This is a genomic window from Streptomyces sp. NPDC002795 (assembly GCF_042888725.1).
Taxonomy (GTDB): Bacteria; Actinomycetota; Actinomycetes; order Streptomycetales; family Streptomycetaceae; genus Streptomyces.
The window spans coordinates 56,180-110,615 of record NZ_JBIAQB010000008.1; the positions used below are offsets into that span (position 1 = coordinate 56,180).

Below are 54,436 nucleotides of genomic sequence, written 5' to 3' on the forward strand. Positions count from 1 at the left end.
TCCGGCCTGACAGGGGCGGCCGCCGACAAGTTCAGCCAGGCCGTCACCGACAGCGCGGGCGCCGCGATCGGCCCCCTGTCCGGGAACCCGCACACGGCCCCGGTCGCCGACGCGGCCCGCTCCGCGATGTCCGACGGCATCACCGTCAGCGGATACATCGCGGCGGGGTTCGTCGTTCTGGGCCTGATCGCCTCGCTCCTCATCCCCGCGATGCCGCCCCAGGCGCAGACCGGGACCGAGGACGCCGACACCGACGCGGAACCGGCCCTGCCCTGACCGACAGGCGCCTGTCAGGCCGGTGCGTGCCGAGCAGCCCCGCCCCGGGGTGCGAGGGCCGAGGAGTTCAGGGCGGTCAGGGTGGTGTTGCCTGTGAAGGCGAGGGCGGTGGCCGTCTCGTCGCGCAGGATGCCGAGCACGGCGGCGGCACCGGCCTGGCCGGAGTGGACGAGTCCGTAGACCGCCGGCCTGCCGACGCCCCGCTCGTGCAGTCGATCGCGCAGCGCGAACCGTTCGACGACGTCGCGTACGTCCCTCGGGGTGCGGTGCTCCTCGCCGTCGGCTTCCCCGCGCAGGGGCCCGCCTTCACCGAGCTGCTGGTCAGGGCGGGCGAGGCCGGGGCCGCCGCGGTGATCGCCAAGCCGGCGACGGTCGACCCGGATGCCCTGCGCGCGCTGGGTGAACTGCACGGGGTCAACACCGTGTTGGCGCGTCAGTCCGTCGACTGGCTGCAACTGGCCGCGCTCCTCAGGGCGAGCGTGTCCGTCTCGGCGGCCGACGACGTGGCGGGCGCGCGGCTGGGCGACCTGTTCTCCTTCGCCAACGCCGTGGCCACGATGGCGGGCGGCGCCACCAGCATCGTCGACCCCGCGGGCCGGGTGCTCGGCTTCTCCAACCTCGCCGATCAGGCCGTCGACGAACAGCGCCGCCAGGCCACCCTGCTGATGAGCGAGGTCGATTCACCCGCGAGCGACCCCGACTACCGCCTCGCCTACGCCAGTACCGGATGCGTCTACGTCCCCGGCGACGCGGAGACCTACGGACGTGTCGCCGCCGCCGTCCGCAGCGACGGCGAAGTGCTCGGCACCATCTGGGTCATCGTGACCGACCCGGACCAACGCCACCACGTCGTGGGTGCCCTGGCGGAGCTGCTGGACTCCGCCTCTCTCCACCTGCACCACGCCCGCTCCTACGTCGACGTCAAACGGCGGCGGGAGGCCGATCTGCTGTCCCGCCTCCTGCGGGACCCGCCACAGGCGTCCGTGTGCGCGTTCGCGTTGGGGATCGCCGACGAGCGGTGGTACCGCCTCGCCGTCCTCACCTCGACGGCGCGGCCCATCCGCGGCGCCGAAGCGGCCTCGCACCGGCTCGTCCAGCGTGTCTCGACATGGCTGCACCTGATCCAGCCGAACGCGATCGTGGCGGAGGTCGACTCCCATCTCGTCATGCTGTTCAGCGGCCGCAGGCTCCAGGAGTGGCCGTCCCTGGAGCACCGCCTCGACGACTTCCTGCGCCGCGTCGACCACACCGCTCCGTCACTGGCGGTCGTGGTGGGCCGCGAACACCACGACGTCCACGAGCTCAGCGACGACTTCACCCATCTGCGCACCCTGGTCCGGCTGACCTCGCTCGGCCTCGTGAACCACGGCCGCGACGGCGCCGTCGTCCTCATGGACGAGCACCTGCCCCAACTCGACCTGGCACTGCTCGCCGACCGGCACCGCTCGACGAACCGACTGCACTGAAGACCTACGTCGAGTGCAACAAGAACATTCCCGCCACGGCAGCCGCCCTCAACGTCCATGTGAACTCGGTCCGTTACCGCGTCGACAAGCTGCAGTCACTCTTCGATCTCGACCTGGGCGACATCGACGTGTTCGCCTGGCTGCTCCTGCAGTTCCGCTTCGCCGAGTTCACCGCGCGGTCGAACCACCCTGAACCGCGCTCCTGACACGTGAAGTGACGCAAGCCTGGGTGCACACTGACTGTATGGCGGACGATGCGCGGGCGGGTGAAGCTGAGCACGCTGACGAACAGCATGCGCGACTGGACGCACGAGAGATCAGCGCCGACGAGCGGGACCGGACGGCGGACAACCGCGATGAAGTGGCGGACCAGCGCGACGAGCTCGCCGATGAGCGCCAGCGGCGTGCCGACCTCCGCGATCTGCAGGCGGATCAACGCGACAACGTGCTCGATATTCAGGGTGACTGGTTGGACCAGCGCCACCCGGCGGGTGGCGTCGCCGACCTCGCCGTCATTCAACGGGCGCTCACGACGATCGCCCGGAGTCGCGACCTGATCCGCGACAGCCAGGCGCGCCTGGACCGGGCCGAGGGAACCGTGTCGCGGGCCAAGGCGCGCGCCCAGCGTGAACAGGAGGCCGTGGAGCGCGAGGTGAGCGCCACGGCCCGTCAGGTGGGCGGTTCGGATCTCCCTGACGGCCTCACCGCCGACGTCGAGCGGCTGCGGAAACTCGCGCTCATACTGGTGGCCGAACTGGGCGCGGCCCAGGACGCGTCGGCCGAACGGCATGAGCGGCTGGCCCACAGCAACCCACGCCACAAGGATCTCCATCGCGCCAACGCGGAACAGGCCCGCACCGCAGCCCGCCGTACACGACAGGCCGCTCGACTGTTGAGCGCGGAGCCCGCCACCCCTGAGGGCGGGGGCGGCGCGCCGCCGGACTGAGAGTCCGCACCCTGAGGGTCGGGGTCGGCGTCATCGTTCGGTCTCGGGGCCCAAGAGCGTAGCCAGGGCACGGTCGACGACGGCCTCCACATCCTCGTCGCCGAACGGTACGAGCGCGTACGTACGCAGCAGGAAACGGCGCAGGGCCGAGGTGTCGAACTGGACCACGGCCATTCCCTGCGGCGCGTGCAGTTCGACGACGGTGCGCGCACGGCCGCACGGCCACACATGGACGTCGCCGGACCCGGTCGGCACGCGCAGGCCGTCGTCGAGGAGGGCGCGGGCGAAGGCCCACGTCACTTCGACACCGGCGAGCGTGGCCTCGGCGGGGAACACCAGCCGGAGGGCGAGCGGGTCCGCGGATTCGTAACGGAGGGTGACGTCGACACTGCGCTCGGGACCCTGGCCCTCGGCGATGACGAGGCGGGCCCGGGCGGACTGTTCGAGCGTGACGGGCAGCGTGGTCGGCATGACGGATCCCTTTCTGCACTGCTTGTTCCAGGTGTCCGTTCGACACGACGGCGGGGCGAGTCATTACGGCGTTTCCGGACAAGGTGCCTGTGACCTGCGTCACCCGCCCCTCCATAATCCGACATTTGTGAATTACGGTGGCAAACTCCTCGCCCGATCCGCAGTCGGGCAGAGCACTGCCAGAGCACCGCCGACGTCGGACGGAAGACTCCTGCCATGACCGACGGCCCCGCCGCCGCGCCGATACCCCCCGCCGCCACGGAAGGCGGCCTCAGCCCCACCGCGTACGCGCGGATCTACGAGGCGGAGCAGCCCCGCCTCGTCGCGTACGCCCGCTCACTGACCGGCAGCCCCTGGCTCGCCGACGACCTCGTGGCCGAGGCACACTTCCGGGTCTGGCGGCGCCTCGCCGCCGGGCACACCATCGACAACGTGGCGGCGTACCTGACCACGACCGTGCGACACCTGGCCGCCTCGGCCGGGCGCGGGGCGGCGCGCGAGACACCCCTCGACCCGCACGCGGGCGTCGAGCCGGTGCAGGCGTCGAACGGTGCGTACGGTTCCGGGACCTACGGCGACCAGGACCCGGCCGCCCGCGCCTCCGCCGTGGACCTGCTGTCCCAGGTCCTCGGGCAACTGCCGAAGCGGTGGGTGAAGGCCCTGTGGCTCGCCGAGGCGGAGGGGCAGCCGCTGGAGGCGGTGGGCCGCGGCATCGGCGCGGGCAGCGGGGCCACGGCCGTGCTGCTGCACCGCGCGCGGGAGGGCATGCGGCAGGCGTTCCTGCGGGCACACCCGGGGACCCCGGACGACCCGGCGTGCGAGAGCCACTGGGACCGGATGCCCGCACACGTACGCGGCAGCGCGTCCACGCGCCAGTCGGAGAAGCTCCTCGCACACGTCGACGACTGCGACGACTGCCGGGCGCGGCTCGCGGTCCTGCTGCGCGCCAACGACCGGCTGCCGGCCCTGGTGGGTCCGGCGCTCCTGATCTTCGTACTCGGCGGTGCCGGAAAGTTCCTGGTGCCGCTCGCGGCCGGGGCCGCGGCGGGCGGTCACGGCGCCGGCTCCGGGCTGCTGCACGGCGTACGGCACGTGCTGCCCGGCGGGGCGAAGGCGCAGGGCGCCGTGGCCGGGATGCTCGGGGTCTCGATGGCGGGCGCCGCCGTCGTGACCGGGCTCGTGCTCACCGGAAACAGCGACACGGTGCCGCCGCAGCGGTCGGCGGCGGTGCAGAACGAGTCACCCACCGCACGCGACAGCGCTCCGCCGCCCCCGTCCTCACACCCCTCAACTTCCGCGTCACGTAAGCCCATTGCTCCGCAGGACCACTCGCAGCGCCCGGCCGAACCCGACACCGAGGCGGCGCCGGGCGGGCCCGCGGACACGGAGGCGCCGCCGGTCCCCGAGCCCCCGAACTCCCGGACCGCTCCCCCGGACCCGCCCGCAGCCGAGCGCTCCGTACCGAAGGAGCCGACAACCGACGAGCCGACGTCCGGCCGCACCCCGCCCGAGCCACCCACCACCCCTGAGGCACCGCCCACCCCTACGGCACCGCCTACGCAGACACCGACACCGACGCCCACCACCCCGACAGAGCCCGCACCCACCACCACTGAGCCCGCACCGACCACGACACCCCCGACGCGGCCTTCTCCCTCCACCGAACCCACCACTCCCCCGGAGCCCAGCACCCCCGCCCCCACCTGCACGCGCTGGCTCGGGCCGATCTACGTCTGCCGCGTCGGCTGACACCACCGCACATCTCAAGCGGAGCGGCCGGTCGCACCCGGCGCGGAGATGCCTCGGGTGATCGCGTCGGCGGCGAAAGCGACGAGGTCCGACGGGTCGAGGTGTGGGGCCCAGTTGTTGGTCAGGGTTTCGGAGACACCGATCACGCCGGCCACCACGAACCGTAGGAGTGCGGAATCCTCGCGGAGGGGGCGGCCCTCCTTGGCGGCGGCCTCGATCAGAGCGGCGTGGAGCGCTTCGTCGTACCGGCGCGACGCCTCACGCAGCTCAGTGACGGAGGCACGATCGTATCGGGCGTCCCCTTCGACGGTCGCCCACGTCGGCGTCAAACGCCCCACCCTGGCCCACTGACGGACGGACTGAGGGATCACCGCGGCGATCAGCGCGGCGACCCCCTCCTCCCGGGGGAGGGCCTCGACGACGGCGGTGGACTCGATCTGACTCTCGATGAGCAGGGCGATGAAGATCTCCTGCTTGTCGGCGAAGTACTGATAGATCAGCCCGGTGCTGGTGCCTGAACGCTGGGCCACCGACCGGATGGTGAGTGCCGCGTACCCACCCTCGTCCAGCAGCGCGGCAGCCGCGTCCAGCGTCATCCGGCGCCGCGCCTCCGCGTCGCCGTAGACGGACTTCGTGCTCGATTCCTTCATGTGCTCACGGTATCCACGGGGAGGCGCGCAAGAAAGAACATTGTTCAGAATGGATTGAACGTTGTTCATTCTGGGGCTACGGTCCTCCCCATGACGAACCCTGACGTCTCATCACCTCTACTTGCCGATGGGCAGGCGGCGGCGGATATCGCCACTGAAGCCGGCGCCCTGCTGCTGGCGCATCGGACGGATCAGGAACGCGCTGGCGCCGACCCCTCCGACGTACGCAAGGCCGGGGACCAGCTCTCGCACGACTTCCTGGTCGCCACGCTCGGCCGACGGTTCCCGGGTGACGCGGTGCTCTCCGAGGAGGGCGCCGACGACCTGGCCCGTCTCGCGGCCGACCGGGTGTGGATCGTCGACCCGCTGGACGGCACCCGCGAGTTCGGTGAGTCCGGCCGCACCGACTGGGCCGTCCACGTCGCGCTCGTCGAGGCGGGGCGGCTGGTCGCCGGTGCGGTCGCGGTGCCCGGACTGGGTGTCACCTTCTCGACGGCGGACGCGGTCGCGCCGCTCCCCGCGCTGCCCGCGGTCCCCCGCGTGGTCGTCAGCCGCACCCGCCGGCCCGCGCCGGTGACGGCCATGGCCGAGGCGCTCGGAGCCGAACTGATCGAGATGGGATCGGCGGGCGCCAAGGCGATGGCAGTGGTGCGCGGTGAGGCCGATGTCTACGCCCACACCGGCGGCCAGTACGAGTGGGACTCGGCGGCCCCCGTCGCGGTCGCACGCGCCGCCGGACTGCACGTGTCCCGGATCGACGGATCCGAACTCCGCTACAACCAGGAGAACCCCTGGTTGCCCGACCTGCTCATCTGCCGTCCCGAACTGGCCGACCGCGCTCTGGGGGTACTTGGACGATGACACCCACCCTGACCCACCTCGAACGACTCGAAGCCGAGAGCATGCACATCATGCGGGAGGCGGTCGCGGGCAGCGAGAACCCCGTGATGCTCTACTCCGTCGGCAAGGACAGCGCGGTGATGCTGCACCTCGCGCGGAAGGCGTTCTTCCCGTCCAAGCTGCCGTTCCCGTTGCTGCACGTCGACACCACGTGGAAGTTCCGTGCGATGTACGCCCTGCGTGACGAGACCGCGGCCGCCGGGGATCTGGACCTACTGGTGCACAAGAACCCCGAGTGCGTGGAGAAGTCGATCAACCCGTTCACCCACGGGTCGGCCACACACACCGACATGTGGAAGACGGAGGGGCTCAAACAGGCCCTCGACCTCTACAAGTTCGACGCCGCGTTCGGCGGAGCGCGCCGGGACGAGGAGAAGTCGCGGGCCAAGGAACGCATCTTCTCGGTCCGCTCGGCCGAACACCGGTGGGACCCGAAGAAGCAGCGCCCCGAACTGTGGCGGATGTACAACGTGCGCAAGTCGCCCGGCGAGAGCCTGCGCGTCTTCCCGCTGTCCAACTGGACCGAGCTGGACGTCTGGGAGTACATCCGACAGGAGCAGATCCCGATCGTGCCGCTCTACTTCGCGGCGAAGCGACCCGTCGTCGAACGCGACGGAGCACTGATCATGGTCGACGACGAACGGATGCCACTGCTGCCGGGCGAGGAACCCGAGCTCAAGAGCGTGCGCTTCCGCACGCTCGGCTGCTACCCGCTCACCGGGGCCGTCGAGTCCACCGCGGAGTCCCTGACCGATGTCATCCAGGAAATGCTGCTGACCTCCACGTCCGAGCGCCAGGGACGGGTCATCGACCACGACAGCAGCGCATCGATGGAGAAGAAGAAGCAGGAGGGCTACTTCTGATGACGCACTCGACCCACTCAGCCCCCTCGGCCGATCTGATCGCCGACGACATCGAGCAGTACCTCGAACGGCACGCGAACAAGAGCATGCTCCGCTTCCTCACCTGCGGCAGCGTCGACGACGGCAAGTCCACGCTCATCGGACGGCTGCTCTACGAGTCGAAGCTGGTCTTCGAGGACCAGCTCACCGCGCTGGAGGCCGACTCCCGCAAGGTGGGCACCCAGGGAGAGGGCCTCGACTTCGCGCTGCTGGTCGACGGTCTTGCCGCCGAGCGCGAGCAGGGCATCACGATCGATGTCGCGTACCGCTACTTCTCCACCGAGCGCCGTAAGTTCGTCGTCGCCGACACCCCCGGCCACGAGCAGTACACCCGGAACATGGTCACCGGGGCCTCCACGGCGGACCTCGCGGTGATCCTGGTCGACGCCCGCAAGGGCGTGCTCACCCAGACCCGCCGACACTCCTACCTGGTGTCACTGCTCGGCATCCGCCACGTGGTGCTCGCGGTCAACAAGCTCGACCTGGTGGGCTATTCGCAGGAGGCCTTCGAGCGCATAACCGACGACTACTCCAGGTTCGCGGAGGAGATCGGTCTTGGCGACGTCGTGGCCATCCCCATGTCGGCGTACGTCGGCGACAACCTCACCGAGCCCAGCCCCAACACCCCCTGGTACCAGGGCCCGACGCTGATGGGGCACCTGGAGACCGTCGAGATCGACGACGACCTGATCGCCACTCCCTTCCGGATGCCCGTGCAGTGGGTGAACCGGCCGGACCTGGACTTCCGTGGGTTCTCCGGACAGATCGTCAGCGGCGTGGTGCGGCCCGGTGACCGGGTGCGGGTGCTGCCGGGCGGCGGGGAGTCCTCGGTCGCCCGGATCGTCACCCGGGACGGCGACCTGACGGAGGCGACAGCCGGTCGGTCCGTCACGGTCACGCTGGCCGACGAGATCGATGTCAGCCGTGGTGACGTGCTGGCCGTGGCCGATGCCGTGCCCGGTGTCGCCGACCAGTTCGAGGCGCGCCTGGTGTGGATGGGCGAGGACGAGATGCTGCCCGAGCGGCCGTACCTCTGCCAGATCGGCACCATGAGGGCGCAGGCGCGGATCACCAGGCCCAAGCACAAGATCAACGTCAACTCCCTGGAGAAGACGGCGACGAACACCCTCGCCCTCAACGAGATCGGCGTCTGCAACATCAGCTTCGACCGCCCGGTGCCGTACGACACGTACCGCGCCAACCGGGACACCGGCGGCTTCGTCCTGATCGACCGGCTCACCAACGCCACCGTGGGCGCCGGCATGATCGAGCATCAGCTGCGGCGTTCGGACAACCTCCACTGGCAGGCCGTCGACGTCGACGAACGCGCTCGCGAGCAGCTGATGGGCCATCGCCCCCAGATCCTGTGGCTGACCGGGCTCTCCGGCTCCGGGAAGTCGACGATCGCTAACGAACTGGAGCGCCGGCTGCACGCGCTCGGTGCGCACACCTATCTCCTGGACGGCGACAACGTTCGCCACGGACTGAACCGTGACCTCGGGTTCACCGATGCCGACCGGGTGGAGAACATCCGGCGCGTCACCGAGGTCGCCCGGCTGATGGCCGACGCGGGCCTGATCGTCATCGCGTCGTTCATCTCGCCCTTTCGCGCGGAACGAGACGCGGCCCGGGAGCTGGTCGGGCCCGAGCGGTTCTGTGAGATCCACGTGGACACTCCGATCTCGGTCGCGGAGGAACGGGATCCGAAGGGGCTTTACCGGAAGGCGCGGCGCGGCGAGCTGCCCCACTTCACCGGAATCGACTCGCCCTACGAGCCGCCGCGCTCGCCCGAGGTACGGATCGACACCACGTCCGTCGCCCCGGAGGAGGCGGCCGACCGGATCGTCGGCTTCCTCCGCTCACGTGGCGTCATCGCCTGAGCGAGCACGAGCACATCACGCGCACCGCTGTTCCCTCCTCAGGACAAGGAGTTCCTCCATGCCCAGCCGGGACGACATCTGCTCCGCCATCGAGTCCTACGTGAGACACCTCGGCAACCACGACGTCGACGAACTGGTCGCGTTGTTCGCCGAGGACGCCGTCCAGCACGAGCCGATCGGTGTCACCAGCTATCGAGGTGTCGACGAGATCCGGACCTTCGACACCCAGAACGCGAAGGTCGACTTCACCGTCAGCCTGCTCTCACCGATCACCGTGACCGGGAAATACGCCGCGACGCAGCTCCGAGTGGAGAGGGCCGGCATGCATGCCTTCGCGACCACCGACCTGTTCGAGTTCGACGACGCGTGCAAGATCGTGTCGCTCAGCGTGCTCATCGATCCCCGGGCGCTGGTCGACCCGGCGCAGGGGCCGGCATGACGCTGACACGGATTCCACTGCTTGAGGGAAAGACCGTACTGGTGTCGGGGGTGGGTCCTGGCCTCGGCCGCTCCCTCGCCGTGCGCAGCGCCCTCGCGGGTGCCCAGGTGGTGCTCGCGGCCCGCACCCGGTCCAGGCTCGAAGCGGTGGCCGACGAGATCCACGGCCTCGGTGGCGAAGCCGCCGTGGTGACAGCCGATCTCACCGACGACGCATCGGTCGAGAACCTCGCGGAGAAGGCGTGCGGCGCCTTCGGCCGGCTCGATTCGGTGATCCACAACGCGTTCGTCCAGCCCGCCCAGGTCAGCCTCCTCGACGCCGAACCGGACGACGTGCGGCAGGGGTTGGAGATCAACCTGATGGCCGCACTGAACCTCACCCGCAAGCTGGTGCCCGCGCTCGTCGAGGCGCAGGGCTCGGTCGTGATGATCAACTCGATGGTGCTCCGGAACCAGCTGCCGGGCTTCGGCGCGTACCGGATCATGAAGTCGGGCCTGCTGGCCCTCGCCCGGAGCCTGTCCGTGGACCTCGGCCCCCGCGGAGTGCGCGTCAACTCCGTTGCCCCCGGCTACATCTGGGCGGACTCGGTCAAGGCGTGGTTCGAACGCCAGGCGGCCGAGCGTGGCGTCGACCCGAGCGTGGTCCACGACGAGATCGCGGCCGGAGCCGACCTGCGCCGGCTGCCCGAACCCGACGACATCGCGAACACCGCGGTCTTCCTCGCCTCGGAACACGCACGCGCGATCACGGGGCAATGCCTGGACGTCAACTGCGGGCACGCCCACCACTGAACACACCCGCCCCTGAACACACCCACCCCTGCCCCGGAGAGGGACATGACCACACAGGACACCCCGACGGTCGGCACCGCCGACGAACTCCTCGCTCTCGCGACCGAGGCGACCGGCCTCGACGACTTCGGTGACGACGACTTCCGCGAGGGGCTTCAGGTACTGATCTCCAGCTTCGACGCCGATTCGCGGCTCACCCCGCACGGCGTGACGATCGCCCGCGCCATGATGACGAAGGCTCTTGTCGGCAGGGCGCGCAGCGAGGCGGCGTTCGCCCGGCACCCCGAGCACACCGAGGTCGGCATCGAACGCCCGGTCTTCGTCTGCGGCCTCATGCGCACGGGCAGCACCGCGCTGCACCGGCTGCTGTCCGCCGACCCCGCCCACCAAGGCATCGAGACATGGCTCGCCGAGGCTCCGCAGCCTCGGCCCGCCCGTGAGGACTGGTCCGCTCACCCCGACTTCCGGCGCGCGCAGGCCCACTTCGCGGCCCGCCGGCGCAACGAGGCGGAGCTGATGAAGGTGCACTTCATGGACGCCGACGAGGTCGAGGAGTGTTGGCAGCTGTTGCAGCAGTCGATGCGGTCGGTGGCCTTCGAGTGCGTCTCGTACCTCCCCACGTACTCGAAGTGGCTGGCCGGACAGGACTGGACCGACACCTACGCCAGGCACAAGAAGAACCTTCAGCTGATCGGCATGAACGACCCCGAAAAGCGCTGGGTGCTCAAGAACCCCAGCCACGTCTTCGCGATCGACGAGATCATGCGGGTCTACCCGGACGCCCTGATCATCCGGACCCACCGCGCCCCGAGGACGGCCATGGCCTCGACCTGCAGCCTGGCCGAGCAGGGCAAGCACGACATGTCCGCGGCGTACGACCGCGAGACCATCGGCCGCACCCAACTCGCCCTGTGGGCCCGGGGAATCGAGCACTTCGAGGAGGCCCGACGCCGCTACGACCCGCGGCAGTTCCTCGACGTCGACTACCAGGACTTCGTCACCGATCCGCTCGGCACCGTCGGGGGCATCTACGAGCACTTCGGCCTGGAGTTCACGACTCGGGCGCGCGAGGCGGTCGAGGCCTCGCACCGCAAGAGTCTGGGCGCGCACCGGCGTCCCGACCACCGGTACCGCCTGGAGGACTTCGGTCTGACCGGGGCCGAGGTCGACGAGCGCTTCGCCGACCGTGCCTGACGAGGCGTCATTCGCCTGATTCAACAAAGGAGTTGACCATGAACGCCGCATGGGAGAAGTTCTGCGCCGACCTGCTCGATGTCGGAAGGATCCTGCACGACGACATCGTGCCGCAGGATCCACTGACGCAGGCCGAGGGCGTCCGCTACCTGAGCCGCCTGGTCAGGTACGCGACGATCAACTGCGTCGAGTACACCGACCCGCGCTGGCCGAGCTTTACGTCAGCACCCAACCCCAACATGAGGACGAAGATCGGGGCCGACAACCCCGACAACATCTATCTGCGTGCCAACATCTCCGGCCGGCACACCTACCGGATCACCGGCACCCGCGGCACCATTCCCCTCCTCACATTCGGATCGCGCGTCAACCGCTACCACATCGACGGCACCATGCTGCAGACCGGCGATCTGCACGCCCATGACCTCGACGTCGACGAGCACGGCCGGTTCTCGTTCATCGCGAGCGTGGAGCAGCCCCCGGAAGGTGCCTGGCTGCCACTCTCGCCGGACAGCAACCTCATCTCCGTGCGGCAGACACACCAGGACCGCCCGAGCGAGATCCCCGCCGAACTGTCCATCGAATGCCTGGACCCGGACGGCGAGTTCACCCCGCTCACTCACGAGCAGATGAGTGAGCGTCTCACCGCGGCCATCGGCATGGTGCGCGGCACCGCGAACACCTTCCTGGAGTGGAGCCGCAGGTTCGGTCCGCGGGCCAACGAAATCGTGGACTGGGGCCAGGAATCCTTCCAGAAGGCCGGTGGCGATCCGACGATCTTCTACCTCCACGGGTACTGGAAGCTGGCGGAGGACGAGGCCTGGGTCATCGAGACCGAGGTACCGGACTGCGAGTACTTCAACTTCGTGCTCCAGAACTTCTGGCTGGAATCCCTCGATTACCACCGCACCAACATCCACCTCAACAACCACACGGCCAAGCTCAACGACGACGGCACCCTGACCATCGTGGTGGCGGCCAAGGATCAGGGCCACGGCAACTGGATCACCACGGACGGGCACCGCGAGGGCACCTTCGCGATGCGCTGGATCAAGGCCGACTCGCACCCGATCCCGACGTCGAAGGTCGTGAAGGCCCGGGGTGCGGAGCGATGAGGTTCACGCTCGCGCCGGCCATGGTTCCGCTGGACCAGCTCGTGCCGCTGGCGAAGACGGCCGAGGAGTGCGGATTCAGTGCCGTCGCGCTGCCGGACTCGGTGTTCTTCTCCGAGCGTGCCGCGGCGAACTACCCGTACACGTCCGACGGGCGGCGGATGTGGACCGAGGAGACCCCGTTCGCCGACCCGCTGATCTCCGCCGCCGCGATGGGCGCTTGCACCGAGTCCATCGTCTACCGGACGAACGTGCTGAAGCTCGGCTCCCGTAACCCGCTGCTCCTGGCCAGACAGATCGGTACGGTCGCGAACCTCACCCAAGGACGGTTCGAGCTGGGTGTCGGGGTCGGTTGGGCGCCCGAGGAGTTCGAGTGGTGCGGTGTGCCGTACGAGCGCAGGGGTGCGCGGGTAGACGAGATGATCGAGGTGATCAGACTCGTCCTCGGCGGGGGCATGGTCGAACACCACGGCGAGTTCTACGACTTCGACAGGCTCCAGATGAGCCCCGCTCCGCCGCGCGAGGTCCCCGTCATCGTCGGCGGCCACACGGATGCGGCGCTGCGGCGCGCGGCCCGGATCGGCGACGGATGGACCTCGGCGCTGATGGGGTTCGACGAGCTGGTCAAGACGATGGAGCGACTGCACGCGCTGCGCGCGGAGTTCGGTACCGCCGACCGGCCGTTCGACATCCAGGCGTCAGGCGTCGATCGCCACGGAGCGGAGGGCTACGCGGAGCTCGCGGCCGCGGGTGTCACCAACGCGACCGTGTCACCGTGGGCGATGAAGGGGCTGGCGACGGACTGCCCTGTCGAGGCGAAGCAGGATGCCCTCAGGGAGTTCGCGGCCGAGCACATCGGCTGACCCCGACGGCCCAGGCCGGGCCCTGTCCCCTTCTTCGCTCAGGTGGCGATTGCCACGAGGGGGGCAGGGAGCGGGCCAGGGTCTCCCGTACGGGCGAAGGATGCCCATGCCGCGCGGACACGACGCCCCAGCCGGTCGACGTCCGGCCAAGCGAGATTCCCGAGCATCGGCGAGCCCTTCCAGGCTTCCCCGCTGCCCAGAAGCAGCGGGAGCTCCACACAGTGGGTGGCTCCGTAGGAGGAGCCGGGCGGTCGCCAGTCGAGCCGGTAGCCGTGCACCCGGCCACCATGCTTCTTCAGCTCGGCCGCGAACTGCGTGAGCGGCAACTCATAGGTGCGGCGGGTGCGTTCGTGGGCGTTTCCGCTGTCGGCAGGGCCCTCGGGGAAGGCGGACATGTCCTCCGCGTTCCAGCCGTACAGAAGGTCCGGGGGGCCGGGGTGTCCGCCGAGGTCGCCCGCCCGGCCGGGGATCGGGTCGGTGCCGGCGACCGGGCCGAACGGCGGGGCCAGAAAGTTGCCGGTACTGCGCTGCACGTCGGCTGCCGTGCGTAGTTGGGCGGTGAGCAGGTCCGCCGCCGACGCCGTGCGCGGGTCGCTGCCGAGGTGGTCGGCGAACACGCGGCCGGTCGCGCGGGCCTCGGAGAGCGGCCGGGTGGCGATGGACAGCGGAGGGCTCTGCAGGATCGCGCGCTGGAACAGGCCCCGGGCGGCGGGCATCCCCAGGAACAGCCGGATGGCCAGGGCGCCGGCCGACTGGCCGAAGAGGGTGACACTGCCCGGGTCCCCGCCGTAGCGGGCGATGTTGTCGTGGACCCAGCGCAGTGCCGCCAGTTGGTCGTGGAGGCCGAGGTTTCCCTCGCTGACGCCGTCGAGGACGAGATAGCCCAGCGCGCCGAGCCGGTGTCCGACGCTGACGACGACCACGTCCTGTTCTTCCGCCAGCGCGCCGCCGTCGTACCAGTCGAGAACGCCGGCGCCGCTGCTGAAGCCACCTCCGTGCAGCCAGACGAGGACGGGGCGGCCGGTGCCTGTGCCGTCCGCCGTCGCGGCGGCGGGGGCCGTGACCGTCAGGTGCAGGCAGTCCTCGCTCTGCGGGAGCCGGTCGTGCGGCGGTCCCATCACCGCGTCGAGCCGGGAGGGGGCCTGGGGACAGATGCTGCCGGTGGCGACGGGCTGCCCGCCGGGCACGACACGGGGCAGCGCGAAGCGCTCCGCGACGGCGAACCTGATGGGGCCGCTGCGTACCGCCCTCGCCGCGTTCATCGTTCGCCCGCGAACTCGCGGGGCAGGGCCGCCGGTTGGACCGGCGTCTCCGGCACCGCCCGGAACAGGGCCACGGCCCCCACGAGGCTCAGCGCACAGATCCCGACGAGGTACCAGGTCACACCCGACGACGAGCCGCCGGCCCCGAGCAGCGCGCTGGAGATCATGGGTGCGAGGCCGCCGCCCAGCACGGCGCCGGCCTGGAGGATGAGTGACGTGCCGGAGTAGCGCACCTTCACCGGGAACGTGTCGGCGATGATGGCGCCCTGGACGGAGTGGGTGACCGGAATGATCAATCCCATGCCGACCAGGGCCAGCAGGGCCACGGCGTCGTCGCCGACATCGAGCAACGGGAAGTACGCGGCACACCAGACGAGGATGGCCACCGAGCCCCAGATGAACAGCGTGCGGCGCCCCCTTCGGTCGGCGATCCAGGTCCACACCGGAATGGAAAGGAACCACAGTACGGCGGCTGCGCTCACCCCGAGGACGAGGAACTGCTGGTCATAGCCGAGGTGTTGAGTGCCGTACGAGAGTGTGAACACCATGAACACGTAGGCGACCGCGGAGTTCGCGAGCACGGCGAGCAGGGTCAGCCCCAGCCGTGGTGCGCCGACCTTGAACGCGTCGGCCAGCGGGAAGCGGACGGTCTCCTCGTGTTCCCGGGCCCGGTGGAAGGAAGGGGATTCGGTGACGCGGAGCCGGACGATCAGTCCGACGGCGACCAGCAGGATGCTCAACAGGAAGGGGATGCGCCAGGCCCAGGCGGTGAACACGGCATGTCCCGCCAGCGAGTTGACGGCGAGGAAGACGAGGTTGGCCAGGATCAGTCCGGCCGGGGTGCCCATCTGGGGAAACCCGGCGTAGAGATTCCTGCGCCCCTCGGGGGCGTGCTCCATCGACAGGAGGGTGGCGCCGGCTCCCTCGCCGCCGAGGCCGATGCCCTGGACGATGCGCAGTACGACGAGGAGCGTCGGCGCCCACAGGCCGATGGTGTCGTAGCTGGGCACGAGGCCGATGAGCGTGGAGCCAAGGCCCATCATCAGGAGTGAGACCACCAGGGTGGAGCGGCGGCCGATGCGGTCGCCGAAGTGCCCGAAGACCAGACCGCCGAGCGGACGGGCCACGAAGCCCACCGCCAGAGTGGCGAACGCGGCGAGGGTGCCCGCCGCCGGGCTCAGGGACGGGAAGAACTGCTTGTCGAAGATGAGTGCCGCGGCCGTGCCGTAGAGGAAGAAGTCGTACCACTCAAGGGTCGTGCCGAGGAGGGTGGCCAGCGCTGTTCTGCTCGCGCCGGGGTGCTGCTCCGCGTCGCTCATGGATACCTCGTTCACTGTGAGGCGGAGGGGCCGGCCGGCGGGCGCGCCGGGGCCGTGCGTCGTTATCGCTGGATCCTGGAGGGCCTGCCCGCCCCGGACAAATGCCGTTTCACCTGCGGGCCATAGCGGTTTGGGTATAGCGGGTGGTCCGGAGCACCCTGAAGACATACCGAAACGTGTATACCTCGCGCCGAAAAGTTCATTTGTCAGTCATGGCGCTCCGGTTCCAGGCTGAGGTCATGACGGCACAGACACCGCGGTGGATCCGCAACTTCGTCGACGGGCGCTACGTCGACCCTCAAGAGCGGCACTGCTTCGACGCCATTGACCCGGCCACCGGCCGTGCCCACGCCCGCGTCCACGAGGCCGACGAGGCCCTGGTCGACCGGGCGGTGACCGCCGGGCGCAAGGCCCTTGGCGGGTGGGCGGCCACACCGGTTCGCGAGCGCGCCGACGTGCTGCGCAGGGCGGCGGACCTGATCGAGTCACGGTTCGAGGAGTTCGTGGCCGCCGAGGTGGCCGACACCGGCAAGCCCGTCGCGCTCGCCCGCGACCTGGACGTGTCCCGCGCCGTCGCCAACTTCCGCACCTTCGCGGATGTCGTCGCCGCCGCGGGCCAGGAGTCGTTCCTCACCGACCTTCCCGGCGGGCGGCACGCGCTCAACTACGCGGTGCGCAAGCCGCTCGGCGTGGTCGCGGTCATCGTGCCGTGGAACCTGCCGCTGCTGCTGCTCACCTGGAAGATCGCTCCGGCTCTGGCGTGCGGCAACACCGTGGTCGTCAAGCCCAGCGAGGAGACCCCCGGCACCGCGACGCTGCTCGCCGAGGTGCTGGCGGAGGCGGGGCTGCCGGCCGGCGCGTACAACGTGGTGCACGGATTCGGCGGCGGCTCGGCCGGGGAGTTCGTGACGACGCACCCGGGGATCGACGGAGTCACCTTCACCGGCTCGTCGGCGACGGGCGCCCAGGTGATGAGGACGGTGGCGCCGCGCGTGCGGCCGGTCTCCTTCGAACTGGGCGGCAAGAACGCGGCGTTGGTCTTCGAGGACGCCGACCTCGAAGAGACCCTGGAGGGCCTGACCCGGTCGGTGTTCGCCAACACCGGCCAGGTGTGCCTGTGCACGGAACGGGTCTACGTCCAGCGGTCGGTCTTCGCAGACATCGCGGACGGGCTGGTCGAACGAGCACGGTCACTGCGTCTGGGCAGCCCGCTCGACCCGGCGACCACCACCGGCCCGCTCATCTCGCAGGCGCACCGGGAGAAGGTCCGCGGATACCTCCGACTCGCCGAACAGTCGGGGGCGAAGACACTCACCGGCGGCGGCACACCCGGTCTCGGCCCGGACCTGGACGGCGGTTCATGGATCGAACCCGCCCTGTGGACCGGCCTCACCAACGCCGACCGGCCGGTGCGCGAGGAGGTCTTCGGGCCCGTGGCCGCGCTCATCCCCTTCGACACCGAGGAGGAGGCCATCGCGCTGGCCAACGACACCGAGTACGGTCTCGCCGCCTCGGTGTGGACCAGCGACCTGCGGCGCGGGCACCGGGTCGCGCAGGCGATGAACGTCGGCATGTCCTGGGTCAACACCTGGTTCCTGCGGGACCTGCGCTCCCCGTTCGGCGGCGTCGGGCTCTCCGGCCTGGGCCGCGAGGGAGGCGCCTCGTCCCTGCACTTCTACACCGAACCGACCAACGTGTGCGTGCAGTTGTGAGGCCCGCGCCCTCCCGCCACGCCCGCGCCACCACCGTGAGCACCACCTTGAGCGCCACCTTGAGCGCCACCGAAGGAGACCTCCGATGATCACCGAGGAGACCGTCGACGAACTGGCCGCGTGCCTCGACGGCGCGCAACGCGCCGTCGCCGACACCGAGAGCCTCGCCGACACCCACCCCCTGACGATCGACGACGCCTACGCCGTGCAGAAGGCGCTGCTCGGACGGCGCACCGGACGCGGCGAACGGCGCACCGGCGTCAAGCTGGGCTTCACCAGCAAGGCCAAGATGGAACAGATGGGCGTCTCGGAGATCATCGTCGGCGAGTTGACCGACGCCATGTGCGTGGCCGACGGGGGCACGGCCGACCTCGCCCGGTTCATCCACCCCAAGGTGGAGCCCGAGGTCGCCTTCCGGATCGCCCGGGACGTGGACGTCGACTCCCCGGACACCGACATCGCCGCCTGCGTGGACGCCGTCGCCCCTGCCCTGGAGATCATCGACTCCCGCTACCGGGACTTCCGCTTCACCTACGAGGACGTCGTCGCGGACAACACCTCCGCCGCCGGCTACGCCATCGGCCCGTGGCAGCCCCTCCAGGACGTGTCCGACCTCCCGGTACGGCTGCGCGGTGAGAGCCGCGAGGCGGCGGGTTCCACCGCGGCCATCCTCGACGGGCCGCTGAACGCCCTGCGCGCGCTGCTCGACATGGCCCGCAGGCGCGGTTTCGCCCTGCGCGCGGGGGACGTCGTGCTCGCGGGCGCCGCCACCGCGGCCATTCCCCTGACACCGGGCGTCACCACCTGCGAGGTGGCCGGCCTCGGCCAGGTCAGTGTGAGGTGCGTGTGATGGACCAGGCCCGCATCGTGCCGGGGAAGGCCACCCCCCGGGGACGCTTCCCGCACTTCCGCCGCGCCGGAGACCTCGTCTTCGTCTCCGGCACCAGCTCCCGCCGCCCCGACAACACCTTCGTCGGCGTGGCCACCGACGCGATGGGCACCACCGACCTCGACATCCGGGCGCAGACACGCGCCGTCATCGAGAACATCGGCGACATCCTCGCGGATGCCGGTGGCACCCTGTCCGACGCGGTCCAGGTGACCGCTTACCTGGTCAACATGAACGACTTCGGCGGCTACAACGAGGTCTACGGCCGGTACTTCGACGAGAACGGCCCGGCCCGGACCACTGTCGCCGTCCACCAGCTCCCGCACCCGCACCTGCTCATCGAGATCCAGGCCGTGGCACACGTGCCCACCGCCACCGAGGAGGACCAGTGACCGACATCCCCGAGGTCATCGACTTCCAGGGCTGGATAGACGCCCACGCGCACCTGCTCAAGCCGCCGGTGAACAACCGCACCATGTCGCTCGGCAACGACTTCATCGTCCAGATCGTCGGCGGCCCCAACCAGCGCACCGACTTCCACCTGGACCCGTACGAGGAATGGTTCTACCAGGTCAGGGGCGACATGCACGTCAATCTGATGACCGATGAGGGCCCCAGGACGGTGCACATCAGGCAAGGGCAGGCCTGGCTGCTGCCGGGCAACGTGCCGCACTCGCCGCAGCGACCGGACCCGGACTCCATCGGTCTGGTCATCGAGCGGGTCCGTGAGGAGGGCAAGCTGGAGAAGTTCCTGTGGTTCTGTCCCTCGTGCTCGGCGACGGTGCACGAGGTGGAGCTCCAGGTCCGCGACATCGTCGCCGATCTGCCGCCCGTGTTCGAGGAGTTCTACGGCGACGAACGGGCCAGGGTCTGCTCCTCGTGCGGCGCCCTGCACCCCGGGAAGGGCTGACCGTGGCAGACATCATCGACGTGCACACGCACTACGTGCCCCGGGGCTGGCCGGACCTGACGGCCCTGGGCGGCGCCGACGCGCCGTGGCTGCGGATCGAGTCCGAGACCGAAGCCGTGATCATGACCGGGTCCTCGGAGTTCCGGCGGATCCAGTCGGACTGCTGGGACGCGGCCGTCAGGCTCCGGGACATGGACGCCGACGGTGTGAGCGCCCAAGTGGTCTCCCCCACCCCGGCGTTCTTCCACTACGGCCGCAGCGGTGCGGAAGCGGCCAGGATCGCCCGGATCTTCAACGACCTGGCTCTGGAGATCACCGCCGCCGCACCGGAGCGGCTGATCCCGTTCTGTCAGGTGCCCCTTCAGGACCCGGACGCCGCATGCCGTGAACTGGAACGGGCCGTGGCCGCAGGGCACCGCGGCGTGGAGATCGGCAACCACGTCGGCGACCAGGACCTGGACAGTGAAGGCGTCGTCACCTTCCTCCAGCACTGCGCGTCCCTGAACGTGCCGGTCTTCGTGCACCCCTGGGACATGGACACCTCACCGCGTCTGGACCGGTGGATGGCACGCTGGCTGACGGCCATGCCCGCGGAGACGCATCTGTCGATCCTCGCGCTCATCCTCGGCGGCGTCTTCGACCGCATCGACGAACGCCTGAAGATCTGCTTCGCGCACGGCGGAGGCTCGTTCGCCTTCTGGCTGGGCCGCATGGAGAACGCCTGGCACCGGCGGGGTGACATCATCGGGACCTCGCAGTACCCGCCCTCGCACTACCTGGGCCGCTTCTACGTGGACTCGGTGGTCTTCGACGAACGCGCGCTGCGGCTGCTCGTGGACACCGTCGGTGAGAGCCGGGTCATGGTCGGGAGCGACTACCCGTATCCGCTGGGCGAGCACCCGGTCGGTGAGGTGGTGCGCAAGAGCGCCGTCCTCACCGATCAGGCACGCCACCTGATCACCCGTGGCAACGCGGAACGCTACCTGGGGCTTTGAGTCCCCTCGTCTCCTGTGCCCCCGGCCCGCCTCATGCGCGCCGGGGGTTCGCCTGCATGGACTCCGCGGCCTCCTCCAGGCACCGCAACAGGGCCTGCGCCGACGGGCTGAGGGCGGAGCCGGCCGACAGCGTCACCCCGACCCTGTGGCCGATGTGTTCCAGCGGCACCGGGAGCCGGGCCAGCCGGCTGTCGTCCTGCACGATCAGTGCCGGCAGCACCGCCACCATGTCGGTCTCAAGGAGCAGCTGACGCACCGTGAGGAACGAGGTCGCCTCCACGCGGTTCTGCGGAAGTTCGAGGCCTTGCCGGGTGAAGAGCTCCTCGACCTCATGGCGCAGCACTGTCTGCTGTCCCGGCACGATCCAGGGGAAACCGACGGTGTCGACCAGGTCGACGTCCGGGCGTTCGGCCAGCGGGTGCCCCGCGTTGACGATGAGACCGACCGACTCGTCGTAGAGCGGGCGCCGCTCAAGACCTTCCGTGGAGGGAGCGGTCAGCCGGCCGACGATCAGGTCGACCCGTCCGGCCTCCAGGTCCAGCAGCAGGTCGTCGGGCGAGGCCTCGCGCACCACGACGGTGAGGAAGGGGTGGTCCTCTTTCAAGCGCGCCACCGCATGCGGCAGCAGGATGTTCGAGCCCGCCAGATGCGTGCCGACGACTACCGTCCCGCGGTCCGCGGCGGCCAGCTCCACCATGTGCCGTCCGGCTTGGGTGAGTTGGGCGAGCACGGCGCGCGCGTGCCGCGTGAACGCCTCGCCGTAGAGCGTCGCGGTGACTCCCCGCGGTCCGCGCTCGAAGAGCTCCACCGCGAGGATGGCCTCCACCTCGTGCAGGCTGCGGGTCGCGGCCGGCTGGGTCACGTGCAGTTCGGCCGCGGCGCCGACCACCGAGCCCTGCCGGGACAGCGCGTCGACGAGCAGCAGGTGGCGCAGCTTGAGTCGGCCGTCGAACAGTCGGGGAAGATCCACCTGTGGACCATAACCGACGGCAAAGCCGCGCCTCGTGTCACGGCCGGGCCTCTCGGGGCAGCCCGAGCACGCGCTCGGCGATGATGTTGCGCTGGATCTCGTTCGAGCCGGCGTAGATGGTGTCGGACCGGGAGAACAGGAACAGCCGCTGCCAGTCGTCGAGATCGTAGGGTTCTCCGGCGGCGAGCAGACCGTCGGCGCCGCACACCTCCATGGCGAGTTCGCCGAGCTCCCGGTGCCAGGTGGCCCAGTAGATCTTCCCGATGGACGCTTCGGGCCCGGGGGCCCCGGCGGCGGCTCCGTCGAGCATGCGCAGCGCGTTGAACCGGATGGTCTCCAGGCCGATCCAGGCGCGGGCGAGCCGGTCACGTATCAGGGGGTCATCGGCGCTGCCGTTGCGACGGGCCAGCTCGATCAGCGTCTCCAACTCCCGCCGAAACCCGACCTGTTGACCGAGCGTGGACACACCCCGCTCGAAGCCGAGTGTGGCCATGGCGACCTTCCAGCCCTCTCCGGGCGCGCCGACGATGTTCGAGGCGGGCGTGCGGGCCCGGTCGAAGAAGACTTCGTTGAACTCGCTGGTGCCGGTCAGCTGGGTGATGGGCCGGATGTCCACACCGGGCTGGTCGAGCGGGACCAGCAGGTAGGACAGTCCGTGATGGCGTACGGATCCGGGTTCGGTGCGGGCCACGACGAAGCACCAGTCGGACTCGTGGGCGAGGGAGGTCCAGATCTTCTGTCCCGTCACCGTCCATGTCTCGCCGTCGCATTCGGCCCTGGTGCGCACATTCGCGAGGTCCGATCCCGCGTCCGGCTCGCTGTAGCCCTGACACCACAGTTCCTCGGCCTTCACGATCGGCGGCAGGAATCGGGCGCGCTGCTCGGGCGTCCCGAAGGCGATGAGGGTCGGCCCGAGGAGCTGTTCGCCGATGTGGTTGACCCGGGCAGGGGCGTCGGCGAGGGCGTACTCCTCATGGAAGGCGACCTGCTGTTCGAGGGTGGCGCCGCGGCCTCCGTACTCCACGGGCCAGCCCACGCAGGTCCAGCCGGCGGCGGCCATATGGCGCTCCCAGCCCAGCCGCTCGGCAAGCGCCTCGTGCTCGCGGCCGGGCCCGCCGCGGCCCCGCAGGGCGGCGAACTCGCCGGTGAGGTTGGCCCGCAGCCAGCTGCGAACCTCGGCACGGAACTCCTCGACGCTGGTCATGGACGTACGCTAACCTACCAAACACTTGTTAGGGAAGGAGGGGCGGATGTCCGCAGCCCAGGACGCGAGTCGGGACATGAGCCAGGACATGAGGCTGACGCGCGAGCACGAGGAACTGCGTTCCGCCGTACGGTCACTGCTCGGCCGGTACGAGGGTGCGGACGCCTGGCAGCCGTTGACCGAGCAGATAGGCGTCGCGGCGCTCGCCGTACCGGAGAAGTACGCGGGGGCCGGGTGCGGGGCGGTCGAAGTGCACGTGGTGATGGAGGAGTTGGGCCGGGCGCTGAGCCCCGTGCCCTTTCTCGGCTCTGCCGTACTCACCGCACAGGCCCTCCTCGCCTCCAGGGACGACGACGCCTGCGCGCGGCTGCTCCCCGGCATCGCCGACGGCAGCTCCGTCGCGTCCCTGGCCTGGGCGGAGGACGGCTCCTGGGACCCCTCGCGGACCGACTCCAGGGCCACTTCGGGCACAGGAGGGAGCTGGCGACTCCACGGCGTCAAACAGCATGTGCTCGACGGCGCCGAAGCCGACGTGCTGCTCGTGTCCGCCCGCACCGACCGCGGCGTCTCGCTCTTCGAGGTGACCCCGCGGCAACCCGGCGCGCAGATCGAGACCCGCGTGACCATGGACCAGACCCGCCCGCTGGCGCGGTGGCGGTTCGAGGGGGCCGAGGGGCGGCTCGTCGGTACGGACGGCGATGGGGTCGGAGCGCTGGAACGTGCCCTGGATCTCGCCTGCGTGGCCCTGGCGGCCGAGCAGGTGGGGGCCGCCGAGAGGTGCCTGGAGCTGACGGTCGCGTACGCCATGGAGCGCGTCCAGTTCGGCCGGCCCATCGGCTCCTTCCAGGCCGTCAAGCACCGCCTGGCGGACGCGTACGTGCTCGTGGAGTCGGCGCGTTCGGCGGCCTTGGGAGCCGCCTTCGCGGCGGCGGACTCACCGGACTTCAGCAGATACGTGTCGGTGGCCAAGTCCGCGTGCTCGGAGGCCTTCTCGGCGGTGGCGGGCGAGATGATCCAGCTGCACGGCGGCATCGGCATCACCTGGGAACACGACGCCCACCGCTACTTCAAGCGGGCACACGGATCGTCCCAGCTCTTCGGGACACCGGCCCGGCACCGTCGACGACTCAGTGACAGTCTGGGCCTCCCCGCATAGCAGGGGCACGCTCCCGGACTCACCCCTCCGGCGTCCACACCTTCGGCCAGTCCAGGCCGCGCAGGTGGGCGTCGAGGCCGCCGTCGCAGTACATCAACGTACCGACGCAGTAACCGGACTTGGCGGACAGCAGGAAGAGGACGAGCTCCGCGACCTCCTCCGGGCTGCCCGCCCGCCCCGCCGGGACGGACTTGAGGAACGCCTCGATGCTCGCGGCGATCCGCGGGTCCTTGCGGCCCGCCTGGGTCATGGGGGTGTCGATGAACCCGGGCGCGATGGCGTTGAGGCGGATGCCGTCCGCGATGTAGTCGGCGGCGCGGGTACGTGTGTAGTGGGCGATCGCGGCCTTGGTGGCCGGGTAGGTGAGCACGCCGCCCTCGTCGGCCAGGGAGTCGGCGAGGGCGCGCGCCGCCTCCTCGTCGCCCGCGAGACACGCCTCGGCGAGCTTCGGGTTCCAACCGGGCTGTGTGGTCGTGGAGTTGGAGGAGGCGAGGACGACGGAGGCGCCGCCCGCGGCGGCCAGGGCCGGGCGCAGTTCTTCCAACAGGCCGATGGCGCCGTAGTAGTTGACGGAGACCAGCAGGCTCGCCGGCCGGCCCGCGCCGCCGGAGAGCCCGGCGAACGGCACGAATCCGTCGAGGCGCCCGTCGGCGAGCCTGGTGACCTCGGCAGCCGCGGCGCTCCGCCCTTCCGGTGTGCCGAGGTCGGCGGCCACGTCGGTGCCGCGCAGGTCGACCCCGATGACACGGTGTCCCTGTTCGGTGAGCCGGGTGGCGATGGAGGCGCCCATACCGGAGGCGGCTCCGGTGACGGCGATGGTTCCCATGTCGGTCTCCTCTTGGTGGTTCAGTGCGTACGTGGGCTGCGGCAGGTGGGCGTCGGGAGCGGTCTCAGCGGAGCTTCACGGCCCCGCCGTCGGCCATGACCGTCTGCCCGGTCATGTACTGCGCGTCGTCACCGGCCAGGAAGGCGACGATGGGGGCGACATCGCGGTCGGGGTCGCCGAAGCGGCCGAGCGGCACCGAGGCCGCGGACTGCGCGTACTGCTCCGGGCGCGCCTCGGCCCAGGCGGCGACGCCGGACGTCAGGGCCATCGGGCAGACCACGTTGACCCGGATGTTGAACGGTGCCCACTCATTGGCGGCCACGCGACTCAGGCCGCGGATCGCTTCCTTGGCCGCCGCGTAGGAGGCCTGGTTGGGCTGGCCGTTCAGGCCCGCGCCGGAACCGAAGTTGATGACGCTGGCGTTGCCGCTCTTCTTGAGTTCCGGCAGGGCGGCGAGCATGAAGTTGCGGGTCGCGTACAGGCCGGTGCCCATCGCCAGGTCCCAGTCGTCGTCCGTCTGCTCCTCGAAAGGCTTCTGCCGTGACACGCTCGCGTTGTTCACCAGCACCTCCAGGGAGCCGAAGCGGTCCACCGCGGTGGCCACGGCGGTGTCGGCGACCTCGCGGTCGGAGACATCGCCCCGCAGGAAGACCACGGCGTCGCCCAGCTCCTTCGCGATCGCCTCCCCCGCCTCCTCCTGGAGGTCGACGACGACCACGCGGGCGCCGCGCGCGACGAACTCCCTGGTGATGGCGCCGCCGATACCGGATGCACCACCGGTGACGATGGCCGTCCTGTCTTGCAGGGTGGGAAAACTCATGACGACACGCCTCTCTGCGAATGCACGCTACGATGTGCATGTTACATACACACTAGCGCGCACTTCCCGGGGTCGGCCGCTCGAAGCCGGGACCGCGACGAGCCGGGACCACGACGAAAGGAACACCGCACCCATGACCGAGCCGAGCGAGCAGGAACACAGTCTGGGAGATCTGGAACGGGAGCTGACCCTCCTGTCCCGGCACTTCATCGCGGCACGCGGCCCGCGCATCGGCCAGAGCCTCGACCGCTCGGCATACGTGTTGCTGACCCGCCTGGAATCGGGCGACCCGCTCACGCTCAAGGAACTGGCCCACACGTTCCAGGCCGACGTGTCCACCATCAACCGGCAGATCGGCGCCATGCTCAAGCAGGGCCTCGTCGAGCGGATCGAGGCCACGGCCAAGGGAGGCGCACGCACCTTCCGCCCCACCCCGCTGGGCCTTGAGCGGCTGGAGGCGGACCGGGCCATCAGCCGGGCGGGGGCCGCCCGGCTGATCGAGGCGGCGGGCTGGAGCGGCGAACGCACGCAGCAGTTCCTCACGCTGATGATCGAGTTCAACCACGGCATCGAACAGCTCGAAGGTCTCGCGTGGGACCGCTCGACGCGGACACGGGACGGTTCCGCCACGGAATGAGCCCTCGGCTGCGCCGTTCCTCCCGTGCCAAGATGAGGCATGCCGACATACTTGGACAAAAGGAGCGAGAGGCGCCTGTTGCGGCTGGTGAGCCTGACGGCGCTCGGGTGCGTCGTCTTCGGGTTTCTCGTGGACACACCGGCCGAGGTGGTGCGCGGGATCGGCCGCATCGTGATCGCCCCGGACATCTTGATCACTGACTTCGTTGATCTGGGGGGAGTTGGCGGGGCGTTCGCCCAGGCAGGCCTGCTCACCCTCATCGCTTGTGCCGGCTACCGCCTGACCGGTGCGCGGGTGGACGGAGCCGCTGTCGGCTGCCTCTACATGCTGCTCGGATTCGGCCTGTTCGGAAAGACCGTGCTGAACGTCTGGCCCGTCGTCGTGGGCGTCGGCCTGTACGCCGTCGTACGTCGCGAGCCGTTGCGCGACTACCTCACCACCGCCGTCTTCGCGACCGCGCTGGCGCCGGTCTTCTCCGAGGTGGCGTTCAACTCCGCCCTGGACCGGTGGATTTCGGTGCCGCTCGGCTTCGCGACCGCGGTGCTGATCGGGTTCGTGGTGCCACCTGTCGTACGGCAGCTCTTCCGCGCCCACAACGGCTTCACCCTGTACAACATGGGGTTCGTGGCCGGGATCCTCGGCACGGTGGTGGTCGCGGTCTTCCAGTCGTACGGCCTGGCCGCGCAGCCGCCGATGGTGTGGACGTCGGGTCACGACGCCGAGTTGTTGATCCTGGTCGCGGCCGTGATTCTGGGCGTGATCGCGGCAGCGTTCCGCCAGGACCGCAGGCCGTGGCGCGGATACGTGGCACTGCACCGTCGCACCGGACAGGCTCCCGCCGACTTCATCGACTCGGACGGCGCCGGGCCCACTTTGCTGAACATGGCGGCGGTGGGAGTGATCGCCACCGCCTTCGTACTGATCGTCGGCGCCGACTTCAACGGCCCGGTGGTCGGCGGCATCGTGAGTGTGATCGGCTTCGGCGCGTGCGGCAAGCACGCGCTGAACATCGTCCCGGTGATGGTCGGCGTGGTGCTCGGCGCGCTGGCCAAGCCGTTCGGCCTCACCGATCCCGGTGTGGTGTGGGCGGCCCTGTTCGGTACGTGTCTGGCCCCGATCGCCGGCCGGTTCGGCCCCCACTGGGGGCTGTTGGCGGGGTTCCTGCATGTATCGGTCGGCCAGGTCACCGGCGCGTTCGTCGGAGGGCTGAACCTTTACGGCAACGGCTTCGCGGCCGGTCTGGTCGCCTCGGTGGTGTCACCGGTCGCCCTTGTCTTCGCCCGGCGCCGCGACAGCGACCGGACTCAGGAGCCCTCGGCGATCCCCTCGTCCTGAAGACGGCACCAGGTGTGCCACCACCGGTCCAACTCCGGTTGAGCCTGGTGCGCGTCGCGTGCCACGACCCGTGCCAGCGCTCCCGGCCCCGCCAGCAGTGCGGCCGGCGGCGCGGGAGCGGTGAGCGGGGGGCGGCCGAGCAGGGCGACGGTGCCGATCACCCGGTTCGGCCCGAGGATCGCGGGCCTGGCTCTCGCCCGCGGGTCGCGGAGATCGAGGTCGTCGGCCAGCAGCAACTCACCCGCGTGCTGGACCCGTTGACGCGCGAACAGCGCGCCACCGGCCTGCCCTGACCGCCCGAGCACCAGCAGCTCGGACAGCAGGGCCACGGCCCCATCGGCAAGTCGCACGTCCAGCTCGCGTCGGACGTCGGCACCGTCGGCGACGACGAGCGGCGCAGCCCGCCAGGTCACGGCACCGCCGGGCGCGACACCGATCCGCGCGACCCACCCGGCCCTCCCTCCGCGTGCGTCGTAGGCGACCGTGCCGGACGGTTCCACGATGTCCATCCGCACCCCCGCGCCGACTTCGACGTCCACCTCGACCCGGTCGCCCGCGAGCAGCGTCGCCCGGCGCCCGACGAGCGCGAGCCTCACCCGCGGCCCGTCGACGGCGAGCACCCGGGGCACGAGCGTGTCCCCGGCGCGCAGCTCCGGCAGCGTGACGCGTCCGCCGCGCAGCTCGGCGCGTACCCGCGTCGGCACCGTGCCACCTGCCTGGGCGGCACCGGCCCTGCCGCCTGTGTCAGCGGGCGTGCAGGACGTCGTCAGCATGATCACGGGAGTGGTGGTCGTGGTCGTGGTCGAGGCCGTCGGCGTGCGTGTGCGGCGCCATCGGTCCCGGGTCAGCGGGCGTCAGGAGGCCACGGCGATGGGTGTCGACCGTGTCCCGCACCCATCGGACGAGCACGTCGACGGTGGTCTCGTCCCGCTGGCTGAGGGCCACCACCGGCAGCCCGCCCCGTACCGCACACGCGTCACGCACCATCTGTTCCGGATCCACCCCCACATGAGGGCCGAGGTCGGTCTTGTTCACCACCAGCAGGTCGGCGCGTTCGATACCGGGCCCGCCCTTGCGTGCCACGTCGCCGCCACCGGCCACGTCGATGCTGAAGATCTGCGCGTCGACGAGGGCGGGACTGAAGGTCGCGGTGAGGTTGTCGCCGCCGCTCTCCACCATCACCAGGTCCAAGGGGGACAGTGCCCGCTCAAGGTCCTCCACGGCCAGCAGATTCGCGGTGACGTCGTCCCGGATCGCGGTGTGCGGACATGCCCCGGTCTCGACCGCCACGATCCGGTCGACGGGCAGCACACCGGCGGCCCGCAGCAACCGGGCGTCCTCGTCGGTGTAGATGTCGTTGGTCACCACCGCGATCTGCAGCTCGTCGGCGAGGCGGCGGCACAGCGTCGCGATCAGCGTGCTCTTGCCGGTGCCGACCGGACCCGCCACCCCGAGGCGCAAGGCACGTCGGGGGTGATCGTGATCGGCCGCGGCCGTCGGTTCAGGCATGGAAAATCCTCCGCTCTCGTCCTGCGTGTTCCAGCGACCACAGCTCCATCAGCGGTGCGGCCGTCGCGGGAATGTCCTCCGGGCCGGTCACGGCGACGGCCCGGGCCACCGCCCGCTCGATGACCTCGGCCACTTCCAGCACCCACCGCACGGGTTCCACCGGATCCACGGGCAACAGCTTCGGCGCCGCGGACGCCACGGTCTGGGCGTCCTCGTACAGACACACCCGGGCCGACTGGCTGTCGTCGAGGCCGGCGAGGGCGCAGACGACGCCGAGGGCCACCGGCCGCGGTGGCCGGGGCAACGTGCGCAGCGCCCGCACAGCGTCGTGGTCCGGCCACAACCGCTCGGCCAGGCGCACCATTCCGCGTCCGAGCAGCACCGACGCCGCACGCATCGGCGGGCTGGGGGTACGGGCTTCGTACTCGTGCGTGATCCGGGCCAGCTCCGGGCCGAGCGAGGCGGACAGCGCCGCCGCGCGCCGCGACAGCACCGTGCAGGCCGCGTCCACGGATCCGGCCGTGTCGAGACGGGCGGAGAGGAAGTCGGGGATCAGCCCGGGAGTCAGGCCCGCGGCCAGGGCCGGCTCCAGTCCCGCGGACTGTGCGTGGCCGCCGGTGGGCAGCCGGCCGTCGGCGAGTAGCAGTGCTGCCAGGTCCACCAGAGTCCACCACCCTCATCTGCCCTTGTTCACTGTCATCTGCTCTTGTGCACTGGGCGAGTTCGATCCGCCGTCAGAACATGCAGTACCGCTGTGCGAGCGGCACTTCGGTCGCCGGCTGCGGAACGACCCGCTCACCGTCGATGCTGATCCCGAAGGTCTCCGGGTCCACCTCGATCCGCGGCAGGGCGGTGTTGTTCGGCAGGTCGTGCTTGCCGGTCCCGCGGGTGGGGCGCACCGCCGCCATCCGGCGGCGCAGGCCCAGCCGCTCCTCAAGACCGTCCTCCAGCGCGGCCGGCGCGACCCAGGTCGTCGACAGTTGGGCCGCGGCCGCCCGGTACCCCGGCAGGCCGGGGCGGATCAGCACCGGCTCGGGCGTGGTGATGGACGCGTTCGCATCGCCCAAGGGAGCGCTCACCACCGCACCGGACTTGATGACCGCGTCCGGGCGGATCCCGAAGAACGCCGGCTTCCACAGCACCAGATCGGCGATCTTCCCCGCCTCGACCGACCCCACCTCGTGATCGACTCCGTGCGCGACCGCCGGGCAGATCGTGTACTTGGCCACATATCTGCGGGCTCGTTCGTTGTCCGCGGGCAGAGTGGACTCGCCGCGTCCGAAGCGTGTCTTCATGACGTGGGCGGTCTGCCACGTACGGCAGATCATCTCCCCGATCCGTCCCATCGCCAGGCTGTCCGAGGACATGATGGAGATCGCGCCCAGGTCGTGCAGCAGGTCCTCCGCCGCCATGGTGGTCGCGCGGATCCGGGACTCGGCGAAGGCCAGGTCCTCGGGCACCTTCGGATTGAGCGCGTGGCACACGATCAGCATGTCCAGGTGCTCGTCCACGGTGTTCACCGTGTACGGCATGGTCGGATTCGTGGACGCCGGGAGCACGTTGGGCTCGCCCGCGACCGCGATGATGTCCGGGGCGTGGCCCCCTCCCGCGCCTTCGGAGTGGAACGCGTGGATGCCGCGCCCGCCGATGGCTTGGAGGGTGTGGTGCAGGTAGCCGGTCTCGTTCAGGCTGTCGCTGTGCAGGGCCACTTGCAGCCCGTGCTCGTCGGCGGCCCGCAGCGCGGCGTCGATCACCTGCGGGCCCGCGCCCCAGTCCTCGTGGATCTTGTAGCCGCCCGCACCGGCGAGCGCGTCCTCGTGCAGGGCCCGGGCGCTGACCGTGCTCCCCTTGCCGAACAGCAGGACGTTCACGGGCAGTTCGTCCATGGCCCGATGGATCGTGGTCAGGGCCCGGGCGCCAGGTGTGACGCTGGTGGCCTTGGTGCCCTTGGTCGGCCCGGCGCCACCGCCGATGAGTGTGGTGGTGCCGGTGGCCAGCGCCTCGCGTACCTGCTCCTCGCAGATGAAGTGCACATGGGTGTCCACGCCGCCCGCGGTGAGGAGGTGGCCCTCGCCCGCGATGACATCGGTGCTCGGCCCGATCTCCATCCCCGGCTCGATTCCGTCCGAGACGGCTGGGTTCCCGGCCCGCCCGACACCGACGATCCGGCCGTCCCGCACTCCCACGTCGGCCTTCACGATGCCCCAGTGGTCGAGCACCACCACGTTGGTGACCACAAGGTCCAGCGCGCCCTGCTCGCGGGAGGTGTCTCCCTGCGCCATGCCGTCCCGAATGGTCTTTCCGCCGCCGAACACCGCGGCGTCGGCGCGGTCCGTGCGGTCCTGCTCCACCTCGATCCACACATCGGTGTCACCGAGCCGGATCTGGTCACCCACCGTGGGTCCGAACAGCTGCGCCGCCGCGCTCCGCTCCAGCCCGCTCACGCGCGTGCCTCCCGCTCCGGCCGGTCCCCGAACCGCGTACCGGCCAGCCGTACGCAGCCGACCCGTTGGCTGACGCCCGGCTCGAAGCGCACCGATGTGCCCGCGGGTACATCGAGGCGAAAGCCCTCGGTCATGGCGCGGTCGAAGGAGAGGTGGGGATTGGCAAGCGGCAGATGCAGATGTGATCCGACCTGAATGGGTCGATCACCGTCGTTGACGAACACCAGCGTCCTCCGCTCCCCCAAGTCCCGTTCCGGCAAAGGCGCTTCGCCGACCCTGATCTCGCCGGGGATCACTGCGCCGGCTCCGAGATCGTGACCAGCTTGCGCCCGTCGGGGAAGGTGGCCTCCACCTGGACGTCTCCCAGCATTTCCGGGACCCCCTCCATGAGGTCGTCGCGCGTGAGCACGTGCCGCCCCTCGTTCATCACCTCGGCCACCGTCCGGCCCTCCCGGGCCTGTTCGATGGCCCAGGTGGACAACAGCGCCATCGCTTCCGGGTAGTTGAGCCGGATGCCTCGTTCCAGGCGATCGCGCGCGACCATCCCGGCCACGCTGAGCAACAGCTTCTCGGTATCCGACGGTGTCAGGCGCATGCCCGACTCCTCCCTCCGTTGCGGCCTCCGGGCCTCATGACGGCTGCCGTTCCGCGACAGACGAAAGATAAGCACGAAACCGACAAATAGTGATGTACCGATACCCGATCGGCATGTCCAGGGCTCCACGGCGGTCCCGTATTCGGTCTCGTATTCGGTCCCGTACAGTCGATATGCCGTGCACAGAAGTGCGGCAGGAGAGCGGCCGGACGGCAGCCGGAGGCCACCGGACACCCGAAGAAGGAAGCCCGCCTTGAGCGACGACGACGCGCCGAGCGGTGTCCTGGCCAAGGCCCTTGCCGTGCTTCAGGCCTTCACCGTCGAGGACACCACCCTCGGGTTCGCCGAGCTACAGCGGCGTACCGACTTCGCCAAGAGCACCCTGCACCGGGTGCTCGGCGATCTGGTGGCGGCCCGGCTCCTCGACCGGGTCGAGGGGCGCTACCGGCTGTCCGGGCTCGTCTTCGAGCTGGGGATGCGGGCGTCGGTCGAGCGCGGGCTGCTCGAAGTGGCCACGCCCTTCCTGGAGGACCTCTACGTACGCACCCATGAGCTGGTCCACCTCGGCACACGCGAGGGCACCGAGGTCGTCTACGTCGCCAAGATGGGCGGCCACCAGCAGGCCGACTCGCCGTCGCGGCTCGGCGGGCGGATGCCGCTGCACGCCACGGCGATCGGCAAGGTGCTGCTTGCGCACGCCCCGGCCGAGGTGCGCGAGACCGCGCTGCGCGGGCCGCTGGAACGCAAGGCGCCCCGGACCCTCACCAACGTCGACGTCCTGACCCGGCAGCTGTCCGACGTCGTCACGAAGGGGGTCGCCTTCGAGTACGAGGAGTCCGCGGTCGGCATCGTGTGTGTCGCGGCCGGGATCTTCGGACCGGGGGACGAGATCGTGGCGGCGGTCAGTGTGACGGGCCCGGTGCACCGCTTCCGGCCCGCCCGGCACGCCAACAGCGTGCGCGCGGCCGCGGCGGGCATCTCCGCGACGCTCGGGCGGCGCGCGGAGCTGCGCAAGCACTGATTCGCCGCCGAGTTCCGTGAGGCGGAACTCGATGCTGGGCCAGGAACGGTTCCCTTCGCCAAGCTGAGGGCATGAACGAGACTTCCCCCGGAAACGGCAACGGTGACGACGGCGGCGACACCCCCGGCGACGGCGCCGTCGCGCGGGCGGCGCAGCGGCTGCTGCGCGCCGCCGCCGACCACGTGCCCTGTCCCCCGGTCCGCGACCTGATCGGCAGCGACGATGTGAAGGCCGCCTACGCCGTCCAGGAGCTGCTCACCGCACACCGCCTCGAAACGGGCGGCCGCGCCACCGGCCGCAAGATCGGCCTCACCTCGCCCGCCGTACAGCGGCAACTGGGCGTGGGCCAACCGGACTTCGGGGTGCTGTTCGCCGACATGAAGGTCAAGGACGGGGCCTCCGTACCGGTCGGCGCACTGCTCCAGCCCAAGGTCGAGGCGGAGATCGCGTTCGTCCTGGGCGCGGACCTCGCCGAAGGCCCCCTCGACGACGCGCAGATCCGGGCCGCTGTGGCGCACGCCGTTCCCGCCCTGGAGATCGTGGACAGCCGGATCGCCGGCTGGGACATCACCTTCGGTGACACCGTCGCCGACAACGGATCCTCCGCGCTGTACGTACTGGGCGCCCCGGCCAGGCCGCTCACCGAGTTCGAGCCGGTCCAGGCCGACATGACGATGAAGCGGCACGACGAGACCGTCTCCACCGGCAACGGCGCGGCCTGCCTCGGCGATCCGCTCACCGCGCTCGGCTGGCTCGCCCGGACCGCCCGCGACGTCGGCGACCCGCTGCGCGCGGGCCAGGTCGTGCTGTCCGGCGCACTCGGCCCGATGGTGCCCGCCGCGGCCGGGGACACGTTCACCGCCGACATCAGCAGACTCGGCTCCGTCTCCGTCCGCTTCCACGCATCCTCCGGCGAAGGAGCCTGAAGTATGAAGACCAAGGTCGCCGTCATCGGCTCGGGCAATATCGGCACCGACCTGATGATCAAGGTGCTCCGGCTCTCGGACACCCTCGACATGGGCGCGATGGTCGGCATCGATCCCGCCTCCGACGGACTCGCCCGCGCGAAGCGGCTCGGTGTGCCCGTCACCGCCGAGGGTGTCCAGGGCCTCATCGCGATGGAGGGCTTCGAGGACATCCGCATCGTCTTCGATGCCACGTCCGCGAAGGCACACGTCGCCAACGCCGCGGCGCTCGCCCCGTACGGCAAGCAGCTCGTCGACCTGACGCCCGCCGCCATCGGCCCGATGGTGGTTCCCGCGGTCAATCTCGACGCCCATGTCGGGGCGGACAACGTGAACATGGTGACCTGCGGTGGCCAGGCCACCATCCCGATCGTCGCGGCCGTCTCCTCCGTCGCACCCGTCCCGTACGCGGAGATCGTCGCCTCGATCGCCTCGAAGAGCGCAGGCCCCGGGACCCGCGCGAACATCGACGAGTTCACCGAGACGACCAGCCACGCCATCGAAACGGTTGGCGGCGCGGAGCACGGCAAGGCCGTCATCGTCCTGAACCCGGCGGAGCCGCCGCTGATCATGCGGGACACCGTGCTCGCACTGGTCAATGCCCCCGACACCACCACGCACGACGCGATCCGCGCGGCCATCACCGAGCGGGTCGACGAGGTGTCGGCGTACGTGCCGGGCTACCGCCTCAAGCAGCAGGTGCAGATCACGCCGGTCCCCGCCGACCAGCCCGTGCACACCCTCACCACGGCCCCGGTCACCCACCAGGTGTCCGTCTTCCTCGAGGTCGAGGGGGCCGCCCACTACCTTCCGGCGTACGCGGGGAACCTCGACATCATGACCAGCGCGGCCCTGCGGATGGCCGAGGCCATGGCCGCCCACGCCACCGAACTCCAGGGAGCCGACGCATGAGTGACACCACCATGAACACCACCATGGGTGTCACCACCATGAGTGACACCACCATGGGTGACACCAAGCTGTTCATCCAGGACGTCACCCTGCGCGACGGCATGCACGCCATCCGGCACCGCATCGAGCCCGAGCGGCTCGGAAAGATCGTGGCCGCCCTCGACGCGGCCGGTGTCGACGGCATCGAGGTGTCCCACGGCGACGGACTCGCCGGCGGCTCCCTCAACTACGGCCCCGGCAGCCACACCGACTGGGAGTGGATCGAGACCGCGGCCGCACACATCGCCAACGCCCGCCTCACCACCCTCCTCCTGCCCGGCATCGGCACCATCGAGGAACTCAAGCGGGCGTACGCACTCGGGGTGCGCTCGGTGCGGGTCGCCACGCACTGCACCGAGGCGGACGTGTCCGCCCAACACATCGCCACCGCGCGCGAGTTGGGCATGGACGTCTCGGGCTTTCTGATGATGAGTCACATGGCCGACGCCAAGACCCTCGCCGGGCAGGCGAAGTTGATGGAGTCCTACGGCGCCCACTGCGTCTACGTCACCGACTCCGGCGGCCGCCTGATGATGGACGGCGTCCGCGAGCGGATGCGCGCCTATCGGGATGTGCTCGACCCCGCCACCGAACTCGGCATCCACGCCCACGAGAACCTCTCCCTCGCCGTCGCCAACTCCATGGTCGCGGTGGACGAGGGCGTGACCCGCGTCGACGCGTCCCTCGCAGGACAGGGCGCGGGCGCCGGCAACTGCCCCATCGAACCCTTCGTCGCCGTCGCCGACCTCAACGGCTGGGAGCACGGCTGCGACCTCTTCGCTCTCCAGGACGCGGCCGAGGACTTGGTGCGCCCGCTCCAGGACCGCCCCGTCCGCGTCGACCGCGAGACCCTCACCCTCGGGTACGCCGGGGTGTACGGGTCCTTCCTGCGGCACGCGGAGGCGGCGGCCGAGCGCTACGGCGTCGACGTCCGCACGATCCTCGTCGAGGTCGGCAGGCGTGGACTGGTCGGCGGCCAGGAGGACATGATCGTCGACGTCGCGCTGGGGCTCACGCAGGCGAGCTGACATCGCGTACGACGCGGGGCCGGGGAGGACCCCCTCCCGGTCGGCTCAGCCCGCGTCCTCGTCGGTGGTCGCCGCGTCCACCACATCCCTGAGTTGGGCGCGCGCCGTGATGCCGAGCTTGGGGAAGGCCCGGTACAGGTGTGAGCCGACCGTGCGCGGGGACAGGTACAGCTTCTCGGCCACCTCGCGGTTGGTCAGGCCGAGGGCGGCGAGTCGTACGATCTGCTGTTGCTGAGAGGTGAGGGTCGCGAAGGCGTCGGGTTCCGCCGGACCGTTCCGGGCTCCGGCGGCCCGGAGTTCGGACTGGGCCCGCGCCGCCCAGGGCCGCGCGCCCAGTCGGCGGAGGACGGCCTCGGCCTCGACGAGCGGCCGGCGGGCGTCGGCGATCCGCCGGCGGCGGCGCAGCCACTCCCCGTACGCCACCTGTGCCCGGGCGTACTCGAAGGGCCGTCTGCCGAGCGCCGGTTGGTCCAGGGCCGCGGCGAAGTGCCGTTCGGCTTCATCCACGGGGGCGAGCGCCGCCCGGCTCAGCTCGACCAGTGCGCTCCTTCGCGGGGCGAGGGCGCCCGCGTCCGCCAGGGACCCCTCCACGCCGTCGACGATCCGGGTGGCCTCCTCGTGGTGGCCCGCGCGGGCCGCGGCGGCCGCCAGTTCGGGCAGCGCCGGGTAGGAGAGGTGGTAGTGCGCGGGATTGCCGCGCTCGTCGAAGAGCGCCCGGTAGTGCTGGTACGCGGTCTCGTGGTCGCCTTCCGCCGTGGCGGCGGTGCCCAGCGCGCGATGGGCGAGGACGAGAACGGAACGGCTCTCCTGCGGGTCGACCAGCGAGAGGGCGTGCCGGGCCCGGGCGCGCGCTCCGGTCGCGTCGCCGCGCAGGGCACGCAGCAGTGCGTCGGTCGCGGCGGCGCAGGCCACGGCGTGGTCGAGGCCGGCCCGGGACGCGACGGCCTCCAGATCGGCGCAGGCGCTCTCGGCTCGGGCCCACCGCCCCTGTTCCAGGTAGGCGAGCGCGGCGATCCCGGCGAGTCCGTCCGGCAACGGCCCCTGCGACCGCCACGGGGCGAAGGCGTCGTCGAAGGTCCGTGCGGCCGACTCGGTCTCGTCCAGCAGCCAGGCGGCGACGGCGAGCAGCGTCAGCGTCTCCGGTTCCTCGCGTGCCGCCGCGGCCAGGGCGGGCAGCCGCGGCGCGAGATGCGCGGGGGCCGCCTCGGGGTGTGCGACGGTCGCAATCCAGGCCGCGAGGAGCCTGTCCCGTTCGCCGAACGCAGGGGCGGTGTGCGCGGAGACGCGGGACAGCAGGCGTTCGATCTCGTACAGCTGGAGCGCGTCACCGGAGTAGAAGCGGACCACCGCGGCGGCGGCCAGGGCTTCCAGCGCGGCCCCTCGCGCGCCACGGTCCGCCAGCGCGGCGGCGGGGCGCATCAGCTGTCCGAAGGCGGCGCTGTGCGAGACGGTCAGTGCCATGAGGCGGCCGACCTGGAGGGCCGCGAGGGCCGCGGCCCTCGGATCGTCGGTACTGGCACGGGTGCGGGCGGCCAGCCGTTCGACCGCGTCGAGCCGGGCCGTGAGGACCGCCGCCCTGGTCGCGACGGCGAGCAGCCGGGTGCTCTCGCCCCGGTCGGGATGCAGGTCAGCGGCCCGCTCCAGCAAGTGCGCGGCGGCCGCGTGGCCGCTCCGCTGCCGCGCCCGCTCCGCGCTCTCCTCAAGTACGGCGGACACCCGCGCGCTCGCCCCGGAGGTGGCGGCCGCGAGGTGCCAGGCGTGCCGGTCGGGGTCCTGCCCGCGGAAGAGCTCGGCCAGTTCGAGGTGCGCCGCCCGCCGCTCCGGCGCGGCTGCCGCCTGGTAGATCGCGAGGCGGGAGAGCGGGTGTCCGTGGCGCAGCCGTCCCCCGCCGCGCCGCACGAGCCCCGCCTCCTCGGCGGGCGTCCACACCGGCTCGGCGACGTCGGGCAGCCAGGAACGCACCGCGTGCGCGGGGTCCTCGGTGTCGGCGGTGGCCAGGCGCACCACGGCGCGGCGGGTCGCGTCGGGCAGGGCCGCGAGACGGTCGGCGTAGAGGCGCTCCAGCCGGTCGGTCACCGGCAGCGGGCCTTCGGGGTCCGGTGTGGCGTTCGCGGCGGCCGCGGCACGGGCCAGCTCCACCAGCGCGAGGGGGTTGCCCTCGGCCTGGTCGAGGACGCGGTCCCGGACGAGCCCGGTCGGCGCCTGTGGCTGGAGGTCCAGCAGCCGCGCCGCCGCACTCCGGTCGAGCGGTGCCAGGTCGAGGGTCGCCTCCCGCGCGGCGATGTCTCGCAGCGTGCCGTCACGGCCGGCGATCAGAAGGGTCACGGGTTCGTCGGCGGCCAGGCGCCGGGCGACGAAGGAGAGGGTGTCGAGCGAGGCGTGGTCGGCCCACTGGGCGTCGTCCACGACCACCAACAGCGGCTGTCGCACGGCGAGTTCCGACAGCAGGGTCAGCACGGCGATCCCGATGAGCATGGGGTCCGGCTCCCGGGTGGGCTCCGCGAGGCCGAAGGCGGCGTGCAGGGCTTCGCGCTGCCGCGGGGGCAGTGCGTCCATGTCCTGGTGGACCGGCCGCAACAGCTGGTGCAGGCCGGAGAACGCCAGGTCGCTCTCGGAGCGGCTGCTGTGTGCCCGCAGTACGCGTCCGCTGTCCGCGGCGAATCGGTCCGCGACGGCTTCCACCAAGGTGGTCTTGCCCGATCCGGGCTCTCCCGCCACCGTCAGCAGCAAGCCCTTCGGGTACGTCACCGCCGCGAGCAGCGTGCGCAGCTCCGCATCCCTGACCACGTCGTCCACCAGCTCTCTTCACCTCCCGCACATCGTACGAAGGCGGGCCCGACGCACGTGCAGTCAGGTGTCCGATACCGCCGGGACACCCCCCGCCCGCAAGGTGGAAGACGTCCAAAGCCCCCAGGGCAGCCCCCAGGGCGAACGAGCCACGAAGGCGAGCGATGTCCCCTCTCCCCTCCCCCGCAACCACGACCACGACCGGAACACCGACGGTCAGCACCATCGAACTCGGTGACGTACAGATCCATCGCGTCATGGAGTACTCCGACACCACCCCGATGACGACCGATGTCTTCTTCCCCAACAGCAGGCCGCAGGAATGGCAGCGCCACACCGAGCTGCTGGCGCCGCACCACTGGGATCCGGCGACCGACCTCACCCGCGCCGCGACCCAGTCCTGGGTGCTGCGCAGTGAGGGCAGGGTCATCCTGATCGACACGGGCGCGGGCAACGGCAAGTACCGCCCGCTGCAACCGATCTGGTCCTACCTGAACACCGGATACCTGGCGAATCTCGCCGCCGTCGGGGTCCGCCCGGAGGACGTCGACCTCGTCGTCAACACCCATCTGCACGACGACCACGTCGGCTGGAACACCCGGCTCGTGGGCCGCGACTGGGTTCCCACGTTTCCCAACGCGACGTACCTCATACCGCGACGCGACGTCGAGTACTGGAAGCCGGAGAACCTCCACAACACCGTGTTCGGCCGGGGCAATCAGAACGTCTACGAGGACAGTGTCGACCCGGTCGCCGAGGCCGGCCTCGTGCGGACCTGGGACGAGTCGTACACCATCGACTCCCATCTCCGTCTGGAGTCGGCCCCCGGCCACACACCGGGCTCCTCGATCATCCACCTGGAGTCCGGGGGCGATCGCGCGATCTTCGCCGGTGACCTCCTGCACGGCGCGATCCAGGTGCACGAGCCGCACATCAACAGCTGCTTCGAGGAGGACGAGGACGGCGCCCGCGCCAGCCGTGCCCGCATGTTCGCGCATGCCGCCGACACCAACGCTCTCGTGCTTCCGGCCCACCTCCCCGGTCACGGCGCGTTCGAGATTCGGCGGGAGGGGTCCGGCTTCCAGCTCGCCAACTGGGCGCCGTTCTCCGCCACTTGATCGACGGCGTCAGGCAGGTACGGGCGCAAGCACGATGTCGAAGCACGCCCGGGACCAGGGGCCCTCGACGGTCCGGCCGTCCGGCGTAGGGGTACCGGCGGGCTGTTGCTCGAAGCCCTTCACCAGGGACTCCCTGACGCCGAACACCGCGTCGGAGTCGAGGAGTTCGTCGCCCCGTACGAAGATGTGGGTCACCAGGGTGCGGCAGCCCTCGTGGGTGACCTTGAAGTGCAGGTGCGAAGCGCGCATCGGGGAGCGGCCCACCGCCTCCAGCAGCTCCCCCACCGGGCCGTCGTGCGGGATCGGGTACGGCGTCGGGGTGACCGCCCAGAAGCGGAACCGGCCCTGGGCGTCGCTGAGCAGGTGGCCGCGGGCGGCGGTGCGGTGGTCGTCGTACTGGACGTCGTAGTGGCCGGTGTCGTCCGCCTCCCACACCTCGATCCGGGCCCCCGCCAGTGGTGTGCCGGTGGTGTCGGTGACCGTCCCCTCGACCCAGCACGGTTCTCCGGGCGCGCCGGCGGAGATGTCGCCGCCGAGTGGCACGGCCGGAGAGTTCTCCACGAAGAAGGGGCCGAAGACGGTGGCCTCGGTGGCGTCGCCGTTCGCCTCGTTGTTGACGGTCACGGTCTGCATGGACGCGCCGAGGACGTCGGACAGCAGGATGAACTCCTGGCGGCGGTCGTCGGTGAGATGGCCGCAGCGGGTGAGGAAGTCGATGGCCCGGTTCCACTCCTCCTCCGTGAACCGGACCTCTCGGATGCAGGCGTGCAGATGACGTACGAGGCTGCTCAGCAGCTCTCGCAGCCGGGGGTCGGGGCAGTGGTCGAAGGAGGCCGTGACACGGTCGACCAGTTCCGTCTCGCGGCTGTGCTGCTCGGAGCCGGGGGCCGGCCGGGGTGCGTGGGTGGTCATCGGGGGACGTCTCCTTCCCAGGCCGCCCGCAGCAGTGCGCTGAGCCGGTCCCGGGTCACGGGGGCGGGGTTGCCTTCCGGTACGGCGGCGAGAACGGGGTCCACGGCTTCGGCGATGCCGTCCTGCGGCATGCCGAGCTCCTTGAGCGAAGTCGGCGCGTCCAGGCGGGCGTAGAGGGCGGCCAGCCCTTCGGTGGCGGTGGGCGCGCCGAGCGCGGTGGCGATCCTGCGCTCGGCCTCCGGGGCGTGGGGTGCGTTCAGCGCCAGGACGTGCGGCAGGACGACGGCGTGGGTCCGCGCGTGCGGGAGGTCGAAACGGCCGCCCAGCACATGGCAGATCTTGTGGTGCAGGCCCGATCCGGCGGACGCGAAGACGACCGCGGCCAGGTAGGCGCCGTAGAGCATCCGCTCATGTCCCGCCAACTGGCTTGGCCGCGCGGCGACTTCGGGCAGGCCGTCGCCCAGCGCACGGGCCGCCTCTTCGGCCAGGGCGCGGTCGATGGGGTCGGCGCGCGGCCCCCACATCGCGTCGACGCAGTGCGCCAGGGCGTTGAGGCCGCTGGCCACCGCCAGTTCACCGGGGAGGGTGAGCAGGAGCGAGGCATCGTAGACGACGGTGGCGGGGAGCACCGCGGCATCCACGCCGGTGGTCTTGACGCCGCCTTGGGTCAACCCCCAGACGTTGGTCGCCTCCGAGCCCGCGTACGTGGTGGGGACGGCGACGATCGGGAGTCCGGTGGTGAGGGCGACTGCCTTGGCGAGGCCGGTCGCCGAGCCGCCTCCGACACACACCAGGGCGTCGGCGCCGTGCTCGTGTGCGGCCGTGCGAGCCCGTTCGGCGGCCTCGACGGGCACGTGCTCGACCACCTCGTCGTGGACCCGCGCTCCGGTGAGACGCTCGGAGAGCGCCGAGCTCAAGGCCGTGGCAGACCGGCCGGCGACGATCAGGGCGCGTCCCGATCCGAGCCGGGCCACTTCGTCGGCGACGGTACGGACGGCCTCCCCCGGCGCGAACACGGCGCGCTGCGCGAAGGTCTCGTGTGCGAACTTCATTCCGCCCATACTGCACGGGCCTAGGGCGCTTCTGGTGGATCTCCGCGGGAGGAGGAGCGGCGTTCGGTGCGTGCGATCGCGGTGCGGTCGGGATGTCCTCGTAGCGGAGCTACTTGGGCATTTCTGCCGTGCCGTAGGGGGTCCCCCCTGCTCGAAGAGCTTGGGGGAGTGCGTGCCGGGCGTCGCGACGCCGCGGAGATCCACCAGAAGCCCCCTAGGGGACGGAGCAGTGAGCCAGTCCGCTGTCCGGACCGACACCGCCCGCGGCCCAGGACCTCAGCCCGCCATGCCGACACGCTGCCCGGGATCCGTACGGGAGGTGTTCTGCCGGTGCAGGCCGCGGCCGATGTCGGCGGCCGTCGCCAGCAGTGCGTGGATGAGCTGCTGGTCGTCGCGGCGGTCGGCCGGGACCGTCGCGGAGATCGTGCCGATGACCCGGTCACCCCCGACGTACGTGATCGGCACGGCGAAGCTCTTGTACCCGTGCATGCACGACTCCCGTTCCTGGGCCCACCGGCGGGCGCGGATCTGGGCCAGTTCGGCGCGCAGCGCGGCCGGGTCGAGCCGGTCGGTCGCCGGGAGGCGGTCGGCGCGCCGCGATTCGAGCTCCGCGATCACGTCCTCCTGGTCGTCGCTGTAGGCCAGCAGCACCCGACCGGAGACGGTGAGCAGCCGGGACACGTTCGAGCCCACGGCCGCGACGACGGCGGCCTCCCGGCGGCCACCGAGACGCTCCAGGTAGCAGCATTCGGTGCCGTGCGGCACGGCGAGGTGGACCACGGCCTGGGTCGCGGCCCGCAGGTCCAGCATCGCCGGGCGCGCGACGGCCCGCAGGTGGGCCGGTCCGGGGACGAGCCGGCCCAGCTCGAAGATGCGCCAGCCGAGCTGGTACCCGTCCGGGGTGCGGCTGAGATAGCCGAGTTGGACGAGTTCGGTCCCGAGCCGGTGCACGGTCGCCTTGGGTACGCCGGAGCGGCGGCTGAGCTCGCTCAGACCGAGGCAGGTCGAGCCGGAGGAGAAGGCTCCGAGCACGAGATGCGCCTTGCCGAGCACGGAGCTCATGTGTGGTTCGGGGACCGCGGGCCCGGCCCCTGCGGCGGACTGCTCCACGGTGTCGAGTTCTGCCTGGGCGCTCGCGCGCATACCGCTTCCCCTCGCCGATTCCATTGAACAGGGGTGATTGTTCAAACTTCTTCAACCGGTTGGCAACCCCCATCGACGATCCGCCCAGCGGACCGACCGGTTTCTTCCGGGACGTGCGGCGGAGAGGCTGCCGACATGAGTAGCCAAGACACCATCGACACCCTTGTCAGGCGCATCGAGGTCCTTGAGGCCGAGGCCGACATCCGCCGCCTTCAGGCCCGTTACATGTTCCTGTGCGACACACCGTGCCCGGAGTACGGGGTGGACAGCGACGAGCAGCGCATCGAGCTGATCCTCGACCTGTACTCCGACGACGCGATCTGGGAGGGCGTCGGCGAGTACTACGACAGCCAGTTCGGCCGGGCGGAGGGCAAGGAGGCGATCCGCGCGCACTTCGCCCGTTTCTGGCCGCAGGACCAGGATCCGAAGCTGCTCCTGAACGCCCACTGGCTCACCTCGGAGCAGATCCATGTGTACGGGGACGAGGCCGACGGACAGTGGATCCACTTCCAGCCGTGGCTCTTCGAGGACGGCAAGTCCTTGATCCGTGCCAGCCGGCTCAATAACGCGTTCCGCAGGATCGACGGCGAGTGGAAGGTCACGCGGACCCGGACGGAGAACGTCGCCATCGCCGACCTGCCCGACTTCTTCGCGAGCAGCTACCCGAAGCGCTCCGTCCTTCTCAAGGCGCCGGGGACGAACCACACCAATGAGCACGCGGCCGGCGCCTGAACGGTCCCGCTGCTCCCTCAACGGGTGGGCCTCTCTCACCCGTTGAGGTTTCGCTCCACCCAGGCCGCAGCACGCAGGGCTGCCGCCTCGGATCCAGCGATCACCTGGAGTCCGAGCGGCAGCCCTGCCGCGTCTCGCAGGCCCGGTACGGCCACCGTGGGCAGACCGAGGGCCTGCCACGGGCGGCTGAGCACGGGGTCGCCGGTGGCGTCGAGTCCCTGTGGGGCCGCTCCGGGCGCGGCCGGGCCGAGCACCGCGTCGTATCGGGTGAGGAGCGCGCCGAGTTCGGCGCGTGCGGCGGAGACCAGGTGGCGCGCGGCGAGGTAGTCGGCTTCCGGGGTGTCCGCGCCGGTTCGCAGCAGCCCGGCCAGGGGTGCGCTGAGACGGTCGGCCCGCTCCAGTTCGGCGGAGCGTTCGCGCGCGGCTTCGTAGGCCATCACCACCGGGTGTGCCGCGGTCACTTCGGCGATCAGTGGCTCCAGCGGGAAGGCGTCGATCTGCGCGCCGCGGTCGGTGATTCGGGCCTCGGCGGTGGCGAGCGCCGCGCCCATGTCGTCGGACACGGCGGCCATCGGGGCGGCGTTCCAGAGCGCGAGCCGTGGCGCGGTGTGTGTGTCGCGGGCCGGGTCCGGTTCGCCGGTGAGGGCCGCCCAGGCGAGGGAGACGTCGGCGGCGGTGGCCGCGTACACGCCGTGTGCGTCGAGGCTGGGGCTGAGTCCTGCGACGCCGTCGGTGGACAGGTGACCGTGGCGCAGGACGAGCGAGGCGACCCCGCAGTACGCGGCCGGCCTGGTGACCGATCCCGCGGTCTGGGAGCCGATGGCCAGCGGGACCTGCCCGGCGGCGACCGCCGCGGCCGAACCGCTGGAGGAACCGCCGGGCGTGTGCCGCAGGTTGGCGGGGTTGCGGGTCGGGCCGGGCGCGAAGAAGGCGAACTCCGTGGTCACGGTCTTGCCGACGGGGATCGCCCCCGCCGCCCGCCAGGCCGTCACGACGGGGGCGTCCCCCGCGGCGGGTGCTGCGTCGGCGCGCAGCACCGAACCGCACCGGGTGGGCAGCCCGGCCAGGTCGATGATGTCCTTGACGCCCATCGGGACGCCGCCCAGGGGGCCGGTGTGTACGGCCGCGGGTGTGTCCTCGAAGGCCACCCAGGCGCGTACCCGCTCCTCGGTCCGTGCGATGCGCTCGCGGCTGCGGCGCAGGGCCGCTTCGGGCGTGGTCCGCCCGGACCGCAGCCCGTCGACGAGCTCGCTCAGGGACCAGGGCTGTCGGACGGTGTCGCTCACTTCATCTCCCACTGCGTGTCAGTCCCCCACTGCGCGTCGGCCTCCCAGAAGTCCATACCGCCGGCGCTCACACCGTGCCGCCAGTCGGAGGTGCGCCGCAGGGCGGGTTCGACCCGGGCGGTCTCCTCGTCCGCCGCGTCCGGGCCGTCCTGGGGAACACCCCAGTGCACCCAGCCGAGTTCGCGGCCCGCCGCGTCGTGGACGAACAGGTCGACGTGCTTCCACCCGTAGCCGTGGTTGTCGTTGTAGCAGGTGAGGGTCATCCGCGGGGCGCGGTCGACCGGCTCTTGCTCTTCCATGCTCGGCCACTCCTCCTTTGGGGTTCGCGCCTGTGGCGGCGCGTCCGTTCCGCCACAGGATCCGACCACATCGTCCTGCCCGTTCCGCCGCGTCGGTCCACTCACCGGTCCGACCCGTCGCATCGGCACATCCCATGGCTGAGCATCCCGTTGGGCCTTGAACCAGCCGGAAGGAGCCGAGATGGGTGACGCCCCCGAGCCGACAGCGGGTACGAAGTGGCAGGCGGTGCTCGCGGAGCTCACCGAACGACGGGCGGAGTTCAACGCGCAGGGGTACGTCCCCCGTGACTTCATCGAGAAACTCATGCCGTTCGGTGTCTACCGGCACGCCACCCCGATCCGGTTCGGGGGAAGTGTGCTGCCGCCCCATCGGTTCCTGGAACTCGTCGAGGAGGTGGGCCGCGTCGACGGGTCCACCGCCTGGGTGGTGGGCTTCGCCTCCGCCAACACCTACCTCGGCGCGCTGCCCGTCGGGACGCAGAAGAAGATCTACCGCGACGGTCCGGACGTCGTCGTGGCCGGTGGCCTCTTCCCGATGCAGCGGGCCGAGCGGACCGCGGGCGGGTTCCGGGTGAGCGGCCGGTGGAAGTTCGCCAGCGGCTGCATGGCCGCCGACTACATCAACGTAGGCCTGTTGGACGAGTCCGCGGGAGGGCAGCCCCGCGCCGCTCTCCTCCCCGCCGATCAGGTGACGATCGTCCAGGACTGGGACGTGAGCGGGATGCGTGCCTCGGGCTCCTTCGACACGGTGCTCGATGATGTCGAGATCCCGCTGGAGTGGACCTATGTCCGCGGGGGTGCCTCGCAGATCGACGAGCCCCTCTTCCGCTACCCGCTGCTGGCGTACCAGGCGCAGTGCCATGCGGCCATCGGGCTCGGTGTGGCCCTGGGCGCCCTCGACCACGCGCAGCGCTCCGGCTCCTACCGAGGCATCACGGGCGCACCGCCGGTCGGCGAACGGGCATATTACCGAACGGAGTTCGCGCGGGCGTACGTGGCGTTGCAGTCGGCTCGCCGCTACTTCCTGGACGTCGCCGAGGAGGTGTGGGAGACCGTCAGCGCCGGGGAGGTGGCGAGCGCGGAGCAGGTCGCCCGCATCCGCCTCAGTGCCGTGCACATCGCCGACACCTCCGCCCAGGTCGTCCACGACCTGTCCAAGGTGTCCGGGGCGGCGATCATCCAGAACTCCCACCCGCTGAACCGGATCCGCCTCGACGCCCAGGTCCCCCAGCTGCACGCCTCGCTCAGCCAGCACATCTACGACGACGCCGGGGCCGTTCTGCTGGGCCTCGACCCGACGACCCCCGGCTTCCTGGGCCCCGGGAACAGCAACACCGAGGAGAAGACATCATGACCATCGAGTTCACCCCGGCCACCATCCATCAGCTGGAGCCGTCCGATCTCGTCCACGAGGACCGCGTCGCCGCGCGGGTCTACACGGACCCGGAGATCTTCGAGCGCGAGATGACGCAGATCTTCGAGAAGACCTGGATCTGGGTGGCGCACGAGAGCGAACTTCCCAAGCCGGGAAGCTTCAAGTCCACGTACGTGGGCCGCAATTCGGTGATCGTCACGCGGGACCGCAAGGGCGCCATCCACACCCTGGTGAACCGCTGCCGGCACCGCGGCGCCAGCCTGTGCGAGAAGCCGCGCGGCGAGGCCAACGGCTTCACCTGCCCGTACCACGCCTGGTCCTACGGTCTGGACGGGCGGCTGCGCGGCATCCCCTACCCCGACGGTTACGAGGGGGTGATGAGCAAGGACGAGATGGGCCTGCGCAAGCTGCGCACGGAGAGCTACCGCGGCCTGATCTTCGCCACCTTCGACCAGGACGCGGAGCCGCTGGAGGAGTTCCTCGGCGATGTGCGGCAGTGGGCCGACCGGTTCATGAAGCAGGGCGGCGGCCATCCGCTCAAGGTGCTCGGCACCCACCGGTTCAGGTTCCGGGGCAACTGGAAGATCCAGCTGGAGAACACCACCGACGGCTACCACTTCCCGATCGTGCACCGCTCCTGGATGAGCTCGGTGGACGGCGAGACGGCCGACATGCTGAGCTTCATGACCGACCCGGCCTCCACCTGTCAGGACCTCGGCAACGGGCACAGTGTGATGCACATGGTGCCGGCGCACATGGACCTCGACGCCGACGACGACAGCGAGCCTCTGCAACCCCGGTTCGACGGTCTGGTGGCCGAGTTGAGGCAGGGCGGGGCCGACGACGCGCAGATCCGCAAGCTGGTCCGCGCGATGCACGGCACCGGGTCGAACCTCAACCTGTTCCCCAACGTCGGCCTGTCCTCGGCGTTCTTCCGGGTACTGCGCCCGGTCAGCGTCGACGAGACGATCATCGAGCACGTGGCGCTCGGGGTGGACGCCCCGGAGGAGATCGCGGGCCCGATCCGCCGCGAACGGCTGCGTATCCACGAGCACTTCCAGGGCCCGTTCGGCTTCGGCACCCCCGACGACGCCGAGGGCTGGGACCGCGTCCAACGCGGCGCGCAGGCCTGCCCGGAGATGCCGATCATGGTGAACCGTGGCCTGAAGCGCGAGACCGAGGCCCCCGAGGGCTGGGCCACCTCGCACAGCACCGACGAGACCGGTATGCGGGCCGCGTACCGGATGTGGAAGAAGATGATGAGCAATGACTGAGACCGCCACCACGATCCCCCACGCCCCCGGGGCCACCCTCTCCGACCCTCGCGTCGTACGGGCCATCGAACTCCTCTGGCACGAGGCCGACTTGCTCGACCGCAAGGAGTACCAGGCCTGGAACGAGCTGTATGCCGAGGACGGCATCTACGTCATCCCGCTCGATGCCACCACCGAGGACTTCGACGACCAGCTGAACATGGTCTACGACGACGCGCGGATGCGGGCCATGCGCGTGGCGCGCCTCACCGAGGGGTACGCCATCGCGGCGGTCGACTCGGCCAGGACCGTGCGCACCGTGTCTCGCTTCGTGCCCGTGGAGACCACCGACGGATCGGTGTCGCTGCGCGCCGCCCAGGTCCTGATCGCCTACAAGCGGGGCCGTCACCAACTGTGGGCCGGGGACGTCGAGTTCACGGTCCGGTTCGGTGCGGACCGGTCCGAGGACCGGATCGTGCGCAAGGTGATCCGGCTGGTGGACTCCGAGGAAGCCGTGCCCGCCGCGGGGTTCCTGCTGTGAGTGTCGCCGTCCAGGTGTCCGAGATCGTTCAGGAGAGCGCGGCGGTCCGCTCCCTGCGGCTGCGCAGGGCCGACGGCGCCGCGTTCGGCCCCTTCGCCGCGGGCGCGCACGTCGATGTGACCGGCCCGACCGGGGTCCTGCGCCAGTACTCGCTGGCGGGGGACCCGGCCGACCGCTCATCCGTCCTCATCGCGGTGAAGCGGGAGACGGAGTCCCGGGGCGGTTCGGAAGCGCTCCACCGGGCGGCGATCGGCGACCGGTTGACCATCGGGCCGCCGCGCAACCTGCTGGGCATCGCCGACGGCGCCGACCGTCACCTGCTGGTGGCCGGCGGCATCGGCGTCACCCCGCTGCTCAGCATGGCCTACGAACTCCACCGCCGCGGCGCCGACTTCACGCTGCACTACTTCGTGCGCTCACGCGCCGAACTCGCCTTCGGCGACCTGCTGGAGCGCCGCGCCGAGTTCCGCGACCGGGTCACCCTCCACATCGGTCGGCCACGGGCCGAGCACCCCGGCATCCTCGCCCCCTCGGTGGCCACGCTGAGCGCCGACAGCCATGTCTACACCTGCGGCCCGGTCGGCTTCATGGACCAGGTCACCGCCGTCTTCACCCCGGTCGTGGGCGAAGCGCAGGTCCATGTCGAGCACTTCTCCGCGGAGCCGGTCGACGCCTCGGACAACACACCGTTCACAGTGGAGCTCGACACCGGCGAGGAGTTCGAGGTCCCGGCGGACCGCTCGATCCTCTCCGTACTTGAGGAGGCGGGCATCCCGGTCGGCAAGTCCTGCGAGGAGGGCATCTGCGGCTCGTGCGTGTCCGGCCTCCTGGAGGGAACCGCCGACCACCGCGACCACTGCCTGTCCGCCGCCGAGCACGCGGCGGGCACGGAGATCGCGCTGTGTGTGTCTCGGGCGCGCTCCGACCGGCTCCGCATCGAGCTGTACTGACCGCCGGCCGGTGCTCGCCGGCCACGTGCCGCAACTCCCCTGCCGACAGGCCCAGAGGTAGAAATATGACCGAGCAGATATCAGCGACGGCGACCACGGGTTCGCCACCGCCGCAGCGCACCGGCGTCGTCCGCATCGCCATCGCCAGTGGTCTTGGCACGTCCCTGGAGTTCTACGACTTCGCCATCTACGGGACAGCGACCACGCTGGTCCTCACGGACACCTTCTTCAAGACCGACGACGCCTGGTTCGGCACCTTCCTCGGGCTCGCGACCTTCGCCATCGGCTTCCTGATGGCTCCGCTCGGCGCCGCCGGGTTCGGCTGGGTCGGCGACCGGTACGGCCGGCGCTTCGCGCTGCTGCTCACGTTCATCGGCATGGGCGCGGCGACCGTACTGATGGGTGTGCTGCCGACCTACGCGCAGATCGGTGTCGCGGCGCCGCTGCTCCTGGTCGTCCTGCGGATGGGACACGGCCTGTTCCGCGGCGGGGAGACCGGTGGCGCTGCCGCGCTGGCCATCGAGCACGCCCCTGATGAGAAACGGGCCCGTTACGGCGTGTTCGTCGCCCTCGGCTCGCCGTTCGGCACGATCATCGCCAATCTGGCGTTTGCCGCGGTGCTCTTCCTGCCGGACTCCAGCATCGAGTCCTGGGGCTGGCGACTGCCGTTCCTCGCCGGCGGCGTGGCCATCGTCATCGGCGTCTGGATCCGCCGGGGCGTCGCGGAGAGCCCGGTCTTCCAGCAGATGGTGCGCGAGGAGGGCGCGGCGCTCAAGGACCGGCGCCCGGTGGCCGATGTTTTCCGCTCCAACTGGCGGCGGGTGCTGCTGGCCGCGGGGGTCAACATCGGCCTGAACTCCTGCACGTTCGCGCTGGTCACCTTCATGATGTCCTACGCCACCTCGGCCGCGCCCGACGGTCTCGGGCTGCCGCGGCAGGCGGTGGTCAACGCCAGCACGCTGGGCCTGCTGGTCCACGCGGCCAGCAATGTCGTCGGGGCCTGGGCCTCGGACCGGTTCGGCCGGCGGCCGATCATGTTCGCCGGTGCGCTCTCGTCGCTGGTCGCGTCGCTGGTCATCTTCCCCGTCGCGGGAGCGGGCTCCATCGGCGCCTTCACCGTGGCGCTGATGCTCGGCTTCGCGACCACCGGTCTGCTCTTCGGCCCGATGTACACCTTCTTCACCGAGCTCTTCCCCCGCGACCAGCGGCAGTCCGGAATGGGCATCGCCTTCCACCTCGGGGCGGTCCTCGGCGGCGGAATCTCGCCGCTGATCGCGAACCGCATCGTCGCGGCCACCGGGAACGCGGTCAACGTCGGCTACTACCTCGCCGGAACCTGCGTCCTGTCCATCGTGTGCCTGATGGCCCTGCCGGAGACGGCACCCCGGGCGCTGCGCCGCTTGCAGCTGAAGCAGACCGGGGGCACGCCGTAGCGGGAGGGGGCAGAGGGCTGCCGGGTGTCAGCCGAGCAGGCCCGCCTCCTGTGCCAGCACCGCGGCCTGGACCCGGTTGGTGCAGTCGGTGCGGGTGAGGATGCTGCTGATGTGGGCCTTCACCGTGCCGGAGCTCAGGTGGAGTCGGGCGGCGATCTCGGCGTTGGAGAGGCCGGTGCCCAGCAGCCGCAGGATGTCCCGTTCGGCCGGTGTCAGGTCCGCGATGCGACCCGCCGCCGCGTCGCCGCTGTGGCCCAACCGGGTCCGGAAGTCGACGAGTTGGCGGGTGACCTGCGGGGCGAGGACGGGTTCTCCGGCGGCGGCGCGGCGTACGGCGTCGATGAGCGCGTGAGGGCCGGTGTCCTTGAGGAGGTAGCCGTGGGCCCCGGCGCGCAACGCGCTGGTGACGGTCGCTTCCTCGCCGAAGGCGGTCAGCATCACCACGCGGGTGCGGGGCGACTGCCGGGCGATCCGGGCGACGGCGGTGATGCCGTCCCCGGGCATGCGGATGTCGAGGAGGGCGACGTCGACGGTGTGGACGCGGCAGGCTTCGACGGCCTCATGGGCGTCCTGCGCCTCGGCCACCACGCGGATCTCGTCGTCGTGCTCCAGGACCAGCCGGATCCCGGTGCGCATCAACGCCTCGTCGTCGGCGATCAGGACTCGGATCATCGCCTCATTGTAGAACGGCCATGATCAACAGGGCGATGGCGCCCCCGATCGTCGGCAGCAGCACCAGCAGCGCCGCACAGCCGCCACCCAGGATGCGGGGCCACGTGAGCACTTCCGTGGACAGCGGGGGCCGGGAGCCCGCCCCGTCGGACAGCGGCTTCGACGAAGTGGCGTACACGGACCGCACGTTGGGCCGGACGGGGATCCGGGCGGAGAGGGCGAAGCCACCCTCGGGACGTGGTCCGGCATGCAGGACGCCCCCGAGCAGGCTGATCCTTTCGTGGAGGCCGACGAGCCCACTACGGTTCCCGTCGCCGGGTGAACGGGGCTTCGGCGGGGCGTCATTGACGACGGCGATCACCACCGTCTCCCCTTCGTCCTGGACCGTCACACGGACGCGCGCGCCGGGTGCGTGCTTCAGCGCATTGGTGAGTCCTTCACGGGTGACTCGGTGGACGGCCTGCCGGGAGCGGGCGTCGACCTCGGTCAACTCGCTTGCGTACCAGAGTAGTTCGGCGTCGGTCCCCGCGTTCCGGGAGTCCTCTACGAGGGCCGCGAGGGACTCGCGGGTTCCCCGCTCGCCGATGTCCTCACCGGACTGGTGGCGGAGGATGCCGAGGATGCCGCGCAGTTCGTCCATGGCCGTTCCTGCGGTCGTGTGCAGAAGTTCGGCCTGCGGGGCCAGCGGGGGTGCCTGTCGTTCGGCGGCGAGCTGAAGGGCCCCGGCGTGCACCGAGATGAGGCCGATGCGGTGGCCGAGCAGATCGTGCATCTCGGCGGCGATGCGCGTACGTTCCTCCATGCGGGCCGCCTCGTCGGTGAGGAAGCGGGCCTGTTCGAGGTAGGTGTTGCGCTCCCGCAGCAGCCCCTTCAGGGGACGGCGATGCCCGAGCACCCGGCCGGACAACGCGGGCAGCAGGACGAACAGCGCGGCGAGGCCGGCTCCGGTGACCAGGTACGGCAACGTCGGGAGCTCTTGGCGGGATTGGCCGGCGATCGCCAGGACCACGGAACCGGCGGCGCTCGCCCCGACCGCCGCCCAGGCACGCCGCGCGGAGGTGATGCGGCGCACGGCGGACCACACGACGCACGGCACGACCACCGTCGCCCATACGTTCTCCCCCGCGATCACCGGCATGCAGCCCAGCACCGCGAGGGTCGGGTACCTGCGCCGCGCGGGCACGAGCAGCGCCGCCCACACACCCACGAGGACCACCGGCACCGGGTGGGCCGGCGGGACCAGGGGAACCGGCACCAGCGAGCACACCAGGACCAGGCCGGCGACCACGGACTCGATCACGACCGTCCGCCGGGGCGCGGCGCGCACCGCGTTCCGGATCGCGGCGGCCTCGCGGCGTATCCGCGTCCACGGTCGCAGTACCGGGTTCATCGTTTCCTCCGTGCGGATTCCGTTGTCGACGGGTGATCGTGTCATACGCGTTGGCGGACCACCGCGGCCTCCACCGGGCCTCAGTGGGAGGCTGCCGCTCCTCCGGGCACCTGGAGGTCCGGCTCCGCCCGCAGCCCGTCGACGTCCACGCCGCTCTCGGTCAGCACACGCTCGATCTCCGCCGCGGACTCCGCGTCCGTCCCGGTCTTGTCCAGCAGCGCGGCCAGCAGATGGGTCGTGCCGACCGTGGGCGAGCCATGGTGGGAGGCGGTGAACTGGGTGACGTGCAGGAGCCGCCGTTCGAAGTCGGCGGAGCTGGGCACCTCCGCGGGTTCCCCCTGCTCGACCCCGGTGGTGGGAAGCAGCACCCGGGCGAGGGTGTCCTGCCGGGCACCGTGGCGGCGCAGGAGTTCCGCTCCCCGGTTCGCCCCCTGCAGTTTCTCGGGCAGCGCACGCTCCGCGACGCTCAACGACCGGTCGAGCGCGAGGATGCCCAGCAGCGTGTCGACGGCCCGCGTCTGCGAGTCCCCGCGCCGCACCGTCACCCGTGATGCCTCCGTGCGCACCGCGCCCACGACCGCGGAACCGAACCCGGCCCCGCCCCCGAAGACCCAGTAGGTGAACTTCCGGGTCAGCGGATTACCGCTCTTCCCGAACGTCCCCGCCTTGCGCAGGATCAACACCGCGGAGGGCTCCGGCACTTCGTCGCTCCCCCGCAGCGCATCGAGCGCGGCCGAGGCGGCCGGGACGTCCACCTTCTCCACCACCATGGCCTCGCGGGCACGCGTCTCGGGCAACTCGACCAGGGCACGCGCCACATGGCGGACCTGCACGGAAACGGCGCCCTCCTCCCGCGCCGCCTCCAGCGCCTTGCGCAGGCAGGACCGCAACGCGCCGGTCATGGGCGGGAGTTCGATGCTTTCCGGAACCCGCTCCCCCGCGCGCCCCTTCTCCTCCCCGTCCCTCTTCCTCTCCTTCTTCTCCTTCTTCTGGTTCGCCCGACGCAGCCGCTTGGCCTCCTCGTGCCGGGCCTCCCGCCACAGGGCGTCGATCTCCCGCTCGTCGTCCGGGCCTTCCGCCGCGCCGTCCCCCGCGTCGTCGCTGACCCACACGGACGTCCCCCGGGCCCCGATCGATCCGCCGAGCGAGCCGGAGGCCCGCATGCCGGGGGCGATCGCGGCACCCGCCGCCGAGTCACCCGACACGAGCGCGGCCAGCACACTCTCCGTACCGAGGTCCTCGCGTTCCTGCCTGGCCGCCGCGCGCATCGCCTCCAGCAGCAGCGTGAGGACGTCCCTCTCGAACT

Annotated in this window: 56 protein-coding genes (2 of these 56 cut by a window edge); 32 read left to right on the forward strand and 24 right to left on the reverse strand. The window is 70.9% G+C overall.

Translation table 11 applies throughout. The features are described 5' to 3' along the window. Nucleotides 1-276 carry the 3' end of a DHA2 family efflux MFS transporter permease subunit gene (locus ACFYWS_RS24045; protein WP_389279937.1) on the forward strand. The gene continues 1,353 nt to the left of window position 1, outside the view, so 276 of the gene's 1,629 nt are visible here — the last part of the coding sequence; the start codon falls outside the window, past its left edge; the stop codon is at nucleotides 274-276. Nucleotides 277-290: 14 nt separating this feature from the next. Here ACFYWS_RS24045 and ACFYWS_RS24050 read toward each other — a convergent pair whose 3' ends face one another. Then, the gene (locus ACFYWS_RS24050) at nucleotides 291-416 is read right to left on the reverse strand and encodes a hypothetical protein (RefSeq protein WP_389279939.1); all 126 of its coding nucleotides are present in this window, start codon (nucleotides 414-416) and stop codon (nucleotides 291-293) included. 24 nt (nucleotides 417-440) lie between these two features. Here ACFYWS_RS24050 and ACFYWS_RS24055 point away from each other — a divergent pair, with 24 nt between their 5' ends. From ACFYWS_RS24055 to ACFYWS_RS24065, 3 genes are read left to right on the forward strand one after another with little or no spacing between them, the layout of a single operon-like run. Beyond that, nucleotides 441-1,742 (forward strand): hypothetical protein, encoded by a 1,302-nt coding sequence (locus ACFYWS_RS24055; protein WP_389279941.1) that lies wholly within the window; start codon nucleotides 441-443, stop codon nucleotides 1,740-1,742. 26 nt (nucleotides 1,743-1,768) lie between these two features. Next, entirely contained in the window at nucleotides 1,769-1,948 is a 180-nt protein-coding gene (locus tag ACFYWS_RS24060; protein WP_389280547.1) for a helix-turn-helix domain-containing protein, read from the forward strand. A gap of 38 nt (nucleotides 1,949-1,986) precedes the next feature. Beyond that, a complete protein-coding gene (locus tag ACFYWS_RS24065; protein WP_389279943.1) occupies nucleotides 1,987-2,688 on the forward strand; it encodes a hypothetical protein in 702 nt (233 codons plus the stop codon). Nucleotides 2,689-2,718: 30 nt separating this feature from the next. Here the strand turns inward: ACFYWS_RS24065 and ACFYWS_RS24070 are convergent, their stop codons facing one another. Next, complete coding sequence (locus ACFYWS_RS24070) at nucleotides 2,719-3,159, reverse strand: SsgA family sporulation/cell division regulator (protein ID WP_389279945.1); 441 nt, start codon at nucleotides 3,157-3,159, stop codon at nucleotides 2,719-2,721. Between the two features lie 216 nt (nucleotides 3,160-3,375). Here ACFYWS_RS24070 and ACFYWS_RS24075 point away from each other — a divergent pair, with 216 nt between their 5' ends. After that, the gene (locus ACFYWS_RS24075) at nucleotides 3,376-4,908 is read left to right on the forward strand and encodes a sigma factor (protein WP_389279947.1); all 1,533 of its coding nucleotides are present in this window, start codon (nucleotides 3,376-3,378) and stop codon (nucleotides 4,906-4,908) included. Nucleotides 4,909-4,922: 14 nt separating this feature from the next. On the opposite strand, the gene ACFYWS_RS24080 is transcribed toward ACFYWS_RS24075, so the two are convergent. After that, complete coding sequence (locus ACFYWS_RS24080; protein WP_389279949.1) at nucleotides 4,923-5,558, reverse strand: TetR/AcrR family transcriptional regulator; 636 nt, start codon at nucleotides 5,556-5,558, stop codon at nucleotides 4,923-4,925. 90 nt (nucleotides 5,559-5,648) lie between these two features. Here ACFYWS_RS24080 and ACFYWS_RS24085 point away from each other — a divergent pair, with 90 nt between their 5' ends. Genes ACFYWS_RS24085 through ACFYWS_RS24120 form a run of 8 tightly spaced genes read left to right on the forward strand, consistent with a single transcriptional unit; the run spans nucleotide 5,649 to nucleotide 13,639 of the window. Continuing rightward, nucleotides 5,649-6,419, forward strand: a complete 771-nt coding sequence (locus ACFYWS_RS24085; protein ID WP_389279951.1) for a 3'(2'),5'-bisphosphate nucleotidase CysQ — start codon at nucleotides 5,649-5,651, stop codon at nucleotides 6,417-6,419. Beyond that, nucleotides 6,416-7,321, forward strand: a complete 906-nt coding sequence (gene cysD, locus ACFYWS_RS24090; RefSeq protein ID WP_389279953.1) for a sulfate adenylyltransferase subunit CysD — start codon at nucleotides 6,416-6,418, stop codon at nucleotides 7,319-7,321. The genes ACFYWS_RS24085 and cysD overlap by 4 nt, the downstream gene beginning before the upstream one ends. Continuing rightward, entirely contained in the window at nucleotides 7,321-9,240 is a 1,920-nt protein-coding gene (gene cysN, locus ACFYWS_RS24095; RefSeq protein ID WP_389279955.1) for a sulfate adenylyltransferase subunit CysN, read from the forward strand. The genes cysD and cysN overlap by 1 nt, the downstream gene beginning before the upstream one ends. 58 nt (nucleotides 9,241-9,298) lie before the next feature. Beyond that, on the forward strand, nucleotides 9,299-9,679 hold the full coding sequence (locus tag ACFYWS_RS24100) for a nuclear transport factor 2 family protein (protein ID WP_389279957.1): 381 nt from the start codon (nucleotides 9,299-9,301) through the stop codon (nucleotides 9,677-9,679). After that, nucleotides 9,676-10,470 carry an SDR family oxidoreductase gene (locus ACFYWS_RS24105; RefSeq protein ID WP_389279959.1) on the forward strand — a complete coding sequence of 265 codons (795 nt, stop codon included), beginning with the start codon at nucleotides 9,676-9,678 and terminating at the stop codon, nucleotides 10,468-10,470. The genes ACFYWS_RS24100 and ACFYWS_RS24105 overlap by 4 nt, the downstream gene beginning before the upstream one ends. Nucleotides 10,471-10,515: 45 nt before the next feature. Next, entirely contained in the window at nucleotides 10,516-11,664 is a 1,149-nt protein-coding gene (locus ACFYWS_RS24110; RefSeq protein WP_389279961.1) for a sulfotransferase family protein, read from the forward strand. Between the two features lie 38 nt (nucleotides 11,665-11,702). Further along, nucleotides 11,703-12,779, forward strand: a complete 1,077-nt coding sequence (locus tag ACFYWS_RS24115; protein ID WP_389279963.1) for a DUF1214 domain-containing protein — start codon at nucleotides 11,703-11,705, stop codon at nucleotides 12,777-12,779. Beyond that, a complete protein-coding gene (locus ACFYWS_RS24120; protein ID WP_389279965.1) occupies nucleotides 12,776-13,639 on the forward strand; it encodes a TIGR03619 family F420-dependent LLM class oxidoreductase in 864 nt (287 codons plus the stop codon). Before ACFYWS_RS24115 ends, ACFYWS_RS24120 begins: the two co-directional genes overlap by 4 nt. A 38-nt stretch (nucleotides 13,640-13,677) precedes the next feature. Here the strand turns inward: ACFYWS_RS24120 and ACFYWS_RS24125 are convergent, their stop codons facing one another. Together ACFYWS_RS24125 and ACFYWS_RS24130 are read right to left on the reverse strand one after the other, a co-directional pair. After that, entirely contained in the window at nucleotides 13,678-14,901 is a 1,224-nt protein-coding gene (locus tag ACFYWS_RS24125; protein WP_389279967.1) for a carboxylesterase family protein, read from the reverse strand. Then, nucleotides 14,898-16,220, reverse strand: coding sequence for an MFS transporter (locus ACFYWS_RS24130; RefSeq protein WP_389279969.1), 1,323 nt, complete (start codon nucleotides 16,218-16,220; stop codon nucleotides 14,898-14,900). Before ACFYWS_RS24130 ends, ACFYWS_RS24125 begins: the two co-directional genes overlap by 4 nt. Nucleotides 16,221-16,459: 239 nt before the next feature. Here ACFYWS_RS24130 and ACFYWS_RS24135 point away from each other — a divergent pair, with 239 nt between their 5' ends. The 5 genes from ACFYWS_RS24135 to ACFYWS_RS24155 all read left to right on the forward strand — a co-directional run bounded on the left by ACFYWS_RS24135 (nucleotide 16,460) and on the right by ACFYWS_RS24155 (nucleotide 20,726). Further along, entirely contained in the window at nucleotides 16,460-17,932 is a 1,473-nt protein-coding gene (locus tag ACFYWS_RS24135; RefSeq protein ID WP_389279971.1) for a 2-hydroxymuconic semialdehyde dehydrogenase, read from the forward strand. 85 nt (nucleotides 17,933-18,017) lie between these two features. Continuing rightward, nucleotides 18,018-18,782 (forward strand): 2-keto-4-pentenoate hydratase, encoded by a 765-nt coding sequence (locus tag ACFYWS_RS24140; RefSeq protein WP_389279973.1) that lies wholly within the window; start codon nucleotides 18,018-18,020, stop codon nucleotides 18,780-18,782. Further along, nucleotides 18,782-19,213, forward strand: coding sequence for a RidA family protein (locus tag ACFYWS_RS24145; RefSeq protein WP_389279975.1), 432 nt, complete (start codon nucleotides 18,782-18,784; stop codon nucleotides 19,211-19,213). Before ACFYWS_RS24140 ends, ACFYWS_RS24145 begins: the two co-directional genes overlap by 1 nt. Further along, nucleotides 19,210-19,731, forward strand: coding sequence for a 3-hydroxyanthranilate 3,4-dioxygenase (locus tag ACFYWS_RS24150; protein ID WP_389279977.1), 522 nt, complete (start codon nucleotides 19,210-19,212; stop codon nucleotides 19,729-19,731). Before ACFYWS_RS24145 ends, ACFYWS_RS24150 begins: the two co-directional genes overlap by 4 nt. A gap of 2 nt (nucleotides 19,732-19,733) precedes the next feature. Next, a complete protein-coding gene (locus tag ACFYWS_RS24155) occupies nucleotides 19,734-20,726 on the forward strand; it encodes an amidohydrolase family protein (RefSeq protein ID WP_389279979.1) in 993 nt (330 codons plus the stop codon). 31 nt (nucleotides 20,727-20,757) lie between these two features. Here ACFYWS_RS24155 and ACFYWS_RS24160 read toward each other — a convergent pair whose 3' ends face one another. Then, nucleotides 20,758-21,696: a LysR substrate-binding domain-containing protein gene (locus ACFYWS_RS24160; RefSeq protein WP_389279981.1), complete on the reverse strand. Its 939-nt coding sequence runs from the start codon at nucleotides 21,694-21,696 to the stop codon at nucleotides 20,758-20,760. Between the two features lie 37 nt (nucleotides 21,697-21,733). Then, a complete protein-coding gene (locus ACFYWS_RS24165) occupies nucleotides 21,734-22,900 on the reverse strand; it encodes an acyl-CoA dehydrogenase family protein (RefSeq protein ID WP_389279983.1) in 1,167 nt (388 codons plus the stop codon). A gap of 46 nt (nucleotides 22,901-22,946) precedes the next feature. Between ACFYWS_RS24165 and ACFYWS_RS24170 the strand changes: the two genes are divergently transcribed. Continuing rightward, nucleotides 22,947-24,056, forward strand: a complete 1,110-nt coding sequence (locus ACFYWS_RS24170; RefSeq protein WP_389279985.1) for an acyl-CoA dehydrogenase family protein — start codon at nucleotides 22,947-22,949, stop codon at nucleotides 24,054-24,056. 19 nt (nucleotides 24,057-24,075) lie between these two features. On the opposite strand, the gene ACFYWS_RS24175 is transcribed toward ACFYWS_RS24170, so the two are convergent. Together ACFYWS_RS24175 and ACFYWS_RS24180 are read right to left on the reverse strand one after the other, a co-directional pair. Next, nucleotides 24,076-24,882 (reverse strand): SDR family oxidoreductase, encoded by an 807-nt coding sequence (locus tag ACFYWS_RS24175; RefSeq protein ID WP_389279987.1) that lies wholly within the window; start codon nucleotides 24,880-24,882, stop codon nucleotides 24,076-24,078. Between the two features lie 64 nt (nucleotides 24,883-24,946). Beyond that, nucleotides 24,947-25,702, reverse strand: coding sequence for an SDR family NAD(P)-dependent oxidoreductase (locus tag ACFYWS_RS24180; RefSeq protein ID WP_389279989.1), 756 nt, complete (start codon nucleotides 25,700-25,702; stop codon nucleotides 24,947-24,949). Nucleotides 25,703-25,835: 133 nt separating this feature from the next. On the opposite strand from ACFYWS_RS24180, the gene ACFYWS_RS24185 reads away from it, so the two are divergent. Both ACFYWS_RS24185 and ACFYWS_RS24190 read left to right on the forward strand, forming a co-directional pair. Continuing rightward, nucleotides 25,836-26,339, forward strand: a complete 504-nt coding sequence (locus ACFYWS_RS24185) for a MarR family winged helix-turn-helix transcriptional regulator (protein ID WP_389279991.1) — start codon at nucleotides 25,836-25,838, stop codon at nucleotides 26,337-26,339. An 87-nt stretch (nucleotides 26,340-26,426) separates the two neighbouring features. After that, nucleotides 26,427-27,674 carry a DUF1576 domain-containing protein gene (locus ACFYWS_RS24190; RefSeq protein WP_389280548.1) on the forward strand — a complete coding sequence of 416 codons (1,248 nt, stop codon included), beginning with the start codon at nucleotides 26,427-26,429 and terminating at the stop codon, nucleotides 27,672-27,674. On the opposite strand, the gene ACFYWS_RS24195 is transcribed toward ACFYWS_RS24190, so the two are convergent. The 6 genes from ACFYWS_RS24195 to ACFYWS_RS24220 form a co-directional block, all read right to left on the reverse strand. Further along, complete coding sequence (locus ACFYWS_RS24195) at nucleotides 27,644-28,447, reverse strand: urease accessory protein UreD (RefSeq protein WP_389279993.1); 804 nt, start codon at nucleotides 28,445-28,447, stop codon at nucleotides 27,644-27,646. The genes ACFYWS_RS24190 and ACFYWS_RS24195 overlap by 31 nt on opposite strands. Next, nucleotides 28,419-29,183, reverse strand: a complete 765-nt coding sequence (ureG, locus tag ACFYWS_RS24200; protein ID WP_389279995.1) for an urease accessory protein UreG — start codon at nucleotides 29,181-29,183, stop codon at nucleotides 28,419-28,421. The genes ACFYWS_RS24195 and ureG overlap by 29 nt, the downstream gene beginning before the upstream one ends. Next, nucleotides 29,176-29,844, reverse strand: a complete 669-nt coding sequence (locus tag ACFYWS_RS24205) for an urease accessory protein UreF (protein WP_389279997.1) — start codon at nucleotides 29,842-29,844, stop codon at nucleotides 29,176-29,178. Before ACFYWS_RS24205 ends, ureG begins: the two co-directional genes overlap by 8 nt. Before the next feature lie 73 nt (nucleotides 29,845-29,917). After that, on the reverse strand, nucleotides 29,918-31,627 hold the full coding sequence (locus ACFYWS_RS24210) for an urease subunit alpha (RefSeq protein ID WP_389279999.1): 1,710 nt from the start codon (nucleotides 31,625-31,627) through the stop codon (nucleotides 29,918-29,920). Next, nucleotides 31,624-31,923, reverse strand: coding sequence for an urease subunit beta (locus ACFYWS_RS24215; RefSeq protein WP_389280001.1), 300 nt, complete (start codon nucleotides 31,921-31,923; stop codon nucleotides 31,624-31,626). Before ACFYWS_RS24215 ends, ACFYWS_RS24210 begins: the two co-directional genes overlap by 4 nt. Then, on the reverse strand, nucleotides 31,920-32,222 hold the full coding sequence (locus ACFYWS_RS24220; protein ID WP_389280003.1) for an urease subunit gamma: 303 nt from the start codon (nucleotides 32,220-32,222) through the stop codon (nucleotides 31,920-31,922). Before ACFYWS_RS24220 ends, ACFYWS_RS24215 begins: the two co-directional genes overlap by 4 nt. Before the next feature lie 253 nt (nucleotides 32,223-32,475). Here ACFYWS_RS24220 and ACFYWS_RS24225 point away from each other — a divergent pair, with 253 nt between their 5' ends. The 4 genes from ACFYWS_RS24225 (at nucleotide 32,476) to dmpG (ending at nucleotide 36,187) form a co-directional block, all read left to right on the forward strand. After that, entirely contained in the window at nucleotides 32,476-33,243 is a 768-nt protein-coding gene (locus ACFYWS_RS24225; protein WP_389280005.1) for an IclR family transcriptional regulator, read from the forward strand. 71 nt (nucleotides 33,244-33,314) lie between these two features. Further along, complete coding sequence (locus ACFYWS_RS24230; RefSeq protein ID WP_389280007.1) at nucleotides 33,315-34,169, forward strand: 2-keto-4-pentenoate hydratase; 855 nt, start codon at nucleotides 33,315-33,317, stop codon at nucleotides 34,167-34,169. Nucleotides 34,170-34,172: 3 nt separating this feature from the next. After that, complete coding sequence (locus ACFYWS_RS24235) at nucleotides 34,173-35,120, forward strand: acetaldehyde dehydrogenase (acetylating) (RefSeq protein ID WP_389280009.1); 948 nt, start codon at nucleotides 34,173-34,175, stop codon at nucleotides 35,118-35,120. A gap of 53 nt (nucleotides 35,121-35,173) precedes the next feature. Further along, a complete protein-coding gene (gene dmpG, locus ACFYWS_RS24240) occupies nucleotides 35,174-36,187 on the forward strand; it encodes a 4-hydroxy-2-oxovalerate aldolase (RefSeq protein WP_389280549.1) in 1,014 nt (337 codons plus the stop codon). Nucleotides 36,188-36,232: 45 nt separating this feature from the next. Here the strand turns inward: dmpG and ACFYWS_RS24245 are convergent, their stop codons facing one another. Further along, the gene (locus ACFYWS_RS24245; RefSeq protein ID WP_389280011.1) at nucleotides 36,233-38,983 is read right to left on the reverse strand and encodes an AAA family ATPase; all 2,751 of its coding nucleotides are present in this window, start codon (nucleotides 38,981-38,983) and stop codon (nucleotides 36,233-36,235) included. Nucleotides 38,984-39,138: 155 nt separating this feature from the next. On the opposite strand from ACFYWS_RS24245, the gene ACFYWS_RS24250 reads away from it, so the two are divergent. After that, on the forward strand, nucleotides 39,139-40,092 hold the full coding sequence (locus ACFYWS_RS24250; RefSeq protein ID WP_389280013.1) for an MBL fold metallo-hydrolase: 954 nt from the start codon (nucleotides 39,139-39,141) through the stop codon (nucleotides 40,090-40,092). A gap of 9 nt (nucleotides 40,093-40,101) precedes the next feature. On the opposite strand, the gene ACFYWS_RS24255 is transcribed toward ACFYWS_RS24250, so the two are convergent. The 3 genes from ACFYWS_RS24255 to ACFYWS_RS24265 form a co-directional block, all read right to left on the reverse strand. Further along, the gene (locus ACFYWS_RS24255; protein WP_389280015.1) at nucleotides 40,102-41,004 is read right to left on the reverse strand and encodes a dioxygenase; all 903 of its coding nucleotides are present in this window, start codon (nucleotides 41,002-41,004) and stop codon (nucleotides 40,102-40,104) included. Beyond that, nucleotides 41,001-42,056 carry a maleylacetate reductase gene (locus ACFYWS_RS24260; RefSeq protein WP_389280017.1) on the reverse strand — a complete coding sequence of 352 codons (1,056 nt, stop codon included), beginning with the start codon at nucleotides 42,054-42,056 and terminating at the stop codon, nucleotides 41,001-41,003. The genes ACFYWS_RS24255 and ACFYWS_RS24260 overlap by 4 nt, the downstream gene beginning before the upstream one ends. Before the next feature lie 276 nt (nucleotides 42,057-42,332). After that, complete coding sequence (locus ACFYWS_RS24265; RefSeq protein ID WP_389280019.1) at nucleotides 42,333-43,199, reverse strand: IclR family transcriptional regulator; 867 nt, start codon at nucleotides 43,197-43,199, stop codon at nucleotides 42,333-42,335. A 135-nt stretch (nucleotides 43,200-43,334) separates the two neighbouring features. On the opposite strand from ACFYWS_RS24265, the gene ACFYWS_RS24270 reads away from it, so the two are divergent. After that, entirely contained in the window at nucleotides 43,335-43,931 is a 597-nt protein-coding gene (locus tag ACFYWS_RS24270) for a nuclear transport factor 2 family protein (protein ID WP_389280021.1), read from the forward strand. A 35-nt stretch (nucleotides 43,932-43,966) separates the two neighbouring features. Here ACFYWS_RS24270 and ACFYWS_RS24275 read toward each other — a convergent pair whose 3' ends face one another. Further along, a complete protein-coding gene (locus tag ACFYWS_RS24275) occupies nucleotides 43,967-45,217 on the reverse strand; it encodes an amidase (RefSeq protein WP_389280023.1) in 1,251 nt (416 codons plus the stop codon). Next, on the reverse strand, nucleotides 45,214-45,516 hold the full coding sequence (locus ACFYWS_RS24280; protein WP_389280025.1) for a hypothetical protein: 303 nt from the start codon (nucleotides 45,514-45,516) through the stop codon (nucleotides 45,214-45,216). Before ACFYWS_RS24280 ends, ACFYWS_RS24275 begins: the two co-directional genes overlap by 4 nt. Before the next feature lie 181 nt (nucleotides 45,517-45,697). Here ACFYWS_RS24280 and ACFYWS_RS24285 point away from each other — a divergent pair, with 181 nt between their 5' ends. From ACFYWS_RS24285 to ACFYWS_RS24305, 5 genes are all read left to right on the forward strand, one after another. Further along, nucleotides 45,698-46,870, forward strand: coding sequence for an acyl-CoA dehydrogenase family protein (locus ACFYWS_RS24285; protein WP_389280027.1), 1,173 nt, complete (start codon nucleotides 45,698-45,700; stop codon nucleotides 46,868-46,870). Then, nucleotides 46,867-48,165: a Rieske 2Fe-2S domain-containing protein gene (locus ACFYWS_RS24290; protein WP_389280029.1), complete on the forward strand. Its 1,299-nt coding sequence runs from the start codon at nucleotides 46,867-46,869 to the stop codon at nucleotides 48,163-48,165. Before ACFYWS_RS24285 ends, ACFYWS_RS24290 begins: the two co-directional genes overlap by 4 nt. After that, nucleotides 48,158-48,685 (forward strand): aromatic-ring-hydroxylating dioxygenase subunit beta, encoded by a 528-nt coding sequence (locus ACFYWS_RS24295; protein ID WP_389280031.1) that lies wholly within the window; start codon nucleotides 48,158-48,160, stop codon nucleotides 48,683-48,685. The genes ACFYWS_RS24290 and ACFYWS_RS24295 overlap by 8 nt, the downstream gene beginning before the upstream one ends. Beyond that, nucleotides 48,682-49,635 (forward strand): PDR/VanB family oxidoreductase, encoded by a 954-nt coding sequence (locus ACFYWS_RS24300; RefSeq protein WP_389280033.1) that lies wholly within the window; start codon nucleotides 48,682-48,684, stop codon nucleotides 49,633-49,635. The genes ACFYWS_RS24295 and ACFYWS_RS24300 overlap by 4 nt, the downstream gene beginning before the upstream one ends. 65 nt (nucleotides 49,636-49,700) lie before the next feature. Next, nucleotides 49,701-51,068, forward strand: a complete 1,368-nt coding sequence (locus ACFYWS_RS24305) for an MFS transporter (RefSeq protein WP_389280035.1) — start codon at nucleotides 49,701-49,703, stop codon at nucleotides 51,066-51,068. 27 nt (nucleotides 51,069-51,095) lie between these two features. Here ACFYWS_RS24305 and ACFYWS_RS24310 read toward each other — a convergent pair whose 3' ends face one another. The 3 genes from ACFYWS_RS24310 to ACFYWS_RS24320 form a co-directional block, all read right to left on the reverse strand. Beyond that, nucleotides 51,096-51,740, reverse strand: a complete 645-nt coding sequence (locus tag ACFYWS_RS24310; RefSeq protein ID WP_389280037.1) for a response regulator — start codon at nucleotides 51,738-51,740, stop codon at nucleotides 51,096-51,098. 4 nt (nucleotides 51,741-51,744) lie between these two features. Further along, nucleotides 51,745-53,130, reverse strand: coding sequence for a sensor histidine kinase (locus ACFYWS_RS24315; RefSeq protein WP_389280039.1), 1,386 nt, complete (start codon nucleotides 53,128-53,130; stop codon nucleotides 51,745-51,747). Nucleotides 53,131-53,210: 80 nt separating this feature from the next. Further along, a protein-coding gene (locus tag ACFYWS_RS24320; protein ID WP_389280041.1) for a Clp protease N-terminal domain-containing protein crosses the window boundary here: on the reverse strand, nucleotides 53,211-54,436 show its 3' portion. It continues 43 nt past the right edge of the window; only the last 1,226 of its 1,269 coding nucleotides appear in the window; its start codon lies off the right edge, out of view — the gene reads right to left on this strand; it ends in the stop codon at nucleotides 53,211-53,213.

Excerpts from the sequence above, each read along its gene's own strand:
- ACFYWS_RS24065 (WP_389279943.1), top strand. The coding sequence starts at position 1,987 with ATGGCGGACGATGCGCGGGCGGGTGAAGCTGAGCACGCTGACGAACAG.
- ACFYWS_RS24070 (WP_389279945.1), bottom strand. The coding sequence starts at position 3,159 with ATGCCGACCACGCTGCCCGTCACGCTCGAACAGTCCGCCCGGGCCCGC.
- ACFYWS_RS24075 (WP_389279947.1), top strand. The coding sequence starts at position 3,376 with ATGACCGACGGCCCCGCCGCCGCGCCGATACCCCCCGCCGCCACGGAA.
- ACFYWS_RS24080 (WP_389279949.1), bottom strand. The coding sequence starts at position 5,558 with ATGAAGGAATCGAGCACGAAGTCCGTCTACGGCGACGCGGAGGCGCGG.
- ACFYWS_RS24085 (WP_389279951.1), top strand. The coding sequence starts at position 5,649 with ATGACGAACCCTGACGTCTCATCACCTCTACTTGCCGATGGGCAGGCG.
- cysD (WP_389279953.1), top strand. The coding sequence starts at position 6,416 with ATGACACCCACCCTGACCCACCTCGAACGACTCGAAGCCGAGAGCATG.
- cysN (WP_389279955.1), top strand. The coding sequence starts at position 7,321 with ATGACGCACTCGACCCACTCAGCCCCCTCGGCCGATCTGATCGCCGAC.
- ACFYWS_RS24100 (WP_389279957.1), top strand. The coding sequence starts at position 9,299 with ATGCCCAGCCGGGACGACATCTGCTCCGCCATCGAGTCCTACGTGAGA.
- ACFYWS_RS24105 (WP_389279959.1), top strand. The coding sequence starts at position 9,676 with ATGACGCTGACACGGATTCCACTGCTTGAGGGAAAGACCGTACTGGTG.
- ACFYWS_RS24110 (WP_389279961.1), top strand. The coding sequence starts at position 10,516 with ATGACCACACAGGACACCCCGACGGTCGGCACCGCCGACGAACTCCTC.
- ACFYWS_RS24115 (WP_389279963.1), top strand. The coding sequence starts at position 11,703 with ATGAACGCCGCATGGGAGAAGTTCTGCGCCGACCTGCTCGATGTCGGA.
- ACFYWS_RS24120 (WP_389279965.1), top strand. The coding sequence starts at position 12,776 with ATGAGGTTCACGCTCGCGCCGGCCATGGTTCCGCTGGACCAGCTCGTG.
- ACFYWS_RS24125 (WP_389279967.1), bottom strand. The coding sequence starts at position 14,901 with ATGAACGCGGCGAGGGCGGTACGCAGCGGCCCCATCAGGTTCGCCGTC.
- ACFYWS_RS24130 (WP_389279969.1), bottom strand. The coding sequence starts at position 16,220 with ATGAGCGACGCGGAGCAGCACCCCGGCGCGAGCAGAACAGCGCTGGCC.
- ACFYWS_RS24135 (WP_389279971.1), top strand. The coding sequence starts at position 16,460 with ATGACGGCACAGACACCGCGGTGGATCCGCAACTTCGTCGACGGGCGC.
- ACFYWS_RS24140 (WP_389279973.1), top strand. The coding sequence starts at position 18,018 with ATGATCACCGAGGAGACCGTCGACGAACTGGCCGCGTGCCTCGACGGC.
- ACFYWS_RS24145 (WP_389279975.1), top strand. The coding sequence starts at position 18,782 with ATGGACCAGGCCCGCATCGTGCCGGGGAAGGCCACCCCCCGGGGACGC.
- ACFYWS_RS24165 (WP_389279983.1), bottom strand. The coding sequence starts at position 22,900 with ATGACCAGCGTCGAGGAGTTCCGTGCCGAGGTTCGCAGCTGGCTGCGG.
- ACFYWS_RS24170 (WP_389279985.1), top strand. The coding sequence starts at position 22,947 with ATGTCCGCAGCCCAGGACGCGAGTCGGGACATGAGCCAGGACATGAGG.
- ACFYWS_RS24175 (WP_389279987.1), bottom strand. The coding sequence starts at position 24,882 with ATGGGAACCATCGCCGTCACCGGAGCCGCCTCCGGTATGGGCGCCTCC.
- ACFYWS_RS24180 (WP_389279989.1), bottom strand. The coding sequence starts at position 25,702 with ATGAGTTTTCCCACCCTGCAAGACAGGACGGCCATCGTCACCGGTGGT.
- ACFYWS_RS24185 (WP_389279991.1), top strand. The coding sequence starts at position 25,836 with ATGACCGAGCCGAGCGAGCAGGAACACAGTCTGGGAGATCTGGAACGG.
- ACFYWS_RS24195 (WP_389279993.1), bottom strand. The coding sequence starts at position 28,447 with ATGCTGACGACGTCCTGCACGCCCGCTGACACAGGCGGCAGGGCCGGT.
- ureG (WP_389279995.1), bottom strand. The coding sequence starts at position 29,183 with ATGCCTGAACCGACGGCCGCGGCCGATCACGATCACCCCCGACGTGCC.
- ACFYWS_RS24220 (WP_389280003.1), bottom strand. The coding sequence starts at position 32,222 with ATGCGCCTGACACCGTCGGATACCGAGAAGCTGTTGCTCAGCGTGGCC.
- ACFYWS_RS24230 (WP_389280007.1), top strand. The coding sequence starts at position 33,315 with ATGAACGAGACTTCCCCCGGAAACGGCAACGGTGACGACGGCGGCGAC.
- ACFYWS_RS24235 (WP_389280009.1), top strand. The coding sequence starts at position 34,173 with ATGAAGACCAAGGTCGCCGTCATCGGCTCGGGCAATATCGGCACCGAC.
- dmpG (WP_389280549.1), top strand. The coding sequence starts at position 35,174 with ATGGGTGACACCAAGCTGTTCATCCAGGACGTCACCCTGCGCGACGGC.
- ACFYWS_RS24250 (WP_389280013.1), top strand. The coding sequence starts at position 39,139 with ATGTCCCCTCTCCCCTCCCCCGCAACCACGACCACGACCGGAACACCG.
- ACFYWS_RS24255 (WP_389280015.1), bottom strand. The coding sequence starts at position 41,004 with ATGACCACCCACGCACCCCGGCCGGCCCCCGGCTCCGAGCAGCACAGC.
- ACFYWS_RS24260 (WP_389280017.1), bottom strand. The coding sequence starts at position 42,056 with ATGAAGTTCGCACACGAGACCTTCGCGCAGCGCGCCGTGTTCGCGCCG.
- ACFYWS_RS24265 (WP_389280019.1), bottom strand. The coding sequence starts at position 43,199 with ATGCGCGCGAGCGCCCAGGCAGAACTCGACACCGTGGAGCAGTCCGCC.
- ACFYWS_RS24270 (WP_389280021.1), top strand. The coding sequence starts at position 43,335 with ATGAGTAGCCAAGACACCATCGACACCCTTGTCAGGCGCATCGAGGTC.
- ACFYWS_RS24280 (WP_389280025.1), bottom strand. The coding sequence starts at position 45,516 with ATGGAAGAGCAAGAGCCGGTCGACCGCGCCCCGCGGATGACCCTCACC.
- ACFYWS_RS24285 (WP_389280027.1), top strand. The coding sequence starts at position 45,698 with ATGGGTGACGCCCCCGAGCCGACAGCGGGTACGAAGTGGCAGGCGGTG.
- ACFYWS_RS24290 (WP_389280029.1), top strand. The coding sequence starts at position 46,867 with ATGACCATCGAGTTCACCCCGGCCACCATCCATCAGCTGGAGCCGTCC.
- ACFYWS_RS24295 (WP_389280031.1), top strand. The coding sequence starts at position 48,158 with ATGACTGAGACCGCCACCACGATCCCCCACGCCCCCGGGGCCACCCTC.
- ACFYWS_RS24305 (WP_389280035.1), top strand. The coding sequence starts at position 49,701 with ATGACCGAGCAGATATCAGCGACGGCGACCACGGGTTCGCCACCGCCG.
- ACFYWS_RS24310 (WP_389280037.1), bottom strand. The coding sequence starts at position 51,740 with ATGATCCGAGTCCTGATCGCCGACGACGAGGCGTTGATGCGCACCGGG.
- ACFYWS_RS24315 (WP_389280039.1), bottom strand. The coding sequence starts at position 53,130 with ATGAACCCGGTACTGCGACCGTGGACGCGGATACGCCGCGAGGCCGCC.